Consider the following 56,921-nt stretch of genomic DNA (forward strand, 5'->3'; position numbering starts at 1 on the left):
GCGAAGAAGGCGATCGAAATGAATTCGCGCTGCTTTTCCTTGCGGAGTTCTTCGCGCCAGGGAAGGAGGTTGATATGCGCCATGTCAGGTAAAGCTCCTCAGTGCCAGGCCGCATGCGATCAGCAGGGACGGCGCATCGTTGCTCAGGCGCTGCGGAGTCACGCGTGAGGCATGCGTCATCCGGCCAAACGGATTGGCGATAGTGGTCTGAGTCCCGATGCGTTCTTCGATCAGTTCGTCGATGCCGGGGATCGCGGCACAGCCGCCTGCCAGGACGATCTGGTCGACGGCGGAATACTGGCTGGCAGCAAAATAGAACTGCAGAAAACGGTGTACCTGCTGGGCCATCGTCTCCTTGAAAGGTTCCAGAACCTCGGGGCCGTAGTTGTCGGGAAGTCCGCCTTCCTTTTTGGCCAGGCCGGCCTCCTCGTAGGACAGACCGTAGCGGCGCATGATTTCCTCGGTGAGCTGCTTGCCCCCGAAGGGTTGTTCGCGGGTGTAGCTGAGCTTGCCGTCCTCGATGACGTTGATGCTTGTCATGGTTGCGCCGACGTCCACGATGGCGAAGATCTTCTTTTCCTCGCCCGTGACTTCACCGTCGATGAGCGGGAAGGTGTTTTCGATGGTGTAGGCCTCGATGTCCACCACCTTCGGGGTCAGGCCGGCGTATTGGGCGGCGGAGACCCGCATTTCGACGTTTTCGCTGCGCGAGGCGGCAAGCAGCACATCGACCGTCTCCGGGTTGTTGGGGGTCGGGCCGATGACCTCGAAGTCGAGGTTCACCTCTTCGAGGGAATAGGGGATATACTGATCAGCCTCCAGCCGGATCTGGCCTTCCATGTCCATATCATTGAGACCGGCCGGCATGGTAATAACCTTGGTGATGACGGCCGAGGAGGGCACTGCGAGGGCGCATTCCTTGGTCCGGGTGCCCGCCTTTTTGACGGCCTTGCGCAGGGTTTCGCCGACAGCTTCGACTTCGGCGATGTTCTTTTCCACCACGGCGTTCGAGGGCAATGGCTCGACACTGTAGGCCTCGACCCGATAACGGCCACCAGCCTGCTGGCCCAGTTCGACCAGCTTTACGGACGTAGAGCTGATGTCGATCCCGAGCAGGGGCTGCTTTTTCTTTTGCAGAAACGGAAGCACGAATTTCCCCTTGTTATGGCTGGTGGTTAGCGAATATTAGGTATAATTTCCGTGAAATAGTAGCCCCAACCCCATAGAAAATCTAGCAGAATCTGAAACGGCTGTCTTCCCTTTCGGAACTCTCGACTCACGGTGCTGTCATCCGCCAACTGGGATGGCGGCTTCTGGCTCATAGATGAACCGCATGAAACGATCCACACGAATTATTCTCTGGCTGTTCGGCATCTTCGCCGGCATGGGCGTCATCGGCGCTGCGGGACTGCTCGCAGCCTACATTATTCTGGCGCCCGGACTCCCTTCCGTGCAGGCGTTGAAGGATGTCCAGTTGCAGGTGCCGTTACGAATTTATACCGCGGACGGCAAGCTCATGGCGGAGTACGGGGAAAAGCGCCGTAGCCCGCTTCCCCTGGACAAGATTCCGCCGCGTCTGCAGCATGCCTTTATCGCCGCGGAGGACGCCCGCTTTTACGTGCATTCCGGGGTGGATTTCCAGGGCATGGCGCGCGCCGTCATTCATCTGGTGCTGACCGGCACCAAATCCCAGGGGGCCAGCACCATCACCATGCAGGTGGCCCGCAACTTCTTCCTCAGCAGTCGCAAGACCTATACGCGCAAGATGCGTGAGGTATTCCTGGCCTGGAAGATCGAAAAGGAGCTCACCAAGGGGCAGATCCTCGAGCTTTATCTGAACAAGATCTACCTGGGCAATCGTGCCTATGGCGTGGGTGCGGCCGCCCACGTGTATTACGGCGTGAATGTCCAGGACCTGAATTTGGCCCAGATGGCCATGATCGCCGGCCTTCCCAAGGCCCCTTCACGCTACAACCCGGTTATCAACCCGGAACGGGCCAAGGAACGCCGCAATTACGTGCTGGGCCGGATGCTCGCCCTGGGCTATATCACCCAGCCCCAGTATGACCAGGCGGTAGCGGCGGCGGTCACGGCTCAGCTGCACGATCCCATCGTCGAGGCGCCGGCGCCGTATGTCGGCGAGATGGTGCGGGCCGACATGGTGCAGCGATATGGCGACCGGGCCTATACGGACGGCTTCAAGGTCTACACCACGCTCAAGTCCGATCTGCAGGCCGATGCGGTCAAGGCATTGCGCGATGACCTCATGGATTACGACATGCGGCACGGCTATCGGGGACCTATCGAGCATATCGACCTCGGTGACCCGGTGGACCAGGTTCGGCTGGACGAGCTGCTGCGCAAGTACTCCGTAGTGGGTGGCCTGATGGCGGGGGTGGTTACCAAGGTGGATGCCGATCATGCCGAGGTCTATCTGGGTGAAAACCGGACCGTTACGCTGACCATGGACGGGGTGGCGTGGGCGCGCCCCTACATCGACGTGAACCATCAGGGTCCCGAGCCCAAGAAGGTCACCGACGTGCTCAAGGCGGGGGACGTGATCAGGGTCATGCGCATCAAGCGCGATCCAGCGCAACAGAAAAACACGGATCAGCAGGACAAATCCGCCGACGGTAAGGAAGCGGATGCGTACGAATGGGTGCTGCGCGAGGTCCCCGATGTGTCCGGCGCCCTGGTCTCCCTGCGCCCGGTGGATGGCGCCGTGCAGGCCTTGGTCGGCGGCTTCGATTTCTATCACAGCAAGTTCAACCGGGCCCTGCAGGCCGAGCGCCAGCCGGGTTCGAATTTCAAGCCATTTATATATTCGGCAGCTCTGGCCAAGGGATATACCCCCGCGAGCATCATCAATGATGCGCCGGTGGTGTTCCAGGACAAGAGCCTGGAGGAGACCTGGCGCCCGGAAAACTACAGCGGCCACTTCTTCGGCCCGACCCGTCTGCGTGTCGGGCTGGTCCATTCGCGCAATCTGGTCTCGATCCGACTGTTGCGTGCCATTGGCGTGGATTACGCACATGACTATGTGAGCCGCTTCGGGTTCGACATGTCCCACCTTCCCAAGGACCTTTCCCTGGCCCTGGGCAGCGGGACGGTTACGCCCTACCGTCTGGCCAGTGCATACGCGATATTTGCCAATGGCGGCTATCGGGTGATGCCCTATTACATCGACAAGATCATGAACGGCGACGGCGACGTCGTATTCCAGGCGAATCCCCCGGAAGCCTGCGACCCGCCCTGTGCCGCGCAAAACGCCGCGCGTCAGGCCGACTGGGAGAAGACGCATGCCGGTGCGGCGCAGACCGCCGATCAGGGCGGTGATGCGCCGTCCGGTCAGGCGAAACCGGTTGCCGAGGGCCAGGGGCAGAACCCGCTGCCTCAGACCGAGATTTCCAACAGTGGCATGGTCGAACGTGCCGTGGGTCCTCAACCGGTCAAACCGGCTGCGCGTGTCTTACAGGCCACGGTCTGCTATCAGATCGTCAGCATGATGCAGGATGTCATCAAGCAGGGAACGGGGCGCCGGGCACTGGTGCTGCATCGTACTGACCTGTCCGGCAAGACCGGGACCACCAATGACCAGAAGGATGCCTGGTTCAGCGGTTATAACAAGGATCTTGTCACGACCGTCTGGGTCGGCTTCGACAAGCTGGCCCCGCTGGGCAACCGGGAAACCGGTGCGCACGCCGCCCTGCCGATGTGGATCGAATACATGGGTGCCGCGCTCAAGGGCAAGCCCGAGAATGCGATGAAGCAGCCGGACGGCATGGTGACCGTGAAGATCGATCCGGAAACCGGTTTGCTGGCCAACTCCGACGACAAGCACGCCATTTTCGAGACCTTCCGCGCGAATCTCGCGCCCACCAAGTACGCGTACCGCGGAGCGGAAAAGGGCGAGGAGGGGCAGACCGACCAGGTCAAGCGCTCGGATATTCCCGAGCAGCTTTTTTGAACTCGGCCATGCCGGCCGGCACCGTACGGCCGGCGTGGCGGCAATAGCCGTGACCTGTCCGTTCGGGTCGCGGTCTTGTGGCAATATTCGATCATGAAACGCATCGACGCCCGCCAGCGCGCGCTATTGGTCGAGGAAGCGGCGCGCATCCTCGTGGAAGAGGAAAGCGGCGATTTCGCCAGCGCCAAGCGCAAGGCGGCGTCGCGTCTGGGATTTCCTGCCGGCCGAAACCTGCCCAGCAACAGCGAAATCGAGGCCGCCATGATGCAGCGGCAGCGGCTGTTTCAAGGCCAGGCGCATGAGGCCCTGCAGACCCGGCTGCGCCAGGCCGCACTGCGCGCCATGCGGTTGTTCGACAGCTTCAATCCCCGGCTGGTCGGTTCCGTGCTCAAGGGCACGGCGACACCGCATTCCGATGTGAACCTGCATTTGTTCAGCGACAGTCATGAGGCGGTGTTGATTTCGCTGATGGAGCGGGGAATTCCCTATCAAACCGGCGAGCGCCGGTTTCGTCTGGGTGAGAGTCAAAGAAGCTATCCCAGCGTGAGCATTACGGCGGACGGCGTCCGCATCGAGGCGGTGATTTTCCCCTATGACGGTTTGCGGCAGGCGCCATTGTCGCCGGTGGACGGGCGGCCGATGCGCCGCGCCGCCCGGCGTGAGGTGGAGGCTCTGATCGGAGATGTGCTGACCGAATGAACGGTCAGCCGTGGAAGGGGCGGCTCAGTTCGTGTACCGCGTCCACCAGGGCCGCAACGTGCTCCGGGTCGATCTGCGGATGTATGCCGTGTCCCAGATTGAAGACATGCCCGCTGCCGTGCCCGAAATCATTCAACACCTTGCCTACCTGCTCGCGGATTCGCGCGGGCGAGGCATACAGCACAGCGGGATCCAGATTGCCCTGCAGGGCAACTTGGTCGCCCACGCGCGAACGGGCATCGCCGATATTGGTCGTCCAGTCCAGGCCCAACGCATCGCAGCCGGTCTGCGCCATGTGCTCCAGCCATTGCCCGCCGCCCTTGGTGAACAGGACGATCGGGACGCGCCGGCTGTCATGTGAGCGGGGCAGGCCTTCGACAATACGCTGCATGTAGGCCAGGGAGAATTCCCGGTAGGCCTCCGGGGTGAGGTTGCCGCCCCAGGTATCGAACACCATGACGGCCTGGGCGCCGGCCTGAATCTGGGCCGTCAGGTATGAGACGACGCTGGCGGCGATGGTTTCCAGCAGCCGATGCAGCGTGTCGGGGTCGTCGTACAGCAGGCCTTTGATACGCGCGAATTCGCGACTGGAACCGCCTTCGACCATATAGGTGGCCAGCGTCCATGGGCTGCCGGAAAAGCCGATCAGCGGTACCCGGCCATCCAATTCCTGCCGGATCAGGCGCACGGCATCGATTACGTAACCCAGTTCCTGTTCCGGGTCGGGTACGCACAGCGCCTCGATCTCCTTGCGCGTACGCACGGGATGCTCGAACCGCGGGCCTTCGCCCTCGGCAAAGTACAGGCCGAGGCCCATGGCGTCTGGGATGGTGAGGATGTCCGAGAACAGGATGGCGGCATCCAGCGGGAAGCGCTCCAGCGGCTGCAGCGTGACCTCGCAGGCCAGCTCCGGTGTCTTGCACAGATTCAGGAAGCTTCCGGCCCGGGCGCGGGTGGCCCGATATTCGGGCAGGTAGCGTCCGGCCTGTCGCATGATCCACACGGGGGTACGGTCGACCGGTTCGCGCAGCAGGGCGCGCAGAAACCGATCGTTCCGGAGTTCACTCATGGCGCGGGGTGGGGATCAGACGCCGAGGTGGTTCAGGATGCCTTCGGCGGCCTGGCGGCCTTCGAACACGGCGGTCACCACCAGATCGGAGCCGCGCACCATGTCGCCGCCGGCGAACACCTTGGGATTAGTCGACTGATAGCTGGCATCCTTGTTCGGCGCAGCCTTGATGCGGCCGTCGGGGTGGGTGTCGATATCGAACTCGGCAAGCCAGGCGGCCGGGCTGGGACGAAAACCGAAGGCGATGACCACCCGGTCGGCCGGGATGATTTCCTCCGAACCGGGAACCGGCTCGGGGCGTCGGCGGCCGCGCTCGTCGGGCTCGCCCAATTGGGTGGTGATGACCTTGACGCCCTCCACGCGGCCGTCGCCGACGATCTCCACGGGCTGGCGGTTGAAGAGGAACTTCACGCCTTCTTCCTTGGCGTTGGCGACCTCGCGGCGCGATCCGGGCATGTTTTCTTCGTCGCGGCGATAGGCGCAGGTGACGCTCGCGGCATGCTGGCGAATGGCGGTGCGGTTGCAGTCCATCGCGGTGTCGCCGCCACCCAGGACCACCACGCGCTGACCGCGCATGTCGATGAAGTCTTCCGGATGGGCTTCAAGGCCCAGCAGGCGGTCTATGTTGGAAATGAGGTACGGCAGCGCCTCGTGCACGCCGGGCAGATCCTCGCCCGGGAAGCCGCCTTTCATATAGGTATAGGTGCCCATGCCGAGGAAGACGGCATCGTATTCGTCCAGCAGCTGCTGGAAGGGCAGGTCGGTACCAATGTCGGTGCCGAGCACGAATTCGACCCCCATCTCCTCCATCAGCTCACGGCGCCGCTTGATGACCTCTTTTTCCAGCTTGAACGGCGGGATGCCGAAGGTCAGCAGGCCGCCGATTTCCTGGTAGCGGTCGTAGACCACGGGTTTGACGCCGTTGCGCACCAGGACGTCGGCGCAACCGAGACCGGCCGGTCCGGCACCCACGATGGCTACGCGCTTGCCGGTGTCGGTCACCTGCGAGAGGTCGGGGCGCCAGCCCTGCTTGAGGGCCTCGTCGGTAATGTATTTCTCGATGGAGCCGATGGTGACCGCGCCAAAGCCGTCGTTCAGCGTGCAGGCGCCTTCGCAGAGGCGGTCCTGCGGGCAGACCCGGCCGCAGACCTCGGGCAGGGAGTTGGTCTTGTGGGAGAGTTCGGCGGCTTCAAACAGATTGCCTTCGGCGATCAGCTTGAGCCAGTTGGGGATGTAGTTGTGTACCGGGCACTTCCATTCGCAGTACGGATTGCCGCAGGCGAGGCAGCGTCCCGCCTGATGCGCGGCGGTCTGGGGATCGAATTGTCCGTATATTTCCCGAAACTGGACAACGCGCTCCTCAACCCGGGTCTTGGCCGGATCTTGGCGCGGAATCTCCAGAAACTGCATAGGGTTGGCCATGATCGGCACCTGTTCGCTCAGTTACAGACAAAACACCCACATGGCTGAACGATGCGGGTGCGACCTACGCAAACGACTATTATTTTCTTCAGGATGCGCCCGCCTTCGGCGGTGTTGCAACCCCGCCACCTGTGCGGGCTTGCCGGCGCGAACGCTAGCTCGACAGGCGCTGTTTGATCCTGCCGCCGAGGGCGCCCATGTCCGCCCGCCCCTGAATCTTGGGCTTGAGGTAGCCCATGACCTTGCCCATGTCCTTGACGGACGCGGCACCGGTCGCCTCCAGGGCCTCGGCAATCAGGGTATCGAGCTCGGCGTCGGTGAGCGGTTCCGGCATGTAGCCCAGAATCACGTCCAGTTCGGACCGCTCCTTGGCCGCCAGGTCCTCACGGCCGGCCTGCTCGAACTGCGCGATGGATTCCCTGCGCTGCTTGGTCATCTTGTCCAGGACCTGCAGCACCTGGGTGTCGTCCAGGGTCTCGCGCGTATCGACTTCGACCTGTTTAATGGCTGAGAGGATGAGGCGGATGGTGTTGAGGCGCTCCTGCTCGCGGGCGCGCATCGCAGCCTTCATATCCTCGGTGATGCGCCCCTTCAGGTCAGAGGCTGCGTCAGCCATGGTCAGTACAGTCGGGTACGACGGGCCTGTTCGCGGCTGACGCGCTTCATGGTGCGCTTCACGGCGGCTGCGGCCTTGCGCTTACGGGCCTCGGTGGGCTTTTCGTAGAATTCGCGACGACGCACTTCGGTCAGAATACCGGCCTTCTCGCAGCTGCGCTTGAAGCGACGCAGGGCGATCTCGAAGGGCTCGTTTTCCTTCACTTTAACGCTGGGCATAAGTGATCACTTGCTCCGTAAAAAAACGACCGCCCAGAGGGCGGGTGCAAAAAGGACTGCAAATTATATAGACGCGCACCGAAAATGCAAAAAATACTGCGCCCTGAATGGAAACCGGCAGGCCTGCGGCCCGGAAGGGCGTGCGGACAAAGACGGGGCGGGTCCGGCGCGGTAAAGTGTGATGACTGATCTATTTCCAGGATATATGGCATGCGGGTGTTGGGAATCGAGACCTCCTGTGACGAAACGGGGGTGGCGGTGTATGACAGCGAGCAGGGGCTGTTGGCCCAGGCCCTGTTCAGTCAGATCGCGTTGCACGCCGAGTACGGCGGCGTCGTGCCGGAGCTGGCCTCGCGCGATCACGTACGCAAGCTGATTCCGTTGATCCGCCAGGTGCTGGCGGACGGCCGCCTGGATCTGGCGAGTCTGGACGGGGTGGCCTATACCGCGGGGCCGGGACTGATGGGTGCCTTGCTGGTGGGAGCGGCCGTGGGACGGTCCCTGGCCTGGGGGCTCGGGGTACCTGCACTCGGCGTGCATCATATGGAGGGTCATTTGCTGGCGCCGATGCTGGAGGCCGAGGCGCCGCCGTTCCCGTTTCTCGCCCTGCTGGTGTCGGGCGGGCATACCCAGCTGGTGTCGGTGGAGTCGGTCGGTCGTTACCGGATTCTGGGCGAGAGCCAGGACGATGCCGCCGGCGAGGCCTTCGACAAGACGGCCAAGCTGCTCGGGCTGCCTTACCCGGGCGGTCCGGCGCTGGCCCGCCTGGCGGAACAGGGGGACCCCGCACGGTTCCGTTTCCCCCGTCCGATGACGGACCGCCCCGGTCTGGATTTCAGCTTTTCCGGCTTGAAGACCTTCACGCTGCAGACGGCGCAGGCCCATCCGGAGGCCAAGGCGGACGTGGCACGGGCGTTCGAAGAGGCGGTGGTCGATACACTCGTCATCAAGGTGCGCCGGGCGCTGCGCGAGACCGGCCTGCGCACGCTGGTGGTGGCGGGCGGAGTAGGCGCCAATCGGCGCCTGCGCGAGGCGCTGGCCGGTTTGATGGCGGACGAGGGGGGGCGCGTGTTTTACCCCCGGCCCGAGTTCTGCACCGACAACGGCGCCATGATCGCCTATGTGGGCTGTGTGCGTCTGATGCAGGGCGAGACCAGCGAGGCGCTGACAGCCCGGCCGCGCTGGCCGATGAGCGAGTTGAATCCGCCCGCCTGAAGAATCAGATCGACCAGGCCTGACAGTCGAGACCGAAGTCGGACGCCAGTGCCGCAATCGGTTCGATTGGCACGGCAAGCGCCAGGATGTGCACAGCCCGGCGCCGGCTTTCGGGCAGGCTGTCCAGCCACAGCCGGGCGAGGTCGATGGCGGCACCGCCAAAGCAGCCGGGGCGTTCCACCCTGCTGCAGATCCTCGAGGGAATCCCCCAGTCTTCCAGAAGCGGCGATGCCGCAATCGTGCCATGCGGCAGACCGGGAATCAGAATCCGGCTGGGTTGTGGGGAGAACGGCAGGGCATCGGCTGTCTGAATCAGGAACAGGCCCTGGCGGCAACGCGTGTGTTCGCGCTGGGCGAGAAAAATGGCCGGGGCCAGGCCGAGATCCCGGGTTATGACCAGCGGTATGCCGTCCTGCAATGTCAGTGGGGTATTGGCCAGTTCGGCAGGCCGGCTCGTTTCCGGCCGCCAGCTGTGGTTTGTTTGCGTGCCCAGCAGGTCGATGCGATCTTGTGCGGCATCGCTGCGCATGATGGGCCAAGGCTTTCCATCTAATTGCAGCACATGGCCGGGGCGGGCCTTCGCGGCGAGATCGGTCTCGATTTCCAGAACTCGGAAAGCCGCGCCTAAATCGGCGGCGGCACGCAGTCGTGCCCGGCTCATTCCGGAGTGGTATAGACGGACCGGCCTCCGAACAGGGTATGGCGTACACGCCCGGTGAACGACCAGCCCTGGAAGGGCGTGTTGTGTCCGCGGCTGTGCATCTGTTCCCTGTCCAGGGTCCAGTCGGCCTGAGGATCGTAAATCACCAGATCCGCGCTCATACCGACATCCAGCCGGCCTGCCTGGATGCCGAGTATCCCGGCGGGACCGGCGGTCACGCGTTGCAGCGCGGTATGCAGATCAAGTGCGCCTTCCTCGGCCAGACGCAGGGTCAGCGGCAGCAGGGTTTCGAGGGCCGACATGCCCGGGGCAGTGGCCGGGAACGGCGCGAGCTTGGCGTCCGCCTCGTGCGGCTGGTGGTCGGAGCAGATGGCGCCCAGTACCCCATCGGCCACACCCTGGCGCAGGGCTTCCAGGTCACGCTGAGTGCGCAGCGGCGGAATGACGTGGCACAGGCTGTTGAAATCCGCCAGATCCATCTCGGTCAGGAACAATTGATGCGCCGCCACGTCCGCGCTGACCGGCAGACCTTCTGCCTGGGCTCGTGCCACCAGGGCAACACCGCGCGCCGTGGACAGGCGGCAGAAATGAACGTGTGCACCGGTTTCTTCCACCAGGGCCAGCAACTGGCCCAATGCCGCGGTTTCGGCTGCGGCGGGAATGGCCGGCAGGCCGAGCCGGGTGGCCACCGCGCCTTCGTGTGCGCAGCCGCCGTTGGCCAGCCACGGGTCGATCGGGTGAATGTGAACGGTCAGGTCCAGGCCGGTCGCGTATTCCAGGGCCCGGCGCAGCACCAGGGTATTGGTAATCGGTATGAGGCCGTTACTGACGCCGTTCAGTCCGGCTGCCTTGAGGGCGCCGAGTTCGCTGAGTTGTTCGCCGGCCAGGTCGCGGGTAATGCTGCCCAATGGCACCACGCGGGCGTTGCCCGACTGGCGGGCGAGGCGCTGGATCAGGTTGATCTCGGCGGGCGTATCGATCGGGGGATCGGTATCGGGTGGGCAGCACAGGGTGGTGATGCCGCCGCTGGCCGCGGCCAGGGTTTCGCTGCTGATCGTGCCCTTGTGTTCCTGCCCGGGCTCGCGCAGGCGGGCGGCCAGATCGACCAGTCCCGGGAACACCCAGAGGCCCTGCGCATCGATGGTTTCTTCCGCCTCGAAGCCGGCGGGCGGCGTATCGATTGCGATGATGCGCCCCTCGTCGATAAAGAGGTCGCCGGTTCGGTCGAGTTTGGTTGACGGATCGAGCAGGCGGCCCTGACGGATATGCATTCTCATGCGGAGGCCTCCGTCACGCGGGCACCCATACACATGGACATGACGGCCATGCGGACGGCGATGCCGTAGGTTACCTGGCTCAGAATGACCGACTGGGGTCCGTCCGCGACCTGGGAGTCGATCTCCACGCCGCGGTTGGCCGGGCCGGGGTGCATGACGATGGCGTCGGGCTGGGCGCGGCGCAGCCGCTCCGGCGTCAGGCCGTAGCGCTGGAAGTATTCGTGTTCGCTGGGCAGGAAGGCACCGGCCATGCGCTCCTTCTGCAGCCTGAGCATGATGACCACATCCACGCCCTCAAGGCCGGCATGAATGTCATGGAAGATGTGGACGCCGAGGTTTTCGCCGTCGGCCGGGAGCAGGGTGCGTGGACCGATGACGCGTATCTCTCCCGTGTTGAGTAGGTTCAGGGCGTGGATCTGTGAGCGGGCGACCCGTGAATGCAGCACATCACCGACGATGGCGACCTTGAGTTTGGTGAAATCCTTTTTGTGGCGGCGGATGGTGAACATGTCCAGCAACGCCTGGGTGGGATGGGCATGGCTGCCGTCGCCGGCGTTGAGCACGCTGACGTGCGGGGCGGCATGGCGGGCGATGAAGTGCGCGGCTCCGCTCTGGGCGTGACGCACGATGAACATGTCCGTGTCCATGGCCTCAAGGTTGTGCAGCGTGTCGAGCAGGCTTTCACCCTTGGTGGTGGCGGAGGTGCTGATGTTGAGGTTGAGCACGTCGGCGGAAAGCCGCTTGGCCGCCAGTTCGAAGGTGGTGCGGGTGCGCGTGCTGGGCTCGAAAAACAGATTCATGACCGTTTTGCCGCGCAGCAAGGGAAGCTTCTTGACCCCCTGGTCGTGCATGGCGGCGAAGGATTCGGCGGTATCGAGGATCTCGTTGACGAGGTTGCGGCTCAGTCCTTCGATGGTGAGCAGGTGGCGCAGCCGCCCTTCTTCGGTGAGTTGCATTCGGTTTGCGAGGGGGCCTGGCTGGGGTGGTTTGCGGCTCATGCAGGTTCGCCGATGGTCACGATATTGAAGGTCAGCGGGTCCGGGCCTTCCAGTTCCACGCGTTCGTCGCTGGACAGGCTGAGTTGGCGGCCGACGACCTGTGCCTCGATGGGGAGTTCGCGGCCCTCGTTGCGGCTGATCAGCACCGCCAGGGTGACGGAGGCGGGACGCCCGAAGTCGAAGATCTCGTTCAATGCGGCGCGGATGGTGCGGCCGGTGTAAAGCACGTCGTCCACCAGGATGAGGTGCCGATCCTCCACCCCGAACGGAAGATGGGAGGGCGAGACGCGCGGGTGCATCCCGATTCTGGAAAAGTCGTCCCGGTAGAAACTGATATTCAGTTCGCCCAGCGGCGTGTCGAGGCCGAGGCGCTCGTGCAGCGCCTGTGCGATCCATACCCCGCCCCGCTGGATACCGATCATGGCCGCATCCCGGATGCGGTCGCCGAATTGGTCGCGCAGGTCCTGCGCCATCGCATCGAGCAGCGGATTCAGGTCTTCACTCATGGTTGATCGGCCATCCAGGTTTCGAGGATCAGCGCGGCGGAGAGTGTATCAATTTCTTCGCGCGCAATGCGTCGCTTTCTGCCGGCGCGGCGTGCGGCGGTCAGGTCGGCTTCGGCCTCGGCGGAGGTGAGCGTCTCGTTGACCGTGTATACGGGCAGCCCGAAACGGCGTTCCAGCTCGGCGCAAAAGGCGTGGATCTCTTTGTGCAGCGGGTGGCGGCCGCCGTGTGTCCGTTCCGGCAGGCCGACGACCAGGGCGTTCGGGTGCCATTCCCTGACTAGCTGCTCAATGGCCTCCCAATCGGGTTTGCCGGCGGAGCTGGTCAGGGTGGTGAGCGGTGTGGCGCTGCCGGTGAGCGGTTGACCGACCGCGACCCCGGTGCGCCGCCGTCCATAGTCGAAGCCCAGCAGGATGCCCTGGGATCTTGCCGCCTCAGGCATGTCCTGCGTCACCGGACAACAGGCTGAGGTCGACGCCGAGTTTGGTCGCTGCGGCCTGCCAGCGGTGTTGTGGAGGAAGATCGAACAGGATGTGAGGGTCCGCCGGGCAGGTGAGCCAGGCGTTGGAGGCGAGTTCGTGTTCGAGTTGGCCGGCGGCCCAGCCGGCATAACCGAGTGCGATCAGCGTATGACTGGGGCCTTCGCCCGCCGCCAGCGCCTGCAGAATATCGGCCGAGGTGGTCAGGGCGAGGTTTTCGGTGATCTGCAGGGTGGATTCCCAGTTGCCTGTCGGCTGGTGCAGTACGAAGCCCCGTTCGGGCTGGACGGGGCCGCCGGAATAAACCGGTAGACCGCGCACGGCGTCGTCCTCGCAAGGCAGATCGAGCTGTTCGCAAAGATCGCCGAGCTGCATGTCCAGCGGGTGATTGATGACCAGCCCCAGGGCGCCCTGTTCGCTATGTTCGCAGATGAACGAAACGCTGCGGACAAAGTTCGGGTCCGCCAGGCTGGGCATGGCGATGAGGAATTGGTTGCTCAGGGATGTCAGGTCGCCCATGTGCGGAGTTTAGCAGTCCGGATCAGCGCTAATGGGTGATGAGCTGGTTGTCGCTCTGGAATATCCAGGTGCGGGTGATCATCAGCTGGTCGTAGTTTTTGCGCAGCGCCGGCGGGAACGGCGGGAACGGCGAGGCCAGCTTGACGATACGCTTGGCGGCGTCATCCAGCACCCGGTGATCCGATGACGAGGCGATGGTGGCCTTGAGCACGCGTCCCTGGCTGTCGACCAGGACATTGAGAATGAGCTTGCCGTTGAGATGTCGCCGGACGGCCTCGTCCGGGTAATTGAGATTGCCGACGCGTTCGACCTTGCGCACCCAGGTGGCGAGATATTCCGCGGTGGCCACGCTCTTGGCGCTGACGGAATCGACGTACTTGATGCGCGGCCGCTTGGCGTAGTCCTCTTCGTCCTTGCGGATTTCGGAGGAAAGATGCGCGATCTGCAGGCTGCGGCGTATCAGTTCGGAGGCCGTGGGGGCGATTTCCTGAACCGGGCTCAGGGTTTCGGTGCGCTGCGCCACCTCCCGTTTGGCATTGGGGCTTTGCAGCGTGCGCGTTTCGCGTTTCCCGCTGTGTGACGGGGCGCTGGCCTGCAGGCTGATCGGGGCGTCGCCGCGGCCGGTGTTCGGCATGATGCCGGTGACGGGGCTGGAGGGCCGTCCGTCCCGGTCGCTGCGGCCGCTGGCCTGCTGATCGACCTGGGCGATGTACTTGGCGTCCTTGGGCCGCTGCTCGGAGCGGGTCTGCACCAGGATGACGTTCAGGGTCGGTGCCGCGTTGGCCCGGAATTTGGGCGCCATGTCGAATGCCACGCCCAGGATCAGGATCCCGTGCAGGACGGCGGCAAAAAACAGGGCCAGTCCGAGGCGGTCGGCGGGGCGGATTTCAGGGGCGAGAGAGGCTGCGGTCATCAAGCTCGGCAGGCAGTCGCGTCAACACGGCGTGAGCAATTGTACCCGTAACCAGCCCGAATAGCAGGGCAAGGCCCATCAGCAGGGGAAAAATACGCAGTAATTCGGGATGCGGGATGAACAGGCTGTAGGCCGTCAGGAACTGGCCGGCCATGTGCGCCTCGGCGGCCAGCAAGGAATAACCCACCGGTCCCAGGCGACCGCCGGATAGCTGCTTGCCCAGGCCGAGGGCGATCAGGGCGCAGACGGCACCGGTGGCGCTGAGCAGAAAGGTCGGGGAGAGAAAGCTGCCGATCAGCAGGCTGCCGGCCAGCACCCGCAACATGCTCACCCAGGCCGCGCTGCCCCAGCCGTAGCGGATGAGGGTGATGACCGTGATGACGTTGGCCAGCCCCGGCTTCACACCGGGCAGCGGGCTGGGCAGGGCGCTTTCGGCGATGTGGATGGTGATCGCCAGCGCCGCCAGCCAGGCAAGCCGGTAGTCCTCCCGGGTGGCGAGAATCTGCATCAGCGAACCGCGCCCGGGTTCAGTTGCAAGGTGTGGATGGCCGGCGGCTGTTTGGTGAAATGGATGCGTTTGGCCATGGCCGGCGTCATGTACACCTCGCCCTGATGGTCGATGAGCATGATCTGGGAGACGTGCATCCCCTTTGCGATGCGGGCCCAATCCTTTATCCCCGCGATCATCAGGGCGGTGGCGGCCGCGTCGGCCCGCGCCCCGTTCCCCGGACCGTCCAGGATGACCGTCGCCGAGCTGACGCCGGCGGAAGGATACCCGCTGCGGGGGTCGATGATGTGGTGATAGCGCTTGCCGTGATACATGTAATAGCGCTCATAGTCGCCCGAGGTGAACACCGACTCGTCGCCCTGGATGTCCACCCAGGCCAAAGCGGTGTCGGCCTGGTCCGGGTTGCGAATGCCGATGCGCCAGGGCCGGTCGCCATGGCGACCGATGGCGCGCAGATCGCCGCCGGCGTCGATCAGGGCGTTGTGAATGCCCATGGCACGGAAGCGTTCCATCACCCGGTCCACGCCGTAGCCCTTGGCGAACCCGCCGAAATCCAGCCGAACGGCGGGATTGGTGCTGCTGAGCCTGATGCCGTCGACGTGCAGGTCGGCCATGGTCGGATGCTGTTTCAGCAGAGCCTGGATTTTGGCCAATGGGGGAGGCGGCCCCTTCGGGAGAGTATCGCTTTCGAAGCCCCATAGCTGCAGCAGCTTGCCGATGGCCGGGTTGAACAACCCGCCGCTTTGCCGCGACAGGGTCGTGCCGAGTTTGATCAGGGGCAGCACGGAGGGCGGGGCGGTAAAGGGGCTGCCGGTCGGCAGCAGGAGGTTGACCCGGCCCAGCGGCCCGGGATGCCAGGCGTTCCAGGTGTGCTGCATGTAATCGAAGTCCTGGCGGGCCACCTTGAATGCCTGCCGGGCCTGGGCGGGATCGTCGGTGTACAGCGTGATATTGATCAGCGTCCCAAAGTCGAGGATGGTGTCCTTGTAGGGTTTGTTCTGGCTGCAGCCGGACAGCAGCAGGGCGGCCAGGACCATGAGGAGGGCGATTGGTCTTTTCATGCCTTCAGTCTGGCGAGGATGGCGTCCATCAGTTGGGCACTGATATTGATACCGTAAATGGCATCCAGTTCGCGGATGCAGGTAGGGCTGGTGACGTTGATTTCGGTCAGGTAGTCGCCGATCACGTCCAGTCCGACGAACAACAGGCCCATGCGGCACATGACGGGGCCGATGCGTTCGGCGATCTCGCGGTCGCGCGCCGTGAGCTCGACCCCCACGCCGTGCCCGCCGGCGGCCAGGTTGGCGCGGCCCTCGCCCTCGGCCGGGATGCGGGCCAGCGCATAGGGCACCGGTTCGCCGTCCACCAGCAGGATGCGTTTGTCGCCCTGGGTGTATTCAGGTAAAAACCGCTGGCACATGACCGTGCGCCGGCCATGGTGGGTGACGGACTCGAGGATGACGTTCAGATTCGGGTCCTGGCGGCGCAGGCGAAACACCTCCGCGCCACCCATGCCGTCCAGGGGTTTGACCACGGCCTCGCCCTGCGTTTCCAGGAAGGCCCGCAGGCGGGGCATATCGCGCGTGACGAGGCTGGGGGGCGCGAGGTCGGGAAACCAGGCGGTATAGAGTTTTTCGTTCACCGCCCTGATGCCGCCGGGCGCATTGATCACCCGCGTGCCCTGTGCCTCCGCCAGCTCCAGCAGGTACAGTGAGTAGAGGTACTCCATGTCCAGCGGCGGGTCCTTGCGCATCAGAACCACGTCCAGACTGTCGAGCGGCGCCACCTCCGGCGAGCCGAGCTCGAACCAGCCCTGCGGATCGTCTGCGACACGCAGGGCGCGCATGCTAGCATGTACCTGGCCGTTCTCGAGCCACAGGTCGCTTTGCTCCATGTACCGGAGCGGCCAGCCGCGGGCCTGCGCTTCCAGCAGCATGGCGAAGGTGCTGTCTTTTTTGATATTGATAGTGGCGATGGGATCCATCACCACCCCGAGCGTAGGGGTCATAGCGGTTCCGCTTGCTGCAGTTGGGTATGGGGATGCGGGTCGACATTCTTATTCTACGCCCACGACCGATGCTCTTGGCCAGTGACCGGGCATGATGCGAGTTTGAGAACGAACATAACATTTTGGGGCTAAGGCACTGTTTTGATTTATTGCCTAAACCGAATGCATGGGTTAAATTCACCGCAAAACTGCGTCCGCAGAACACGACTGGGTTAAGGTGTGTTGTGAGCGAAGAAGAAGCAAACGGGGCAGTTGCTCTGAACGGGCTCAAAGTGATGGTCATCGATGACAGCAAGACCATCCGCCGTACCGCAGAGACACTCCTCAAAAAGCAAGGCTGTGACGTGGTCACGGCCACGGACGGCTTCGAGGCCCTGGCCAAGATTGCCGAGCATCATCCCGACATCATATTTGTCGACATCATGATGCCGCGTCTGGATGGCTATCAGACCTGCGCCTTGATCAAGCATAACCGGGACTTCAAGAACACACCGGTCATCATGCTCTCAAGCAAGGACAGTATCTTCGACAAGGCACGGGGCCGGATCGTCGGCTCCGAGCAATACCTGACCAAGCCGTTCACTCGCGAGGATCTGTTAAGCGCCATCAAGCAACACGTCAAAGGGCGTGGTTGAACAAATGGGATGCGACCGATTCTCCAGGCCCGGTTACTGAAAACATTACTAAGCAGAAGAAATTTTTGGGAGTAGAACCCTTATGACGCACATTCTCGTGGTTGATGATTCTCCAACCGAACTGCACGTCTTCAAGTCGATTCTGGAAAAGAACGGCTTCCAGGTCACCACGGCGCAAAGTGGTGAGGAAGGTGTCGAGCTGGCCAAGCAGGTCAAGCCGGATCTGGTGTTGATGGACGTGGTCATGCCCGGTCTGAACGGCTTCCAGGCCACCCGTCAGCTTGCCAACGAGCCCAGCACGCAGAATATTCCCGTCATTATCGTGACCACCAAGGACCAGGAGACCGACAAGGTCTGGGCCAAGCGGCAGGGTGCCAAGGACTATATCGTCAAGCCGGCCAAGGAAAAGGAGCTGCTGCAGCGTATCGGTTCGCTGCTGGGGTAAGGTATGGCGGAAGCGGCCGTGACAGCGACGCCCTTCGATCTGCTCCTGGACATTGAGCGGAAGAGCCAGCGTCATGCGGCCGGCCTGCCCGCCCAGACCGGCGAGAAGCAGGACTGGACGGGAATACTGTTTCGCCTCAAAGGCACCGAGCTGTTGGCGCCCATGGAGCAGGTGGCCGAGATCGTCTCCATGCCCGATGTGGCGCGTGTGCCCGGCGTCAAGCCCTGGGTGCTGGGCATTGCCAACATGCGCGGTAATTTGCTGCCGGTGGCCGATCTTCAGGGCTATCTTTACGGTGAGAACGTGCCGTCCTCGGAATGGAAGCAGGGCAGCCTGCTGGTGCTGAGGCAGGGGGATATGTATGCGGGCCTGTTGGTCGACGCGGTGCTCGGCATGAAGCATTACTGGCGCGAGGATCAGGCGGAGGAACTGCCTGCGCTCGATGCCGCGCTAAGGCCTTATGTGGAAACGTCGTTCAGCCGCATGGGGGAGCATTACGGGGTGTTTGCCCTGGGCAAACTCGCCGCGAGCGAAGAATTCATGAATGTTTCGGTGTGATCCCATTCACGGTCGGTGAGCACGCCAGACGGAATAATGACAAAAGCACATGCAATCCATCAGATTCCCCGAGGAGGGGCGGAGTAGCACAATATGAAAGCGCCTTCGACTAAAGAACTTGCCGCAAGGCTGGGTGGGGGCAAGCTCGTCGCTGTTCTGGGCGTCCTGCTGCTGATCTCGCTCGGCTTGATGGCCGGTGCCTTCTACTACACCAACCAACAGGGTGGCTACGAGAAGGAATACATCAGTATCGCCGCTGAGCAGGGACTGCTGTCGCAGCGTCTCGCCACCTTCTCGATCGAAGCGGCGAACGGCAAATCAGAAGCGTTCAAGCAGCTCAAGCAGTTGCGCGATCAGTTCGACAAGACACTTCTGCAGCTGCAAAAAGGCGAATCCGCCAAGGGGCTGCCTCCCCTGCCGACCGAACTCAAGGGAAATCTCGGCGATATCGAGACCTCCTGGAAGGCCTATCGTCAGAACATCGACACCATCCTCAACGGTCAGGAACCGATCTCCAAGGTCACGGACTACGTCCAGGTCATCAACAACTACATTCCCCAGTTGCTGGCCAATTCGGACGAGGTGGTAACCGAGCTGGTGAAGAGGAAGGCCGATCAGCAGGAGATTTACGTCGCCTCCCGTCAGCTGATGCTCACCCAGCGTATCGAGAACAACCTGAACAAGGTGCTGGCGGGCGGTGAGGGCGCCGCCACGGCCGCCGACCGTTTCGGTCGCGATGCGGCACTGTTCGGCCGGGTGCTGGAAGGCATGATTCGCGGCTATCCGGCGCTGAATATCCAGAAGGTCAGCTATCCGGAGGCGCGCGACCGGCTGCGTGAAGTGGCCATGCTGTTCAGTACCGTCAGTGAACACGTCGGCGCCATCCTGCAGTCCTCGCCGCAGCTGTTCGAGATCAAGGACGCCGCGAGTCAGGTGGAAGGTGACAGCCGTCAGGTGCTCACCGCCGCGGGCAGTCTGGAAAAGAACATCCTGAGCTACGGTCAGCGCCTGCAGCTGATCGCCTACGCGGGTTACGGTTTCGGTGGCATCGCCCTGGTGCTCCTGGTCCTCATGGGATACCAGCTGTACATGGATGCACGCCGCCGCCTGGCCGTCACCACCGAACAAAACCGCAGAAACCAGCGCGCGATCCTGCGTCTGCTGGACGAGATGACCAACCTCGCGGAAGGTGACCTCACGGTGCACGCCACCGTGACCGAGGACATCACGGGCGCGATCGCCGACTCGGTCAACTACGCCATCGATGCGTTGCGCAGCCTGGTTACCACCATCAACCAGACGGCGGGACAGGTCGCGAGCGCCGTGGAAAACACCCAGGCGACCGCCATGCGCCTGACCGACGCGAGTAATCACCAGGCCCGCGAGATTGCCTCGGCCTCGGCGGCCGTCACCGACATGGCCGACTCCATCGAACAGGTGTCGAACAACGCCTCCACCTCCGCCGAAGTGGCCGACAAATCGGTGCAGATCGCGCACGCGGGAGCGGAAACCGTGCGCCGTACCATCGACGGCATGAACACCATCCGCGAACAGATTCAGGAGACCGCGAAGCGAATCAAACGCCTGGGTGAAAGCTCGCAGGAAATCGGCGATATCGTCAGCCTCATTAACGACATCGCCGATCAAACCAACATCCTGGCCTTGAACGCCGCCATTCAGGCATCGAGCGCGGGTGAGGCGGGACGCGGGTTCGCGGTGGTTGCGGACGAAGTGCAGCGCCTCGCGGAACGTTCCGCCAACGCGACGAAACAGATCGAGGCGCTGGTTAAAACCATCCAGGCCGATACCAACGAGGCGGTGATCTCCATGGAGCAGAGCACGGCCAACGTGGTCAAGGGCGCACGCTTTGCTCAGGAATCGGGTGAGGCGCTGGAACAGATCGAGAACGTGTCCAACCAGCTCTCGCAACTGATCAAGACCATTTCCGCAGCCGCGCAGCAGCAGGCGGCGGTGGCCGGTAATATCAGCCACACCATGAACGTCATTCAGGAAATCACGATGCAGACCTCCGAAGGGACCACCGAGACCTCGGGCCTCATCGGTAACCTGTCCAGTCTGGCCGGCGATCTGCGCAAGTCGGTATCGGGCTTCAAGCTGCCCCAGGAGCAGACGACCAAGACGATGATCGTGACGGGCGGTGCGGCTGCGTTGGAGGAGGAAGAAAAGGACGCGACGCTGCAGCTTGGCTAAGCGATGCGCGTGTGCGGCGCCAGACTGCGTGGACAAAGCAAGACGATATTGTCCGAATATAACAACGGAATCTCAGGATGGAGAGCAGCAAGGTTTTGTGCAAGCGTTCGGTATGTCGATCGATGAGTGCACGAAACCGCCGGGTGGCCTATGAGTGACGACGCTACAGCGGAATACAATGCCCTGGACTGGGTAAAGTCCGAGCTCGATAGCGTACTGGTCCAGGCGCGGCAGTCTCTGGAGCAGTATCTTGAATCGGAGAACTCGGATACCGAGGCCCTGCAGGCCTTTCGGGATCTGCTCAAGCAGGTGCAAGGCACATTGCAGATGGTGGAGCTGCACGGTGCCGTCATGCTCGCCGATGAGATGCTGGCTGTGGTGGAGCGTGTGCAGGGTGGAGACATCAAGGATGCATCGTCCGCCCTTGAAGTTCTGATGCGGGCCGTTATCCAGCTGCCTGGCTATATCGAATACGTACAGACCGGTCATAAGGACACCGCCGTCGTCCTGCTGCCTCTGTTGAACGACCTGCGCACCTCGCGCGAGGCGAATCTCCTTACCGAAAACGTCTTTTTCGTCCCCGACCATGCGGCTGCGGACGAAGCCCTGCCGCAGGACCGCACCGACGAGGATCTGCAGAAGCTGGCCGCCAAATTGCGTCACAGCTTCCAGCTTGGCTTGCTCGGCTGGTTCAGGAATAAAGACGTTGCGGGCAGCCTGGGGCGCCTGCACGAGGTGCTGACCCGCCTGCGCCGCGCCAGCGACAGCAACGAGACGCAGCGCTTCTGGTGGGTCGCCGGCGCCCTGGCCCAGGCGCTGCAGCAGGAAGGGCTGGAAAGCGGCGTCACCGTCAAGATGCTGATGGGGCGCGTGGATCGCCAGATCAAGAGTGTGATAGATCACGGCGAGAGCGAGACGACTGCGGCCCTGCCGGCGGATCTGGTCAACAACCTGTTGTACTACGTGGCACAGGCGACGGTGCGGGAGGGTGACGTCGGCGCCGTGAAAAAGGCGTTCCGCCTCGACCGGCTGGTTGCCAGCGACACGGAGATCGAGGCCGCCCGCGAAAGTCTGGGCGGGCCGAATCTCGCACTTATGAATACGGTGACCCAGGTCGTCAAGGACGACTTGGCGGAGGTCAAGGATCAGTTCGAGCTTTTCATCAATGCGGATGAAAAGGACGTCTCCATGCTCGAGCCGCTGGTCGAAAAGCTGCACCGGATTGCGGATACCTTGGGCATGCTCGGGCTCGGACAGCCGCGCAAGCTGATGCAGCGTGAGGCCGAGGTCGTTCAGGAACTGCTTTCCAACCAGGGCGGAGACCTGGATACCGTCCTGCAGGAGGCCGCCGAGGTTCTGCTTCAGGTCGAGACCGCCATCGACGATTTCCTGCTGGGCAGGGAATCCGGTGAAGACGACGAGGGTAAGGGTGCCGGTCCGTTCCCGGCCGCGGAATTGAAGCGCGTTCAGGGTGCGGTCATCCGCGAAGTGCTCGTGGACATCAATCGCTGCAAGGACGCCGTGCTGGAGTTTATTTCCACGCCTTCCGATCAGACGCCGATCCACAAGGTTCCGGAATTGATCGAACGCATCAAGGGCGCCATTTCCATGCTGCCCATGGAAGGCGTGACGTCCTTGCTCGATGCGCTGCAGCAATTCATCAAACAAAAAATCCTGGCCGAAGGCGTCGTGCCTGCCGGTGCGCAGCTGGAGGCATTGGCTGACGCCATCACCAGTGTCGAGTTTTACCTCGAGGCCATCGACGCCAATCGCGGAGAGCACCGTGCAATCCTCGACGTCGGCAAGGCCAGTGTGGCCAAGCTTGAATCGGCTGCAAGTGAGAGTGAAACGGCGCTCATCGAAGAGATCGAACTGGACAACGCGTTGCCGGAGCAGGAAGCGAGCGAAGCGCTCGAGGTACTCAATCCGGATGAGATGCAGACCCAGGTGCTCGATACCCCGCTGACGATCGATGAGGCGCAGACCGAGGAGCTCGAGATCCCCTTCTCCGTTGAGGACCTCCAGACGGAAGAAGTCGAGAAGCCGTTGATGCTCGATGAGGCGCAGACCCAGGAGCTGAAACGACCGCTGATCGACGAGGATCTGGAAATCGAGGACCTGGAAGCGGCTGGCAGCTTCGAGCCACCGCCCGAGGCGGTTGAGCCGGTGCAGGTGGCGGCGGAGGAAAAGCCGGTCGAATGGCCTGAGGCGCTGGTCGGGGAGCCGGATCCTGAGATTCTGGATATCTTCCTTGAGGAAGCCGAGGAGGAGATCGAGCGCATACGGGAGTATCTGCCGCGCTGGGAGCAGAACACCGGAGATGAAGAAGCGCTGACCACGGTCCGCAGGTCGTTCCACACCCTGAAGGGTAGCGGTCGCCTGGTCGGTGCCATGCTTATCGGTGAATTCGCCTGGCGTTTCGAGAGTTTGCTGAACCGGGTCATCGACAAGACCATCGAGCCTGCGGACTACATCTTCGAGACGTTGCACAAGGCCGTGGCCGCCCTGCCCCAACTCGTCACCCAGTTGCGTGGTGAGGGCGATGCGGGCGCGGAGGTCTACGCTCTCATGGAAGAGGCCGAGGCCATGTGCAGCCCGGACTACACAAAAAAATATTTTCCGGGAAGTGAAGTAGCGGAAAGCGAAGCCGACCTGAACGCCTTCGTCGAGGAAAACGCCGAGCCCGAGGCGCCGGCAGCCGAACCGGCTGCAGAAGATCAGAGCGAAAGCCCGACCTCAGTGATGGAGGTGCCTGCCGCCGAGGCAGGAGAGAGCGAATGGTTCACCGCCGATGAAGCGGTCGAACCCGATGCCTCCTTGGAGGCAGCGGCCATCGAGACGCCCGAGCAAGAGGCGGAGACGGTATTCGATCTCGAGACCCTGGCCGAGGAGGAGGCCGCTGAACTCGAAGATTACCAAGTCAGTGAAGAGGCCGGCGAAGAACCGCGCATTGACCCCGTTCTGTTCGATATATTCAAGCAGGAATCGGAACAGCATCTCGCCACCCTGGAGGAGATTCTCAGTGCCGCCGGCACCGGCGATATCGAACCCTCGCCGGATATGTTGCGCGCCCTGCATACTCTGAACGGCAGCGCGAGGACCGCGGACGTTCCCGAAATGTCGGACATCTTTGCCGCCCTGGAGCGTTATGCCAAAGGGCGGCAGGAGCTCGATTTGCCTTATCCGGGTGCGGCGCTGCCGCTGCTGGGCGAGGCGATCACGCACGCGCGTCGCGTCCTGGAGGCGTTGGCCGAAAATACGTCGGTACCGACGGGGGATTCGCTGCGGGAGCAGATCGAGGATCTGCGGGTGGATATGCCGAGCAGTACGGCTTCGGCCGAGGCTGAAGCGGCTGCACCCGTATCCGAATCCCGGCCCGAACCCGCCCGTCCGGCAGCGCCGGCTACGGGGATGCCTCCACCGGACATGCCAGCCGACCTGGATGGCGAGCTGGTCGATATTTTCCTCGAGGAAGCCACCGAGATCATGGATGCCTGTGACAACACGTTGCAGGCGTGGGAAGACAATCCCGGCCAGAACGAGCCGATTACCGAACTGCAGCGCCATCTGCACACCCTGAAAGGCGGTGCACGTATGGCCGGATTCAAGAATATCGGTGATCTGAGTCACGCGGTCGAATCGCTGATCATCCCGATCGCCGAAGGTCAGCGTGAGTCGGGGCCGCAGATATTTTCCGGCCTGCATCGGGCGCTGGACCGCCTGAGCGCGATGCTTGACCGGGCTCGGGGGAGCGAGCCGGTGCCCGCCGAACCGCAACTCATCGTCGAACTCGACAGTCTGCGCGCGGGCAAGCCGGTCGAGACCGCGTCTGCGCCTGCCGAGGAAAGCGCGTCTCCCGCGGCCGAGGTGGTTCCTGAAGCCGGTGAGACGAGCGAAGCCGCACCTGCCGAAGTCACGGGGCTGCCGCACGAGGAAACGCCGGCGGTTGCCGGCGAAGAGGCGGCGCCGTCCGGTGAGGCCGCCGAGCATGAAAGCAATGTCGTGGAACTGGCGCGCAGTCGTCCGGAGGCACGCCCCACGCCCGCTGCACGGCCCACGCAGTCGCAGGAACTGGTCCGCGTGCGCTCTGATCTGCTCGATACGCTGGTCAATAACGCGGGTGAGGTCAACATCTTCCACTCGCGTCTTGAACAGCAGGTCACCAACTTCTCGTTCAACCTCAACGAGCTGGATCAGACGGTGCGCCGTCTGCGCGAACAGCTGCGCCGCCTGGAGCTTGAGACGGAGGCGCAGATTCGCTTCTCCTACGAACAGGAACATGAGGGGGAAGAGGAGATGCAGGAGGACTTCGATCCGCTGGAAATGGATCGTTATTCCACCTTGCAGCAGCTGTCGCGCGCCCTGGCGGAAAGTGTGAACGACCTGGTCAGTATTCAGGATCTGCTGCGCGAACAGGTACGCGACGCCGAAACCCTGATGTTGCAGCAGTCGCGGGTAAGTACGGACCTGCAGGACGGGCTCATGCGTACGCGCATGGTGCAGTTTACCGGCATGGTGCCGCGTCTGCGCCGCGTGGTCCGACAGACGGCCGACGAGCTGGGCAAGAAGGTCGAGTTCCTGATCAACGGTGAGAGCAGCGAACTGGATCGCAGCCTGCTCGAACGCATGGTGGCGCCACTGGAGCATATGTTGCGCAACGCCATCTATCACGGCATCGAAGCGCCGGCGGAACGGGTCAAGGCAGGCAAACCCGAAACCGGGACGGTTTCCATCAGCATCGGCCGTGAAGGCTCGGACGTGGTGCTGCGGGTGACGGACGACGGTGGCGGCATCAATCTGGACGCCGTTCGTGAAAAGGCTCTCAAGCAGGGCTTGATGGGCCCGGCCGATAAACTGGGCGATAACGATATCCTGCAGTTCATACTGGAATCCGGTTTCTCCACCGCCAAGGAGATCAGTCAGATCTCCGGGCGTGGTGTGGGCATGGATGTCGTCAATAATGAAATCAAGCAGCTGGGCGGCGTGCTGCGTATCGATTCCAAGCAGGGACAGGGAACGACCTTCACGGTTTCCCTGCCGTTTACGCTGGCCATCAACCAGGCGCTGCTGGTCCAGGCCGGCGAAGACCTGTTTGCGGTACCACTGACCAGTGTGGAAGGCATTGTCCGCGTGGGAGGGGCCGAGCTTGCCAAAAAATTCAAAGAGGACGACCCCGTCCTGGAATATGCGGCGAACGAATATCACGTGAAGCACCTCGGTGCGCTGCTGGGAGTGGCCGACCCCGTCGTGGAAAACGAGGCCTTGCTGTATCCGGTGCTGCTGATCCGCTCCGGCGATCAGCGCATGGCGCTGTATGTCGATGCGCTGCTCGGCAGCCGTGAGATCGTGGTGAAATCCGTCGGTCCGCAGATCAGCAAGGCGAAGGGGATCAGCGGTGCGACCATCCTGGGCGACGGCCGCGTAGTGCTGATTCTGGATATGTCGGCGCTGGTACGTCTCGGTGCCGGTCGCCACTTTACCTATGTCGTCGCCGAGCGTATCGAAGAACAGCCGGCCAAACTCAAGACGGTCATGGTCGTGGACGACTCGATCACGATTCGCAAGGTTACCGCGCGCATGCTGGAGCGTAATGATTACGCAGTCATCACCGCCAAGGACGGCGTCGATGCCGTCGCCCAATTGCATGAGCAGGTGCCGGATCTGATGCTGCTGGATATCGAGATGCCGCGTATGGACGGCTTCGAACTGGCCACCCACATGCGCAACGATGAGCGCCTGAAGAATGTGCCCATCATCATGATCACCTCACGTACCGGTGAAAAGCACCGTGAACGCGCGATGAGCATCGGCGTCAACCGGTATCTCGGCAAGCCCTATCAGGAAGCGGAGCTGCTGGAAAATATCCAGGATATGCTCACTTCCAGCGGTGACGCGTGAGCGTCAGACAACAGTCAATGTCAGATCAGCAACAGGAAATAAACGCACTGCTCGTCCCGTTACGCGGGCAGTTCCTGCTCGTCCCGCAGGCGACGGTGGCGGAGCTTACCGGTAGCCAGCTGGTTAGCGAGGTGCCCAAAACGCCGCCGTGGTTCAAGGGGGTGGTCGAGTGGCGCGCAGAACAAATCCCCGTGCTCTGCCTCGAAGCCCTGTGCGGCGACAACCGCGCGCTGGAAATGCCGGCTCAGCGTCTGGCCATCTTCTACGGCATCGACGGTTATGCAGGCTTGCCGTTTTATGCCGTCGAGATTGCGGGTATCCCGCATCCCATGAAGATCAATCAGGGCAGTCTCGAGGCGGATACCGAAGCAAACAGCGAGGCGTGCAATTACGTCAGTACCTACGTGCGCATGGGTACCCAGCAGCATGGGCTGATCGCCAATCTGAGCGAAATCGAGCGCACCCTCAGCACTGTGATGGAGCGGCTCTGAGCCGCTGCGGCAGCGCGCCGGCGCTTTAGAGATCCCCGAACAGCCCTTGCAGGACGGCCAGCGCGGCGACGCCGGCGGTCTCCGTGCGCAGGATGCGCGGTCCCAGGCTGACCGGTTGGCAACCCGACCGGGTCAATGTCTCGATCTCCTGATCTGAAAATCCCCCTTCCGGTCCCACCAGCAGGTGCGAGGGGCTGCTTTGCAGCTCTTTCAGGCGAGTGGTGCTGCCCGGCGCAAGCGCGGCGGGTTTGCAGTCCGCATCCGTCCGGGCCAGCCAGTCGTGCAGCGCGAGGGGTTCGAAGAGTTCCGGTATCCGGGCGCGGCCGCATTGTTCGCAGGCGCTGATGAGGATGCCTTCCCAGTGTTGCATGCGCTTGCGCAGACGATCCCCTTGCATGAGCGGCTGACTGCGTTCCGTGTACAGCGGCTGGATGGCATGCACGCCGAGCTCCACCGCTTTCTGCAGGGCGTAAGCCATGGGGTCCGTCTTGGCGATGGCCGGGCAGAGTGTGAGCGCCAGCGGAGATTCGGCGGCGGCAGGCGCCGAGGCGAGGACCTCGACACAGGTTTCGCGCCGCGAGCTTTCGGTGACGCGCGCCGTATAGTCATGGCCGTCGCCATTGAACAGCGTGACCTCATCACCGGCCCGTTTGCGGAGCACCTGCGTGAGATGGCGATGACCGCGCTCATCCAGTTGGACGATACTGCCGGATTGCAACGGCAAGGGCAGGTAAACACGGTCCTTGCGCATGGGCGCTCCGCCTCAGCTGCCGGGAAGGCCCAAGGCTTCCCAGATGCGCATAGTGGGGCCGGTTCGGTTCATCGAGTAAAAGTGCAGTCCGGGTGCACCGCCATCCAGCAATTGTTCACAGAGCCGGGTGACCACGTCATGGCCGAATTCGACCAGGGATTCGCGGTCGTCGCCGTAGGCTTCCAGCCGTTTGCGGATCCAGCGCGGGATCTCGGCCCCGCAGGCATCGGAAAAGCGCGCCAGCTGATTGTGATTGGTGATGGGCATGATGCCGGGGACGATCGGAATATCCAGTCCCATCTGTTCGCAGTCATCCACGAAGCGGAAGTAGGCATCCGGATTGAAGAAGTACTGGGTGATGGCGCTGTCGGCGCCTGCCTCGACCTTGCGTTTGAAGTTTTGCAGGTCGACGAAGGCGTTGACGGCCTGGGGATGAAATTCAGGATAGGCGGCGACCTCGATATGAAAATGGTCGCCGGTTTCAGCGCGGATGAATTCCACCAGTTCATTGGCGTAACGGAATTCGCCGGGTGTGTGCATGCCGGACGGCATGTCGCCACGCAGGGCGACGATGTGATGTATCCCGTTGCTGCGATAGGTGGAGAGAATATCCCGGATCTGCTCGCGCGTGGAGCCGATGCACGACAGGTGCGGTGCGACATCGATGTCCGTCTCACGCTGGATTTCGAGCACCGTATCCAGGGTGCGGTCACGGGTGGAGCCGCCGGCACCGAAGGTGACGGAAAAGAAACGCGGCTTGAGTCCGGCGAGTGTGTTGCGTGTATCCCGAAGTCTGTCCGCGGCTTCGTCCGTTTTCGGCGGAAAAAATTCGAAGCTGAAGACGCGGGGATGGTGTCGTTGAGAGTCCATGGGCCTCCAGAATGCAGCCGGGCGACTGATGTCGCCCGGCCGTCACGAGGTGAGTGATCAGTAGCGGTAGTGTTCCGGCTTGTAGGGGCCGTCCACCGGCACGCCGATATAATCGGCCTGCTCCTGGGTCAATCGCGTCAGCTGCGCGTTGATCTTTTCCAGATGCAGTCTCGCCACTTCCTCGTCCAGGTGTTTGGGAAGCACATAGACCTGGTTTTCATACTTGTCGGGGTTGCAGTACAGCTCCATCTGCGCCAGCACCTGGTTGGTGAAGGAGTTGGACATGACGAAGCTCGGGTGACCCGTGGCGCAGCCCAGGTTCACCAGGCGTCCCTCGGCGAGCAGGATGATCTTCTTACCGTCGGGGAAGATGATGTGATCGACCTGGGGCTTGATGTTTTCCCATTCGTACTGGCGCAGGCTGGCCACGTCGATCTCGTTGTCGAAATGGCCGATGTTGCACACGATGGCTTCGTTCTTCATCGCCGCCATGTGATCGTGCGTGATGACATGGAAATTTCCGGTGGTGGTGACGAAGATGTCGGCCTGGGAGACGGCGTCCTCCATGTCGACGACGCGATACCCTTCCATGGCCGCCTGCAGGGCGCAGATCGGGTCGATCTCGGTGACCCACACCGTGGCGCCGAGGCCGCGCAGGGACTGCGCACAGCCCTTGCCGACGTCGCCGTAGCCGAGAACCATGGCGATCTTGCCGGCGATCATGACGTCGGTGGCGCGTTTGATGCCGTCCACCAGCGATTCCCGGCAGCCGTAAAGGTTGTCGAATTTGGATTTGGTGACCGAGTCGTTGACGTTGATGGCGGGGAAGGGCAGCTCGCCCTTCTTCTGCATCTGATACAGGCGATGCACGCCGGTGGTGGTTTCCTCGGTCACGCCCTTGATGTTGGCGTGGATACGCGAATACCACTGCGGGTCCTCGGCGAGACGTGCGCGGATGGCGCCAAACAGCGCGACCTCTTCCTCGCTGGTGGGATTGTCGAGGATGCTGATGTCCTGCTCGGCCTTGCTGCCCAGAATGATCAGCAGCGTGGCGTCACCACCGTCGTCGAGAATCATGTTGGGCGTGCCACCGTCGGCCCATTCCATGATCTTGTGGGTGTACTGCCAGTATTCCTCCAGGCTTTCACCCTTGTAGGCGTACACGGGCGTACCGGCGGCGGCGATGGCGGCGGCGGCGTGATCCTGGGTGGAGAAGATATTGCAGGAAGCCCAGCGGACATCCGCGCCGAGGTCCTTCAGGGTCTCGATCAGGACCGCGGTCTGGATGGTCATGTGCAGGCTGCCCGCGATGCGCGCCCCCTTGAGCGGCTGCTGATCGCGGTACTTGTCCCGCACGGCCATCAGGCCGGGCATCTCCGTTTCGGCGATGGCAATTTCCTTGCGTCCCCAGTCGGCGAGACTGAGATCGGCGACCTTGTAGTCAGTGAAGCTGGAATCGACAACAGCATTCATGTCACTTGTCTCCAAGTTCGTCGAGCGCCGTTGTTAAACGGATTTGCCGGCTGAGCCTGGCTGACGCGGGGTCAGTTGCAACGCTCCTCAGCCGGCGTAATGGTTAGCGGTTTGTCATGTCAGACGGAGGCTTCCTCCAGGGCGCCGAGGCCGGCGGCCTCGCGCAGCGCTTCGGCACGGTCGGTGCGTTCCCAGGGAACGTCGATATCGTCGCGGCCGAAGTGCCCGTAGGCGGCGGTCTGCTGATACATGGGCTTCAGCAAATCGAGCATGGTGATGATGCCCCACGGGCGCAGATCGAAGTGATCGCGAATAAGCGCCGCAATGCGATTGTCGCTGATGGTGCCCGTGCCGTAGGTGTTGACGCTGATCGAGGTGGGCTCGGCCACGCCGATGGCATAGGACACCTGGATCTCGCAGCGCTCGGCAAGCCCGGCGGCGACCACGTTCTTGGCCACGTAACGGCCGGCGTAGGCGGCCGAGCGGTCCACCTTGGAGGGGTCCTTGCCCGAAAAGGCGCCGCCGCCGTGGCGGGCCATGCCGCCGTAGGTGTCGACGATAATCTTGCGCCCGGTGAGGCCGCAGTCACCCACCGGTCCGCCGATGACGAACGAGCCCGTCGGGTTGATGTGGAACTGGGTGTCCTTGGTCAGCCATTCGTGCGGCAGGACATCCTTGATGATCATGTCCATCACCGCGTCGCGCAGTTCCGACTGGTTGATGCCGGGTTCGTGCTGGGTGGAGAGCACGACCGCATCGACGGCGACCGGCTGGCTTTCCTCGTAGCGAATGGTGACCTGGCTCTTGGCATCCGGACGCAGCCACGGCAGTTCGCCGTTTTTGCGAATCTGCGCCTGGCGCTGCACCAGACGATGCGCATAGGTGATAGGCGCGGGCATGAGCACTTCGGTCTCGCGGCTGGCGTAGCCGAACATCAGTCCCTGGTCCCCGGCGCCCTGGTTTTCACGGCTTTCGCGGTCGACGCCCTGGGCGATGTCCGGAGATTGCTTGCCCAGGGCGTTCAGGACGGCGCAGGTGTCACCGTCGAAGCCCATCTCGGAACTGGTATAGCCGATGTCGTTGACCACGCCGCGGACCAGGTGCTCGTAGTCGATGTTGGCGGTCGTGGTGATCTCGCCGGCCAACAGCACCATGCCGGTCTTGACCAGCGTTTCGCAGGCGACGCGGGCATGCGCGTCCTGGGCCAGGATGGCATCGAGAATGGCGTCGGAAACCTGGTCGGCGAGCTTGTCGGGATGACCCTCGCTCACGGACTCGGAGGTAAAGAGATAATCAGCGCTCATGTCTGGGCTTGCTCCACGTCAATGCGTGACACCGGCGAAAAGCGCGCATTGTAGTCCAATGGAGCGGGAGGGCACAGTCCCCGTATCAATATCCCCACGTATCCTGCAGGAGTTTGGCATAAGGGGCGTAGGTGTTCGCCGAGACCGGCTGAAAACCTTCGATGTGCACCGCTTGCAGCATCTTTTGTCCCGCCGGGGTCTTGGTGGCGTTCAACAGGGCGCTGCGGATCTTGTCCTGCACGGCCTTGGGCACCTTGGGGCTGGCCGACAGGGCCATATGGGGTACCGGCTGCGTGGTCAGAACCGTATTGAGGTTGGGGTAATTGCCGACCAGCGGTGCGGGGATCATGGCCGCCTTGACCTTGCCGGCGAGCAGGTCCTCAACCGCTTCCTCCGAGTTGTTCACCGTAACCAGCATCGGCTGGCGGGCGGGGTTGGGAAACATGGCGTTCAGGCGCAACGCACCCAGGCCGGGGGCGGGCAGGGTGGCGATCCGTTGCCCGTTAAGCTCGCTGGGGTCGAAGATCAGTGTCTTGGGGCCGGTAACCAGGGCGAAACTGACCGTGCCCGGCAGTTTGGCCAGCGGCGTGTAGTTCATCTTCTCGATCCGGTAGCCGGTGAAATGGGCGGCATCGAGAACGAGGTCGTATTTGCCCTGGCGCATCGATTCCCAGTAGGTCAGGAAATTCAGGGCCGCTTCGAGCTGGATATGGTCCCCGGTGGCCTTGCTGAGATAGTCCGCGAGCGGCTGCCAGCCTTTGAGGATGGCGGCGCGGGGCAAAATAGGTTGAACGATCAGGCTATAGGTTGCTGCCCAGAGACTGCCCGGGGCCATCAGGGCCAGAAGCAGGCAGAGGGTGCACAAACGACGCAGGGTAGGCATCCGTCAACTCCTCATTAACTTATAACGGCCTTGATGTCGTTATTATCCTGGCCATGGGCCGGCATAACCGTCAGCGGTGGTTTCCTGGCGGACTCCGGCATTTCGAGTCTAGTCAGGGCAGGGGGCAGGGGCAACCTGCAAGGTGCTCTCAGCTCGTCATTTCATACAAATCAATAAGTTAGGCCATTTTGGGGGCGGGTGCAAGCATGCTATTGCCCGCCGAGTACAGTTAAGGGAGAATACCCGCCTTTGATTTTCGGGCCCTTGGCAGGCTTTTGCGCGCTGATTCAACAAGCGCCAGGCATCTACGCATGATCCATCGGGGCGCCGCCCGATGGCGCGCTCCATCGTAAGACCAAGCTCACGATACGGCCCGTGTTCCGCGTCTGGGGGGAAATGCCCAATGCAACCGGTTTCAGATAACAGACTCACAGGAGAAAACGCTATGCCTTCTCGCAGAGAGCTGGCCAATGCCATCCGTGCGCTTGCCATGGATGCCGTCCAGAAGGCCAAGTCCGGTCATCCCGGCGCCCCCATGGGGATGGCCGACATCGCCGAGGTCCTCTACAACGACTACATGCAGCACAACCCGGGCAATCCGTCCTGGGCGGATCGTGACCGTTTCATCATGTCCAATGGTCACGGCTCCATGCTGCCGTATGCCGTTCTGCATCTCACCGGTTACGACCTGCCGATGGATGAGCTCAAGCGTTTCCGCCAGCTGGGCTCTCAGACCCCCGGGCATCCGGAATACGGGTATACCGCCGGCATCGAGACCACCACCGGCCCGCTGGGCCAGGGCGTGACCAACGGTGTGGGCATGGCCATCGCGGAGAAGGCGCTGGCCGCGCATTTCAATCGTCCCGGCCACGAGATCGTTGACCACTACACCTACGTGTTCCTGGGCGACGGCTGTCTGATGGAAGGCATCTCCCACGAGGCCTGCTCCCTGGCGGGCACCCTCGGTCTGGGCAAGCTGGTGTGCTTCTACGACGACAATGGCATCTCCATCGACGGTGAGGTCGAAGGCTGGTTCACCGATGACACGCCCAAGCGCTTCGAGGCCTACGGCTGGCATGTGATCCCCAAGGTCGACGGCCACGACGCGGATGCGGTCAAGGCGGCCATCGAGCAGGCCCGCAGCGTGACCGACAAGCCCACCCTGATCTGCTGCCAGACCGTGATCGGCTTCGGCTCGCCCAACAAGGCGGGTAAGGAAGAATGCCACGGCGCGCCGCTGGGTGAGGACGAAATTGCGCTTGCGCGCAAGGAACTGGGCTGGAACTACGGTCCCTTTGAGATCCCGGACGAGATCTATGCCGGCTGGGATGCCAAAGACAATGGCGCTCAGGCCGAAGCGGCCTGGAACGCCAAGTTCGAGGCCTATAAGAAGGAGTTCCCGGAACTGGCCGCCGACTTCGAACGCCGCGTGAGCAACGAGCTGGCCGCCGACTTCGATGCCAAGGCCGACGCCTTCGTCAAGTCCGTGGCGGACAAGGGCGAAACCATCGCCTCGCGCAAGGCCTCGCAGAACGCCATCAAGGGCTTCGCCGAGTTCACCGATTTCATGGGCGGCTCCGCCGACCTGGCAGGCTCCAACCTGACCATGTGGCCGGACGCCCGTCCCATGCGGGCCAGCACCCCGGATGCCAATTACCTCAATTACGGTGTGCGCGAGTTCGGCATGACGGCGATGATCAACGGTATCGCCCTGCACGGCGGTTTTGTGCCCTACGGCGCGACCTTCCTGATGTTCTCCGAATACGCGCGTAACGCGCTGCGTATGGCGGCCCTGATGAAGGTGCGTAACATCGAGGTGTTCACGCACGACTCCATCGGGCTCGGCGAAGACGGTCCCACCCATCAGCCGGTGGAGCAGACCGCCACCCTGCGCATGATGCCCAACATGTCCGTATGGCGCCCCTGCGATGCGGTCGAAACCGCCGTGGCCTGGAAGATGGCCATCAAGCGCATGGACGGTCCGACCTCGCTGATCCTGTCGCGTCAGGGGCTGCCGCACCAGGCACGCACTGATGCGCAGATTGCCGCTATCGAAAAGGGCGGCTACATCCTCAAGGATTGCGACGGCACGCCGGACGCCATCCTGATCGCCACGGGTTCGGAGATCGGGCTCGCGACGGAAGCGGCCGAGGCCCTGAGCGGCAAGAAGATCCGCGTGGTTTCCATGCCTTCCACCGATGCGTTCGACGCCCAGGACGAGGCCTACAAGGAGTCCGTGCTGCCCAAGGCCGTGCGTGCGCGCGTGGCCGTCGAAGCGGGCGTGACCGATTACTGGCGCAAGTATGTGGGCCTGGAAGGTGCGGTGGTCGGCATCGACACCTTCGGCGAATCCGCGCCGGCCGGCGACCTGTTCAAGCACTTCGGCTTCACCGTCGAGAACGTCGTGAAGGCGGTCGAGGGCGTGCTCTGAAATGACTGACCAACAGCGGGCTTGGGGGCCCGCTGTGCACTGATTTTTAATGCTCAGGAGAAAACTATGACTGTGAAAGTGGGGATCAACGGGTTCGGCCGTATCGGCCGCATGGCGTTCCGCGCCATCGCCCAGGAAAGCGAGTTCGGTGATATGGAAGTCGTCGCTATCAACGACCTGCTGGAGCCCGATTACCTGGCTTACATGCTGAAGCACGATTCCGTGCACGGCCGCTTTAAGGGAGACGTTGCCGTCGAAGGCAACAACCTGATCGTCAACGGCAAGAAGATCCGCCTGACCGCCGAGCGCGATCCGGCCAACCTGAAGTGGGACGAGGTCGGCGCCGAACTGGTGATCGAGAGCACCGGTTTCTTCCTGACCGAGGAAACCTGCCAGAAGCACATCGAAGCTGGTGCCAAGAAGGTGGTGCAGAGCGCCCCCTCGAAGGATGCCACCCCGATGTTCGTCTACGGCGTCAACCACGCGACCTATGCCGGCCAGGCTATCGTCTCCGCCGCTTCCTGCACCACCAACTGCCTGGCGCCGGTCGCCAAGGTGCTGCACGACAACTTCGGCATCAAGCGTGGCCTGATGACCACCGTGCACGCCGCCACCGCGACTCAGAAGACTGTCGACGGCCCGTCCATGAAGGATTGGCGCGGCGGCCGCGGCATCCTGGAGAACATCATCCCGTCCTCCACCGGCGCCGCCAAGGCCGTCGGCAAGGTGCTGCCCGACCTGAACGGTAAGCTGACCGGCATGTCCATGCGCGTGCCGACCTCCGATGTTTCCGTGGTCGATCTGACCGTCGAGCTCGACAAGGATGCCTCCTACGACGCCATCTGCGCCGCCATGAAGTCGGCTTCCGAAGGCGAGCTGAAGGGTGTGCTGGGTTACACCGAGGAGAAGGTGGTTTCCACCGACTTCCGCGGCAACTCCGCGCCTTCCACCTTCGATGCCGGGGCCGGCATCGCGCTGGACGGCACCTTCGTCAAGGTCGTGTCCTGGTACGACAACGAGTACGGTTACACCTGCAACATGCTGCGTTTCGTGCAGCACGTCGCCGCCAACTAACCGGCTCTGAGTGTCGGGACAGGCCCATGCTCTATCGCATGGGCCTGTCCCTCTCCCGGCTGCTTGATCGCAGAGACTTTCGGTAACCGTCCTGTTACCAAAGGTCTTTAATCTTCAAGGAGTGTCCACCATGTCCTTTATCAAACTCACCGACCTCGATCTCGCCGGCAAGCGTGTGCTGATCCGCGCCGATCTGAACGTGCCGCTGAAAGACGGCAAGGTGACTTCCGACCAGCGTATCCGTGCTTCGCTGCCCACCATCGAACTCGCCATGAAGGCGGGTGCGAAGGTGATGTTGATGTCCCATCTCGGTCGCCCCGAGGAAGGCGTCTATGACGAACAGTTCTCTCTCAAGCCGGTGGCCGACCATCTCGGCGGGCTACTGGGCAAGCAGGTCCGGCTGGCCAAGGAATATCTCGATGGTGTGGAGGTTGCCGACGGCGAGGTGGTGATTCTCGAGAACGTGCGCTTCAACGCGGGCGAAAAGAAGAACGACGACGATCTGTCGCGCAAATACGCCGCCCTGTGCGACGTGTACGTGATGGATGCCTTCGGTACCGCGCATCGCGCCCAGGCCTCCACCCACGGTGTGGCCAAGTACGCGCCGGTGGCTTGCGCCGGTCCGCTGCTGGCCGGTGAGCTCGAGGCGCTGGGCAAGGCGCTGGACAACCCGGCCCGCCCCCTGGTCGCCATCGTCGGCGGCTCCAAGGTGTCCACCAAGCTGACCGTGCTGGAGTCGCTGTCCCAGGTGGTCGACCAGCTGATCGTGGGCGGCGGCATCGCCAACACCTTTATCGCGGCGGCGGGTTACAACGTCGGCAAGTCCCTCTACGAGGCCGACCTGATCGATACCTGCAAGAAGCTCAGCGAAGATGCACGCTCGCGCGGTGCCGACATCCCGGTGCCGGTCGACGTGGTGTGCGGCAAGGAATTTTCCGAGTCCGCCGCTGCCGAAACCAAGGTAACGGCCGAGGTGTCCGACGACGATATGATCTTCGATGTCGGTCCCGAAACCTCCAAGCAGTTTGCCGAGATCCTCAAAAAGGCCGGCACCATCGTCTGGAACGGTCCGGTGGGCGTGTTCGAGTTCGACCAGTTCGGGGCGGGTACCAAGGCCCTGTCGCTGGCGATTGCTGAGTCGGACGCCTTTTCCATTGCCGGTGGCGGCGATACCCTGGCCGCAGTCGACAAGTACGATATTGCCGATCGCGTGTCCTACATCTCCACGGGTGGCGGCGCCTTCCTCGAATTCCTCGAAGGCAAGAAACTGCCGGCTGTGGCGATTCTCGAGGAGCGCGCCAAGGGCTGAGGCTGTTCGGGTCCGCACTTGCGGCCATTTCGGAGGGCGGATTGCCGCCCTTCCTTATCCTCCGGGACAAACACCACTATGCGCAGAACGAAAATCGTCGCCACCCTCGGTCCCGCCACCGACACGCCCGCCGCCATCGATGCGCTGATTCGCGCCGGCGTCGATGTAGTGCGTTTGAATTTCTCGCACGGCAACCCCGAAGATCACAAAAAGCGCGCCCAACTGGTGCTCGACGCGGCAGCGAAGCAAAAACGCGTGGTGGCGATCCTCGGCGACCTGCAGGGGCCCAAGATCCGTATCGACCGTTTCGCGGAAGGCAGTGTCAATCTGGCCGAGGGCGCGGATTTCGTGCTCGATGCCGCATTGGGGCGTGACGAGGGAAATCAGGAACGCGTCGGCCTTACCTACAAGGCCTTGACCGAGGACGTCCATGCAGGCGACACATTGCTGCTTGACGACGGACGGCTGGTGCTGGAGGTCAAGGAGGTCGTCGGCGCCGAGATCCGCACCCGGGTCGTGGTGGGCGGCGTGTTGTCCAACAACAAGGGCATCAATCGTCAGGGCGGCGGTCTGTCGGCGGCCGCGCTGACCGAGAAGGACAAGCAGGACATCAAGCTTGCCGCCGAAATCGGCGTCGATTACCTCGCCGTTTCCTTCCCGCGCTCGGCTGCGGACATCAACGAGGCCCGTCAGTTGCTGCGTGATGCGGGCGGGCACGGCGGTATCGTGGCCAAGATCGAGCGCGCCGAGGCGTTGGAGGTCATCGATGAAATCATCGATGCCTCCGATGTCATCATGATTGCGCGCGGCGATCTCGGTGTGGAGATTGGCGATGCCGAACTGCCCGCCGTCCAGAAGCGTCTGATCCATCAGGCCCGCGTCATGAACCGGGTCGCCATCACCGCGACGCAGATGATGGAGACCATGATTCAGAACCCGATCCCGACCCGTGCCGAGGTGTTCGACGTGGCGAACGCGGTGCTGGACGGCACCGATGCGGTCATGCTTTCCGGTGAAACCGCAACCGGTCGTTATCCCGCCAAAGTGGTCGACGCGATGGGGCGTATCTGCGAAGCGGCCGAGCGCCAGCGCAGCGCCCGGGTTTCCGAGCATCGTATCGATTCATGCTTTGAGCGGGTCGACGAGGCCATTGCCATGGCCACCATGTACACCGCAAACCATTTGGGCGTGAAGGCGATCGCGGCACTGACCGAGTCTGGCGCCACCACCGCGTGGATGTCGCGTATCAGTTCGGGCATCCCGATCTACGCCTTGACGAGGCATGAACAGACGAGTAGAAAGTTAAGCCTTTTCCGGGGCGTTTACCCCGTGATGTTCGAGACGGTGGCTTCTAGCCATGCCGAGGCGAACCAGCAGGCAGTGTCCTTGCTGCAGGGGCAGAACGTGGTTCAGGAGGGTGATTTGGTCATCATCACCAAAGGGGACCTCGCGGGCGTTATGGGCGGTACAAATGCCATGAAGATCGTGCGGGTAGGCTCCCTCTCGGAACATGCTGTCGACTAAGATCACCCGCCCGGAGCCCTTCGGCGGACACTAACCCTTTTCATACATCATAAGCAGGAGGTCAACATGGCCCTTATCTCAATGCGACAGCTGCTCGACCATGCCGCAGAGCATGGTTACGGCATGCCCGCCTTCAACGTCAACAACATGGAACAAGTGCATGCGATCATGCAGGCCGCCGACCAGGTCGATTCGCCGGTGATCATGCAGGGTTCCGCTGGTGCGCGTTCCTATGCCGGCGAACCTTTCCTGCGTCATCTGATCCTGGCGGCCGTTGAGATGTATCCCCACATCCCAGTGGTGATGCATCAGGATCACGGCGCCGAACCTGCCGTGTGCCTGCGCTCCATCCAGTCCGGTTTCACTTCGGTCATGATGGATGGCTCCCTGATGCCCGACATGAAGACCCCGGCCTCCTACGAGTACAACGTTGACGTGACCCGTCAGGTGGTGCAGATCGCGCACGCCGGCGGTGTGTCCGTCGAGGGCGAGCTGGGCTGCCTGGGCTCCCTGGAAACCGGCATGATGGGTGAAGAGGATGGTCATGGTGCCGAGGGCAAGCTGGACATGGACATGCTGCTGACCGATCCGGAGCAGGCGGCAGATTTCGTGACCAAGACCGGCGTGGATGCCCTGGCGATCGCCATCGGCACGTCCCACGGTGCCTACAAGTTCACCCAGAAACCCACCGGCAAGGTGCTGCGCATCGACCGCGTGAAGGAAATCCATCAGCGCATTCCCAACGTTCATCTGGTAATGCACGGTTCTTCCTCGGTGCCGCAGGATTGGCTGGAGATCATCAACAGCTTCGGCGGCGACATGGGCCAGACCTATGGTGTGCCGGTCGAGGAGATCCAGGAAGGCATCAAGAACGGCGTGCGCAAGGTCAACATCGATACCGATCTGCGCATGGCCTCCACCGGAGCGGTCCGCAAGTTCTTGGCGGAAAACCCCTCCAACTTCGATCCGCGCAAGTTCCTCAAGGCCTCCACCCAGGCGATGAAGGATATCTGCGTGGCCCGTTACGAGGCCTTCGGCTGCGCCGGCATGGCCAGCAAGATCAAGCCCGTTTCTCTGGAGCAGATGGTCGAGCGCTACAAGAGCGGCGAGCTGGACCCCAAGGTCAACTGAGCGAACGATCTTCGGGTTTCGAAAAGGGCGGCTTTGGGCCGCCCTTTTTTATTCGGCCTATTTCTGGTTACGGTGTATGAAAGACGCGCCGGGGTAGCGTATGGTTGAAGCACTATGTATGACCACGGAACCCCCGATTTCCCATGCCCTTGCTGCGGTTACATGGTGTTCACCATGGATCCCGGCAGCGGTCAGGTCTGTCCCATCTGCGGCTGGGAAGACAATCTCGCGCAGCTGCGTTTCCCGTTGATGCCCAATGTGGCCAACTGGGTCTCTCTGAAAGACGCCCAGGACAATTATCAAACCTGTGGGGCGGCGGAAAAACGCAATGCCGGTCTGACGCGGATGCCTTTCGAGTCCGAAGGAAGGGACGAGCATTGGCGTCCGCTGGACGTCGCGCGCGACAACGTCGAGGAACCCCGGCGCGGCGTGAACTACGCCGATTCCTATCCGGTGCAGGATGCCACGGTGCTGTATTACTGGCGCTCGACCTACTGGCGGCGCATCGTTGGATAGCGATAACGTGTTGTCGCTGCGGGCGCGCTAGTCAGACTGCGCGCCAAGCACGGCGCCGGCCAGCGCTTGAACGCTGACGGCATCCATCCCGGCCCGGAAAGGCAGACGGATCACGGGGCAGGAGACCCGGGGACGGATCTCGTTCAGATTGTCCATGCCGTCCGGCAGCGGTTCGGGCGTCACCTGGTTCAGAATCACCGCGGCGAGTTTCAGCCCGCGATGGGCGATCGCCTCGGCACACAGCAGCACATGGTTGATGGTACCCAGCCGGTCGGGGCTCACCAGCAGGAGGGGCAGGTCCAGGCGCTGCGCCAGGTCGGCATTCAGTCCATCCTGTGCCAGCGGTGAATAAAAGCCGCCGGCCCCCTCGACCCAGAGAAAATCCTGCGCATCGGCAGCGCAGGCGGATTGCAGATGATCCAGGGTCAACGGCACCGACTCGAGCGCTGCGGCCCGTGCGGGCGAGAGTGCGTGGCGCAGGCGGATGGGGCAGACGCGCATCAGGTCTTCACGCCTGCCAGCGGCATCCCACAGGCGGTGAGCGTCCGCCGGTTCCAGTTCACCGTTCTCATTTTCGGTGCATCCCGATTCGACGGGTTTGCGTACGGCGACCCGGTAGCCCTGTGCGGTTAAAAATTGCGTAACCAGGGTCCCCGTTTCGGTCTTGCCGACTTCGGTGTCGGTGGCGGTGACGAAGATGCCGGTCTTGGCGGGCGAGGTCTGCATGTGGCGGGTGAATAGATGCTTGTAGATGGCTCGGCGAGTCATTCTAACAAGCCGCGTTTATTCTGGAAGGCGTCAGGCGGCAAGGAGCATAGCGCATGAATCTTTATTTAAGGCTGCTGTGGTTTTGGCTTACGGCAGGGCGACGCGGTGCGGCGGGCCTGTTGGACGCCTGTGGTCTGAACCTGCGTGTCTGGCCGACGGACCTGGACACCAACCTTCACATGAACAACGGGCGCTATCTCACCCTCATGGATCTGGGACGCATGGATCTCATTCTGCGTACCGGCTTGTTCAGGGAGATGCGCAGACGACGCTGGTATCCGGTGGTGGCGGCCATCGATATACGCTATCTGCGCCCGCTCGCGCCATGGCAACGATATACCCTGCGTACCCGCGTGTTGTGCTGGGACGAGGCGTGGGTATTTCTGGAACAACGCTTCGAAAGCCGAGGCAAGCCCATGGCGCAGGCCGTGGTCAAAGGGCAGTTCCGCCGCGGGCGCGAACGGGTGGAGACCCGGAAGTTGCTGGAGGCGGTCGGCTGGCAGAACCCTTCACCGCCCATGCCCGAGGCGGTCGCTGCCTGGGTGGAAGGGCATCCCCACCGGACCTAGCAGGCTGTTGTTGTCTACTCATGTGGCACGATAGGGCGTCAAAAGCAGGCTCAAAATGCTCATTTACAGTTTGTAAACTGCGCTTTTTCGCCCGATTTTTCCTTCTCTCGCACTCACCTGAGCGACAATAACAGCCTACTAAGCCGTAAGGCGGTGCAGGGCCTCGGCGTATTTTTGCGCGGTTTTTGCTGCGATGTCGGCCGGCAGTTCGGGGCCGGGCGCGGTCTTGTCCCAGTCCAGGGTTTCCAGATAGTCGCGCACGAACTGCTTGTCGAACGAGGGCGGGCTGATGCCCGGCCGATACTGGTCGGCCGGCCAGAAGCGGGACGAATCGGGCGTCAGCGCCTCGTCGATCAAGTACAGGGTGCCGTCTTCGTCGAGGCCGAATTCGAACTTGGTGTCGGCGATGATGATGCCGCGCTCCAGGGCGTAGGCGGCGGCTTCCCGATACAGGGCGAGGCTGACATCGCGGACTTGCGCGGCCAGTGCCGGCCCCAGGAGTTCCGCGGCGGCAGCGAAATCGATGTTGATATCGTGGTCGCCGGCCTCGGCCTTGGTCGATGGGGTGAAAATCGGTTCAGGCAGGCGCCCGGCCTGTTCCAGGTTGTCCGGCAGGGGGATGCCGCACACGCTGCCTGTCTGGCGGTATTCCTTCCATCCCGAACCGATCAGGTAGCCGCGCACGATAGCTTCGATCGGCAGGGGTTTGAGGCGGCGCACGATGACGCTGCGTCCTTCGAGGGGGCGGCGTTCCTCGGTGTCCGGCAGCACCTCGGCGAGGTCCCGTCCGGTCAGGTGGTTCGGCACGATGTGTTGCAGCTTGTCGAACCAGAAGTTCGAGATTTGGGTGAGCACCCGGCCTTTGCCCGGAATCGGGGTGGGCAGTATGACATCGAAGGCGGAAAGCCGGTCCGTGGTGACGATGAGCATCTCCTCTTCGCCCACGGCGTAAATGTCACGCACCTTGCCGCGCGCGATCAGCGGCAGGCTGGATACGCTGCTTTCGAACAACGTCGTGGATTCAGTCATCGCGGTCGTTGGAGATGGTGCGGTCGAGCGATTTTTCGTAGGGGAAGCGGACGTGACCGTAACGGATCACCAGGATGGCGCAGGCGATGAGCAGCATGCCGGCGCTGACGGCCAGCAGCTGCCATTCGGTCATGTGTTTGGTATCCAGGATCAGGTGCCGCGCCAGTGCGACGATGGCGATGTACAGTGGCATACGTACCGGCAGTGCGCCGGAGGTCATGTACACCGCGACCATGGTGAAGACCTCGAGGTAAATGAACAGCAACAGCAGGTCGGCCAGGGTGACTTCGCGGGCCTCGGCCATGAGGTAGATTTCCTGGCCGCCGGCGATGATGGTGGCAATGGCGATAATGATGAGCGCGCCGATCTGAATGAAATCGAGGCTTTTGCGGGCCCAGCGAGGTGCGGTGTTGCGGTTGGAGTCGGTCATGCGAGGCATGATAGTGAGACCGTTGGTTCGCCACAAGCACCGGATTTACTGCCGTCAGCGAATTGACGGGCGCGCAGGGCGGGTCTAGCATTCGCCGTTTTGGCCGGCCTTTTAAAGAATAATCATGTCCGCGCTCCTCAAAGTCTCACGTGCGATCGACGTCTTCAATGGCTGGATCGGGCGGCTCATCTTCTGGCTGGTCCTGCTGATGATCCTGGTCGGCGTTTACAACGCCACGGTCCGTTATCTGGGCGGTTTCATCGGTCACAATCTGAGTTCGAATGCCTATCTCGAGCTGCAGTGGTATTTCTTCGGCGCCATCTTCATGCTGGGCGCATCCTACGCCCTGCAGAAGAACGCCCATGTGCGGGTCGATATCATCTATGCGCGGTTCTCCCCCAAGGGGCGTGCCTGGATAGACCTGATCGGCACCCTCGTCTTTCTGCTGCCGTTCTCCATCCTCGTGTTCTGGCTGTCGCTGCACTGGGTGGAGTTCTCCTGGCGTATCCATGAGACCTCTTCCAACCCGGGCGGGCTGCCGCGCTATCCGATCAAAACAGTGGTGCCGGTCGCCTTCGTGCTGCTGATCCTCCAGGGCGTCTCGCAGATCATCAAGGCGGTGGCCGTGATCCGCGGCCTGATACCGGACATGTTCCCCGAAGAAAACGATACCAAGGAGCCCAATCTGTGAGCGTCGACTGGATCGGCGGGGTGATGTTCCTCGTCGCGCTGTTGTTCATATTCAGTGGTTATCCGGTGGCGTTTGCTCTGGGCGGCACGGCCCTGGCCTTCGTGCCGCTCGGCATCTGGATGGGGTATTTCGATGCGTCCTGGCTGCAGGCGCTGCCGCAGCAGGTGTTCCGCATCATGGACAACTACACCCTGCTGGCGGTGCCCTTCTTTATCTATATGGGGACCATGCTGGAGAAATCGGGGCTGGCCGAGGACCTGTTGAAGACCATGGGCCAGCTGTTCGGCTCTTTGCGCGGTGGGCTGGCACTTTCCGTGGTGGTGGTCGGTACCCTGCTGGCGGCGGCCACCGGCGTGGTCGGGGCGACCGTGGTGGCGATGGGCATGATCTCCCTGCCGGTCATGATGCGCTACGGCTACGACAAAAAGCTCTCCACCGGCATCATCGCCGCCTCGGGCACCCTGGGGCAGGTCATTCCGCCGAGTATCGTCCTGATCGTTCTGGGCGACCAACTGGGCGTTTCGGTGGGCAGCCTGTTCCTGGGGGCGTTGCTGCCCGGCTTGTTGCTGGCCGGGATGTACGCCTTGTACGCGGGCGGCGTGGCCTATTTTCGGCCTGAAACCGCGCCGGCCCTGCCTGAGGAGGCACGGGCCAAGGACCGCGGCGACCTGATGCGCCGGGTCGGTCTGGTGATGATCCCGCCGCTGGCGCTGATCCTGGCCGTGCTCGGCTCGATTTTCGCCGGGATCGCCACCCCGACGGAGGCGGGCGCCTTCGGCGCGGTCGGTGCGATGATTCTGGCCGCCGTCAATCGCCGCCTGAACCTGAAAACCCTGCTCGGCACCATGGATGTCACCACCCGTCTGACGGCCATGGTGTTGTTTATCCTGGTCGGTTCGCGGGCCTTCTCGCTGGTGTTCCGCGGCTTCAACGGCGACCTGTGGGTCGACAGCTTCCTGACCAGCATGCCCGGCGGCGAGATCGGCTTTTTGCTGATGGCCAACCTGGTGATCTTTATCCTGGGTTTCTTTATCGATTTCTTCGAGATCGCGTTTATCGTGCTGCCGCTGCTGGCGCCCTCGGCGGCGCACATGGGCGTCGACATGCTCTGGTTCGGGGTGATGATCGCCATGAACCTGCAGACATCTTTCCTTACCCCGCCCTTCGGGTTTTCGCTATTCTATTTGCGGGGAGTGACCCCTCCCTCGATAAGCACGGGGCAGATTTATCGTGGTGTACTGCCCTTCATCGCCATCCAGCTCATCGGGCTGGCATTGGTCATTTTCTTCCCGCAGTTGGTACACCTGTTGGGAGCCTGAGGCTCAGACGCTGCGGGCCGGAGTTGATTGAGGAGGAGATAAGAACATGAAACGCAGAGACTTTCTCAAGAAGGTGGGTACCGGTGCCGTCGCAGGTGCAGGTCTGGCGGCGGCGCCTTACGTGAAGGCGGACAGCCCCCGTCTGCGCTGGCGCATGGCGACCAGCTGGCCGGTCAGTCTGGATACGATCTACGGCGGCGCGACCGATGTCGCCAAGCGTGTGGCCGAGCTGACCGACGGCAAGTTCCAGATCCGCCCCTACGCGGCGGGCGAGATCGTGGGCGGCCTGCAGGTGCTGGATGCCGTGTCCCAGGGCACGACGCAGATGGGCCATACCGCTTCTTATTACTACATCGGCAAGAATCCGTCGTTGGCTTTCGATTCGACCCTGCCGTTCGGTTTCAACGCCCGCCAGCAGTACGCCTGGCAGATGCACAACGGCGGCAACGACCTGCTGAACAAGCTGGTGTTCTCGCAGTTCAACATTCGCTCGCTGCCGGCCGGCAACACTGGCGGCCAGATGGGCGGCTGGTTCCGCAAACCTGTGCCGAATCTGAAGGCCCTGAACGGCATCAAGATGCGTATTCCCGGTTTCGGTGGCCAGGTCATGGCCCGCATGGGCGTGAATGTGCAGACCCTGGCCGGCGGGGATATCTACCCTGCGCTGGAGCGTGGCGTCATCGATGCCACCGAATTTGTCGGCCCGTACGATGACGAGAAGCTGGGCTTTTACCAGGTGGCCAAGTATTACTATGCGCCGAGCTGGTGGGAGCCGAACACCCAGCTGTCGCTGTACATCAACCAGGATGCCTGGAACAAGCTGCCCAAGGAGTATCAGGCGGCGGTGGCCTGTGCGGCGGCCGAGGCGAACCAGAACATGCTGTCCAAGTACGATGCCCTGAATCCGGTGGCCCTCAAGAGTCTGCTGTCCAAGGGCGTCAAGCTCGAGACCTACAGCAACGACATCCTCGAGGCCGCGCAGAAGCACGCCATGGATATCTACAGCGAACTGAACCAGAAGGACAAGACCTGGCGCCAGATCTTCGAGAACTGGATCAAGTTCCGCAACATGGAGTACGCTTGGTTCAATGCGAACGAACTGCGCTTTGCGGATTTTGCCTTTCCGCAGGCCGGCCTGAAGGATCTCTGATCCATGGCGGGGCACCCTCTGGTCGGTGTAGTGATGGGCTCGGACAGCGATTGGTTCGTGATGCGCCATGCGGTCGAGCAGCTCGAACACTTCGGCGTGCCGCATGAATACCGGGTGGTTTCCGCGCATCGCACGCCCGATCTGCTGTTCGAGTACGCCGAGAATGCGGCCTCGCGCGGCCTGCGTTGCCTGATCGCGGGCGCCGGCGGCGCCGCGCATCTGCCCGGCATGCTCGCGGCCAAGACCGCGCTGCCCGTCCTCGGGGTGCCCGTGCCGACGCGTTATCTCAAGGGGCAGGATTCGCTGTTCTCCATCGTGCAAATGCCCAAGGGCGTGCCGGTGGCGACCTTTGCCATCGGCGAGGCCGGCGCGGCGAACGCCGGCTTGTTCGCCGTCTCCATCCTGGCCGGCGAGGACAAGGCGCTCGCCGAGCGTCTGCACGGTTTCAGGCAGGCGCTGCGCGACAGCGTGCTGGGCATGCAGCTGCCGCCGGCGGAATGAGCTCGGCGGGTCCTATCCTGCCGGGCGCCACGCTCGGCATCCTGGGTGGCGGGCAGTTGGGCCGCATGTTTACGGTCGCGGCCCGTACCCTGGGTTATCACGTGGTCGTGCTCGATCCCGACGCCGACAGTCCGGCGGGACGCATGGCGGACGAACACCTGCACGCCGCCTATACCGATACCTGGGCGCTGGATCAGCTGGCCGCCACGTGTGCGGCGATTACCACTGAGTTCGAAAACATCCCCGCCGCCGTGATGGAGCGGCTGGCGCAAAGCGTTCCGGTGCGTCCGTCCGCGACGGCGCTGTCCAAGACCCAGAACCGCATTCACGAAAAGACCTTCATCCAGCAGACCGGACTGGCGACGGCCCCGTTTCATGCCGTCGAGAGCGAGGTGGACCTGGAGCAGGCCTTCGCCGCCGTCGGGGCACCCGCCATTCTCAAGCGCGCTTCACTGGGCTACGACGGCAAAGGGCAGGTCGGCGTCGACAGTCTGGCGACATTACAGCAGGGCTTTGCCGACCTGGGGGGCGTGCCCTGCGTGCTGGAGCGGCGCGTCCAACTCGAACGCGAGGTCTCGGTGGTGCTGGCGCGCAACTGCCACGGCGAGTCGCGCTGTTACCCGGTGGCCGAGAATCGCCATGTGGGGGGCATTCTGCACACCAGTATCGTGCCCGCCCGGGTGCCCGAGGCGCTGGCGAATCAGGCGCAGGTCATGGCGGTGCAACTGGCGGACGCTTTGGATTACTGCGGTGTGCTGGCGGTGGAGTTTTTTGTCGTCGACGGGCAGTTGCTGGTGAACGAGCTGGCGCCCCGGCCACACAACAGCGGTCACTACACCCTCGATGCCTGCGTCACCTCCCAGTTCGAGCAGCAGGTGCGCATGGTCTGCGGCCTGCCGTTCGGCGATACCCGCCTGCTGTCGCCGGTCGTGATGGTCAACCTGCTGGGAGATTTGTGGGGCGCGACACAGCCGGACTGGCTGGCCCTGCTCAGCGATGCCAGCGCCAAGCTGCATCTCTACGGCAAGCGCGAGGCCCGTCCGGGCCGCAAGATGGGGCATTTCTGCGTCCTGGACACCAACGTGGACGATGCCCTGACGCGGGCCGACGCCCTGTTCAGCCAACTCGCGGGCTAAGCCCTCTTCTTTAAAATTCCTTTTCCCTTCGCTCGGTGCGACCCGTCACGCCTGCGGGCGTGCCGGTATGAGGGACTTGGCGTAACCGCGGGCCTCGTCCAGGACAAAGGCGCGGAACGCCAGCGCCACCGGGGACAGGCGCTTGCCCTTGCGGAACACCAGATACCAGTGGCGGATAATCGGGAAGTCCTCCACATCCAGCGTGACGAGTCGTCCGGTTTCCAGTTCCAGCGCGGCGGTATGAATGGAGATGATGCCGAGACCGAGACCGGCTTCGACCGCCTGTTTGATGGCCTCGTTACTGCTCATCTCCATCCCGGTCGGCAGGGGCATACCGTGAAGGGCGAAAAACCGCTCGATCGCACCCCGCGTTCCCGAACCCAGTTCGCGCACCACGAAGGTTTCCTCGGCGAGGTCCTGCAACGGAATGTTGCGGCGTGAGGCCAGCGGGTGTTCGGGAGAGGCGACGATTACCAGCGGGTTTTCCATGAAGGCGAGGGCCTCCAGATCCATGCCGGACGGCGGTTCGCCCATGATGACGAGGTCGGTTTCGTTGTTCTCCAGCTGCCGCAACAGGCTTTCCCGGTTGGTGACGTCCAGGCTGACCGTGACGCCTTCGAAGCGGTGGGAGAAATCCGCCAGCAGGCGGGTGGTGAAGTAATTGGCCGTGGTCGCCACCGAGATATTGAGGTGGCCGCGCTGCCCGCCCTTGAGGGTGGCGATGACGTCGCCGGCCTCTTTGACCAGACCGGAGATGCGCCGGCCATAGTCGAACATTTCCTGACCGGCCTCGGTGAGAAAGATGCGTTTGCCGACCTGCTCGAACAGCGGCAGGCCGAGATTGTCCTCCAGCTGCTTGACCTGCATGGAGACCGCGGGCTGGGTGAGATGCAGCTCCTCCGCCGCACGGGTGAAGCTCAGATGCCGTGCCACCGCCTCGAAAACCTGAATCTGACGTAGGGTGAGATGCATGATGAATAGATTAAACCATAAATTAATACTTATGGTAATAATCATAAATCCTGAATTGTGTTGATGGAACGCGTTGCTATACTTCCATTCCCACTTGGCCGGAGCAGCAGTTTCCCGGCATCGGGTGCACCGAATTTTTTTGAACCCCTATTTGGGAGGAAGCCATCATGGCAGTGAAGAGCTACAGCGCGGGTGTTAAAGAATACCGCGAAACGTACTGGATGCCCGATTACACGCCCAAGGAAACCGATCTCCTGGCGTGCTTCAAGATCACCCCGCAGCCGGGTGTGCCGCGTGAAGAGGCCGCGGCCGCGGTGGCCGCCGAGTCTTCGACCGGTACCTGGACCACGGTGTGGACCGACCTGCTGACCGATCTGGACTACTACAAGGGCCGTGCCTATGCCATCGAGGACGTGCCCGGCGACGACACCTGCTTCTATGCCTTCATCGCCTACCCGATCGACCTGTTCGAGGAAGGCTCCGTCGTCAACGTGTTCACCTCGCTGGTGGGTAACGTGTTCGGTTTCAAGGCCGTGCGCGCCCTGCGTCTGGAAGACGTGCGCTTCCCCATCGCTTATGTGATGACCTGTAACGGTCCGCCGCACGGCATCCAGGTCGAGCGCGACATCATGAACAAGTACGGCCGTCCGATGCTGGGCTGCACCATCAAGCCCAAGCTGGGCCTGTCGGCCAAGAACTACGGCCGCGCCGTGTACGAGTGCCTGCGCGGCGGCCTGGACTTCACCAAGGACGATGAGAACGTCAACTCCCAGCCGTTCATGCGCTGGCGTCAGCGTTTCGACTTCGTCATGGAGGCCATCGACAAGGCCGAGCGCGAGACCGGCGAGCGCAAGGGTCACTACCTGAACGTCACTGCGCCGACCCCGGACGAGATGTTCAAGCGCGCCGAGTACGCCAAGGAGATCGGTGCCCCGATCATCATGCACGACTACATCACCGGTGGCTTCTGCGCCAACACCGGTCTGGCCCAGTGGTGTCAGGACAACGGAGTGCTGCTGCATATCCACCGCGCCATGCACGCCGTGCTCGACCGCAACCCGCACCACGGTATCCACTTCCGTGTGCTGACCAAGATCCTGCGTCTGTCCGGCGGTGACCACCTGCACACCGGCACCGTGGTCGGCAAGCTCGAGGGCGACCGCGAGTCCACTCTGGGCTGGATCGACCTGCTGCGCGAGTCCTACGTCAAGGAAGACCGCAGCCGCGGCATCTTCTTCGATCAGGACTGGGGTTCCATGCCCGGCGCCTTCGCCGTCGCCTCCGGTGGCATCCACGTCTGGCACATGCCTGCGCTGGTCACCATCTTCGGTGATGACTCGGTGCTCCAGTTCGGCGGCGGTACCCTGGGCCACCCCTGGGGCAACGCGGCCGGCGCCGCGGCCAACCGTGTCGCGCTGGAAGCCTGCGTCGAGGCCCGCAACCAGGGCCGTCAGCTGGAGAAGGAAGGCAAGGAGATCCTTACCGAGGCGGCCAAGAGCAGCCCAGAGCTGAAGGCCGCGATGGAGACCTGGAAGGAAATCAAGTTCGAATTCGACACCGTCGACAAGCTGGACGTTGCCCACAAGTAATGTCCCAAGCGGGGGCGGGTGCTGCCCGCCCCGCAGCTTGAATCGAATGCTTGATATCCCGAAACAGATATTTGAGGAAGCAACCAATGAGCGAGATGCAAGATTACAAGTCGAGCTTGACCGATGAGTCCAGCCGCAAGTTCGAGACCTTCTCGTACCTGCCGGCCATGGACAGCGAGCAGATTCGCAAGCAGGTCGAGTACATCGTCAGCAAGGGCTGGAACCCGGCCATCGAACACACCGAGCCGGAAAATTCCTTCGACCATTACTGGTACATGTGGAAGCTGCCCATGTTCGGTGAGACCGACGTCGATAAGATCCTGGCCGAAGCCGAAGCCTGCCACAAGGCGCACCCGAACAATCACGTGCGTCTGGTCGGTTACGATAACTTCGCGCAGTCCCAGGGCGCCGCGATGGTCATCTACCGCGGCAAGGCCGCTTAATCCGGTCAGGGTTAGCGTCTGATAGAGCCCCTGGCCGGTCTCCGGACAGGGGCATTTTTTTGCTTGAGTTTCAGATGTTGCAGGCCGGGGTTTATGGCTCGTACCTGTACGTGCTGCATGGTCCGACCTGTACCATTTGAACGTTTCGCCATTTTTGATTCACGAGTGAACCGAGGGTTTTTGTCATGAGTGATAAGAACATCGACCAGTACAAGATTGAGCAGGAGCCTTTCTACAAGGCCGTTGCCAACGAGATCGATCTTTATGAGGCCGCTTACCAGGCCCGCATGCCCGTCATGCTGAAAGGCCCGACTGGCTGCGGCAAGTCGCGCTTCGTCGAATACATGGCGTACAAGCTGGGACGCCCCCTGATCACCGTGGCCTGTAACGAGGACATGACTGCTTCCGATCTGGTGGGTCGCTTCCTGCTCGACGCCAGTGGTACGCGCTGGCAGGATGGCCCGCTGACCATCGCCGCGCGCATTGGCGCCATCTGCTACCTGGATGAGGTGGTCGAGGCACGCCAGGACACCACGGTGGTGATCCATCCGCTGACCGACCACCGCCGCACCCTGCCGCTCGAGAAAAAGGGCGAGCTGGTTGCCGCACACGAGGACTTCCAGCTGGTGATCTCCTACAACCCCGGTTATCAGAACCTGATGAAGGACCTGAAGCAGTCGACCAAGCAGCGTTTCGGCGCCCTGGACTTCGACTATCCCTCGGCCGAGGTCGAGACCGAGATCGTCGCCCACGAAACCGGGATCGATGCGGAGACCGCGGGCAAGCTGGTGCAGATCGCGCACCGTGCGCGCAACCTCAAGGGGCACGGTCTGGACGAGGGTATCTCCACCCGTCTGCTGGTCTACGCAGGGCAACTTATCAACAAGGGCATCGATGCCCAGGCTGCCTGTGCCATGACCCTGGTCCGTCCGATTACCGATGACCCGGACATGCGCGATACGCTGGACGCGGCGGTCGGCACCTACTTCTGATATCCGCATGCGTCCGTTGGCGGAGTACGTCTCCAAACTAAAGCGGGACATCGTCTTCGAAGCGACGCTGAATGGTCGAGCGTTCCGCTTTCGCAGCACCTGGGGACTGTTCTCGCCGCGAGAAATCGACGAAGGCAGCCGCCTGCTGTTGCGGCATATCGAGGTGGCGCCCGATGCGGACTGCCTCGATCTGGGCTGCGGCTACGGGCCGATCGGCCTGACGCTGGCGAGTATGGCGCCGCAGGGGCGCACGCTGCTGGCGGACAAGGATTTCGTGGCCGTGGAATACGCGCGCCGAAACATCGAGGCGAACCGGCTGGAAAACTGCGAGGCGCAACTCAGCAACGGCTTCGCACAACTGGGTGAGCGGCGTTTCGATCTGGTGGCCTCGAACATTCCGGCCAAGGTCGGGCGGGAACTGCTCTACATCCTGTTGTATGACGCCTGGCATCACCTCAACCCCGGTGGACGTTTCTACGTGGTCACGATCACCGGCTTGAGAGAATTCTTCGCCCGCGCCATGCGCGAAGTGTTCGGCAATTACGACAAGGTCAAGCAGGGCAGGCAGTACACGGTTGCCTGTGCCGTGCGTGACCCCCGGGCCGAAAAGCCCGGTGCCGTAAGCGAGGGTTAGCGATGAAAATCGATCTGAGCGAATACGAGGACTGCATCCTAAACGGTGCTCCGGAGGTCAAGGAGGTCTTCGACGCGAGCTTCAATGAAGCCGCGCGCGTCATGGGCCCGCAGGGGCAGCATAACTATCTCGAAGGCGCGCGCGCCTTCTGCGAGCTGGGGCGCGGCCCCTATCTGGTGGCCGCCTGGCTGGAATCCATGCCCGCCGTGTGCAAGGAGGTGGGCGACGGTGTCATCCCGGATGTGGTGACCTCGGCCATGAAGCTGACCTCCATGGTCAGTGGCGAGGTGATCCGTCTGATGCTCGGTACGCTGCCCACCGCCGCCCGGCGCCTGGGTGATTCCGAACTGCTGATCAAATACCTGGCGCTGATCCACCAGCTTTCCGCCAAGGTGCCGCGTGGCCTGCGCCCCATGCTGGAGCGCCTGGACGAGTTGCTCGGCAAGCTCACCCTGGGCGGTTTGCGGCGCTGGGCGTTGTGGGGCGCCCAGGCCTACGCGCGCGATTTCGCCAAGCAGACCGCCTACTTCAGCCTGGAATCACCGGACAGCCAGAAGATGCTGCAGCAGGAACGGCGCGGCACGTTGTTTGTCGATACCCAACGCAAACTCAATTTCTACCTGCGCGCCCTGTGGGGCCGGGATTTCTTCCTGCGCCCGACCTCCGGCGACTACGAGAGCCGCGAAGGTATGCGACCTTTCCTGGAGCAGGGCGTGGTGCACGTGCCGGACGCTTATGACGACGTCAACGGCATCCCCGGCCTGGAACTGTACCGTGCCGCCTGTGCCCATGCCGCGGCTCACCTGTCGTACACTCTGGCGCCGATCTCTGCCGAGGCGCTGAATCCGGTGCAGATGTTCCTGATCGGCATGATCGAGGACGCGCGCGTCGAACATCTCGCCATCGCCGAATTCCCCGGCCTGCGCAAACTGTGGCGTCAGTTCCACGATTTGCCGCGCGAAGGCGATGTGGACCCGGCCGTCGCCGTGCTGGAACGTTTGGCCGGTGCGCTGCTGGCCGGTCAGGCACAGCCCGGGGACGACCCGCTGATCGGCGAGACGGTGGAGGAGTTCAATACCCGGATATCCCAGGATGCGACAAACAGCCAGCTTTCCTGGGATATCGGTGTGACGCTCTACAACCGCCTCAACGAGCACCTGTCCGTACCTTCGCTGCGTCTGCTGGAGCAGACCCTGAACATTCCCTATCGCGACGATAACCGCATCATCTGGGAATTCGCGGAAAATGTCTGGGACGAAACGGCCGAGTACGTTCCGGCCAGCCAGCGGCAGGTGCGCAAGACGGTATCCGCGATCGAGATGGCCAACGAGGTCGACTGCGAACTGGCCGGCGACGATGCGCAGGAAATCTGGCGCCTGGAGACGGAACTGTTCCCGTACGAGGACAACGGCGTCAGCTACAACGAGATGGAGGGCAAGGAACCCGTCTCGGAGCCCTATCACTACAACGAGTGGGACTACCAGGTGCAGCTGTACCGACCCGACTGGGTGACGGTGCTGGAAAAGCGCCAGTCCAAGGGCGACCCGGAAGACATCGACCAGATACTGGTCGAGCACAAGCCGATCGCCAGTCGCCTGCGCCACATCATCGACGCCCTGATTCCCCAGGGCATCATACGCAAACGCCATCAGGAGGACGGCGACGAGATCGACATCAATGCCGCCATACGCGCGATGATCGATCTGCGCATGGGCGAGATGCCCGACCAGCGCATTAACATCCGTTACGAGCGCAAACTGCGCGATCTGGCCGTGTTGGTGCTGCTCGACCTGTCCGAATCCACCAACGAGGTGTTGGGCGATTCCGACCGGCCGGTCATCCAGCTGGCGCGCGAGGCCACCGCATTGCTGTCCTGGGCGGTGGACGGCATCGGCGACCCCTTCGCCATTCACGGTTTTGCCTCCGACAGTCGCCATGACGTCCAGTACTACCGGTTCAAGGATTTCGATGCACCCTACGACGATGAGGTGCGCGCCCGCCTGGCCGGCATGAAGGGCGGCTATTCCACGCGTATGGGCGCCGCGTTCCGGCATGCGGCCCATTATCTTTCGCACCAGCCGCAGCAAAAGAAGCTGCTGCTGCTGGTGTCCGACGGCGAGCCGGCGGATATCGACGTCAAGGACCCGCAGTACCTGCGCCACGACACTAAGAAGGCTGTGGATGAACTGGGGCGTGAGGGCATCCGCACCTACTGCCTGACCCTGGACCCCCATGCTGACGACTACGTCTCGCGCATTTTCGGGCCGAACGGCTACACCGTGGTCGATCACGTGCAGCGCCTGCCCGAGCGTCTACCCTCGTTGTTCGCGAGCCTCACGAGCTGATCGGGATGGATCCTATCGCTAGCCTGATTGCAGGATTCGCCGGCCTGAGTTCACGTCAGTACCGGGAGAGCAGGAAGTTCCGTCAGCTGGTGGAACGCGGCCAGTCGCCGCGCATTGTGCTGGTGGCCTGCTCGGACTCGCGGGTCGATCCCTCGCTGATGCTGGACTGCAATCCGGGGGATCTGTTCGTGATCCGCAACGTCGCGAATCTGGTGCCGCCCTGCGAGGAAAGCGGTACCTATCACGGCACCAGTGCCGCATTGGAATACGCGATCTGCCAGCTCGGCGTGGAACACGTGATCGTCATGGGGCATGCACGTTGTGGCGGCATTCAGGCGCTGATTGACGGTCCTTCGGATACGGGCGGCTTTATCGGCCGATGGGTCTCGCTGGCCAAGCCCGCGCTGGAGAAGACGAACCGGCAACTGGGACCGTCCGCCGATCCGGCCGAGCGTGCCCAATGCTGTGAATTGGAATCCATCAAGCAGTCGCTGATCAACCTGAAGACCTTTCCCTGGATCGAGGAACGGCTGGAAAGCGGCCGGCTCCAGCTGCACGGCTGGTATTTCGACCTCGTGGAAGGCCGTTTGCTGGGCCACGATACGGCCGATGACGCCTTCCACGTACTGACGCCGTAGCCCTCTGGCACCCCGCCGGCAAACGGGGGATGATGAACATACGCCGGTCCGGTGTGGAACGTCGTCTCACCAGGCGCTGGCTGGGAGGAGGGTTTCAATGGATATACGGGAAACCTTTCGGCGCGGAACGGTGTTGGAGCGCATTGCCAGCACGCTGCCGGCCGACATCTATAACCGCGCCCATCTCTTGCTGAGCCGCTGCGGTCGCAACTGCCTGTTCGTGCCTATCCGGGCCATCCAGTACATGGCGGTGATCGACGCGGAGGAAATCATCTTCGTGGACGGCCAGGGCGACCGTTCGGTTGAGCTGGCCTGGCGTGAATTTCGTCCCCAGGCGCGCGATGCGTTGCACGAGCCGGTGCCGTTCATGGTTGAGATCAATCAGATCAAGGGCTACGAAACGATGAAATTCCTGCAGGGCGAGTTCGCCAAGGCGTTGCTCGTACTGGAGCAGCGTTCCCGTGCGACGCAGGGTGCGACAACGGCCTCGGTACACAAGCTCGACCGGCATTGACCCGGTAGTCCATCATTACCCGCTATGAATATCACCCCGGATCAGGTCTTCGGCGATTTCCGCCTGCTGGACGATACGATTTACGTGGTCGTGCTGGCGCAGGCCGTGCGCCTGGCGCCGTGGCGGCGTCTGCTGCACAGCGAACAGCTGAATATGTACCTCATATCCATCGGCGCGCTGGTCGCCTTGTGGAGCCTGCGGGCCGGGGTCGAGCCGGGACTGGATCTGCACTATCTCGGACTTACGGCGCTGACGCTGGTGTTCGGCTGGCAACTGGCGGTGATCGCCGGCACCGCCGCCCTGCTGGTCCAGGGCTGGCTGTTTTCCGATCTGCACTGGTCGGTGTTTTCGGTCAATGCCCTGATCACCATGGTCGTACCGGTGGCGGTGACCTATGCCTTGTATCGTCTGGCCGACCGCAAGCTGCCTAACCACTTTGCCGTGTATATCTTTTTTACGGTGTTCTTCAACGCCATTATCGCGATCCTGCTCAGCACCCTGCTGTTCACCGGTTTGTTGCTGATCAACAATGCGTATCCGCTGCACACCCTGGTGCGCGATTACCTGGCCTACCTGCCACTGGTGTTGTTGCCCGAGGCCTTGCTCAACGGCATGATCATGACG

53 protein-coding genes and 1 riboswitch (1 of these 54 running past the window's edge) are annotated in these 56,921 nt (G+C 62.6%); of the genes, 29 read left to right on the forward strand and 24 right to left on the reverse strand.

Annotated features, from left to right (window positions below; translation table 11 throughout):
* Positions 1-84 precede the first annotated feature (84 nt).
* Positions 85-1,149: a pilus assembly protein PilM gene (locus P8Y64_02515; GenBank protein MEJ2059348.1), complete on the reverse strand. Its 1,065-nt coding sequence runs from the start codon at positions 1,147-1,149 to the stop codon at positions 85-87.
* Positions 1,150-1,333: 184 nt separating this feature from the next.
* Here P8Y64_02515 and P8Y64_02520 point away from each other — a divergent pair, with 184 nt between their 5' ends.
* Both P8Y64_02520 and P8Y64_02525 read left to right on the forward strand, forming a co-directional pair.
* Positions 1,334-3,967 (forward strand): penicillin-binding protein 1A, encoded by a 2,634-nt coding sequence (locus P8Y64_02520; GenBank protein ID MEJ2059349.1) that lies wholly within the window; start codon positions 1,334-1,336, stop codon positions 3,965-3,967.
* Between the two features lie 93 nt (positions 3,968-4,060).
* Positions 4,061-4,666 carry a hypothetical protein gene (locus P8Y64_02525; protein ID MEJ2059350.1) on the forward strand — a complete coding sequence of 202 codons (606 nt, stop codon included), beginning with the start codon at positions 4,061-4,063 and terminating at the stop codon, positions 4,664-4,666.
* Between the two features lie 4 nt (positions 4,667-4,670).
* Here the strand turns inward: P8Y64_02525 and hemE are convergent, their stop codons facing one another.
* From hemE to rpsU, 4 genes are all read right to left on the reverse strand, one after another.
* Complete coding sequence (hemE, locus tag P8Y64_02530) at positions 4,671-5,735, reverse strand: uroporphyrinogen decarboxylase (protein MEJ2059351.1); 1,065 nt, start codon at positions 5,733-5,735, stop codon at positions 4,671-4,673.
* A 15-nt stretch (positions 5,736-5,750) separates the two neighbouring features.
* Complete coding sequence (locus P8Y64_02535) at positions 5,751-7,160, reverse strand: FAD-dependent oxidoreductase (GenBank protein ID MEJ2059352.1); 1,410 nt, start codon at positions 7,158-7,160, stop codon at positions 5,751-5,753.
* Between the two features lie 151 nt (positions 7,161-7,311).
* Positions 7,312-7,773, reverse strand: coding sequence for a GatB/YqeY domain-containing protein (locus tag P8Y64_02540; protein ID MEJ2059353.1), 462 nt, complete (start codon positions 7,771-7,773; stop codon positions 7,312-7,314).
* A gap of 2 nt (positions 7,774-7,775) precedes the next feature.
* On the reverse strand, positions 7,776-7,991 hold the full coding sequence (gene rpsU / locus P8Y64_02545) for a 30S ribosomal protein S21 (protein MEJ2059354.1): 216 nt from the start codon (positions 7,989-7,991) through the stop codon (positions 7,776-7,778).
* A 210-nt stretch (positions 7,992-8,201) separates the two neighbouring features.
* Here rpsU and tsaD point away from each other — a divergent pair, with 210 nt between their 5' ends.
* Complete coding sequence (gene tsaD, locus P8Y64_02550; protein ID MEJ2059355.1) at positions 8,202-9,206, forward strand: tRNA (adenosine(37)-N6)-threonylcarbamoyltransferase complex transferase subunit TsaD; 1,005 nt, start codon at positions 8,202-8,204, stop codon at positions 9,204-9,206.
* A gap of 4 nt (positions 9,207-9,210) precedes the next feature.
* On the opposite strand, the gene P8Y64_02555 is transcribed toward tsaD, so the two are convergent.
* Genes P8Y64_02555 through gshB form a run of 10 tightly spaced genes read right to left on the reverse strand, consistent with a single transcriptional unit; the run spans position 9,211 to position 17,073 of the window.
* Entirely contained in the window at positions 9,211-9,867 is a 657-nt protein-coding gene (locus tag P8Y64_02555; GenBank protein ID MEJ2059356.1) for a hypothetical protein, read from the reverse strand.
* Positions 9,864-11,144, reverse strand: a complete 1,281-nt coding sequence (locus tag P8Y64_02560; protein ID MEJ2059357.1) for a dihydroorotase — start codon at positions 11,142-11,144, stop codon at positions 9,864-9,866. The genes P8Y64_02555 and P8Y64_02560 overlap by 4 nt, the downstream gene beginning before the upstream one ends.
* On the reverse strand, positions 11,141-12,142 hold the full coding sequence (locus P8Y64_02565; GenBank protein MEJ2059358.1) for an aspartate carbamoyltransferase catalytic subunit: 1,002 nt from the start codon (positions 12,140-12,142) through the stop codon (positions 11,141-11,143). The genes P8Y64_02560 and P8Y64_02565 overlap by 4 nt, the downstream gene beginning before the upstream one ends.
* Complete coding sequence (pyrR, locus tag P8Y64_02570) at positions 12,139-12,648, reverse strand: bifunctional pyr operon transcriptional regulator/uracil phosphoribosyltransferase PyrR (GenBank protein ID MEJ2059359.1); 510 nt, start codon at positions 12,646-12,648, stop codon at positions 12,139-12,141. The genes P8Y64_02565 and pyrR overlap by 4 nt, the downstream gene beginning before the upstream one ends.
* The gene (ruvX, locus tag P8Y64_02575) at positions 12,645-13,088 is read right to left on the reverse strand and encodes a Holliday junction resolvase RuvX (protein MEJ2059360.1); all 444 of its coding nucleotides are present in this window, start codon (positions 13,086-13,088) and stop codon (positions 12,645-12,647) included. The genes pyrR and ruvX overlap by 4 nt, the downstream gene beginning before the upstream one ends.
* Positions 13,081-13,644 carry a YqgE/AlgH family protein gene (locus P8Y64_02580; protein ID MEJ2059361.1) on the reverse strand — a complete coding sequence of 188 codons (564 nt, stop codon included), beginning with the start codon at positions 13,642-13,644 and terminating at the stop codon, positions 13,081-13,083. The genes ruvX and P8Y64_02580 overlap by 8 nt, the downstream gene beginning before the upstream one ends.
* Positions 13,645-13,672: 28 nt before the next feature.
* Positions 13,673-14,557, reverse strand: coding sequence for an energy transducer TonB (locus tag P8Y64_02585; GenBank protein ID MEJ2059362.1), 885 nt, complete (start codon positions 14,555-14,557; stop codon positions 13,673-13,675).
* Positions 14,532-15,065, reverse strand: a complete 534-nt coding sequence (locus P8Y64_02590; GenBank protein MEJ2059363.1) for a Gx transporter family protein — start codon at positions 15,063-15,065, stop codon at positions 14,532-14,534. The genes P8Y64_02585 and P8Y64_02590 overlap by 26 nt, the downstream gene beginning before the upstream one ends.
* Positions 15,065-16,126, reverse strand: coding sequence for an FAD:protein FMN transferase (locus tag P8Y64_02595; GenBank protein ID MEJ2059364.1), 1,062 nt, complete (start codon positions 16,124-16,126; stop codon positions 15,065-15,067). Before P8Y64_02595 ends, P8Y64_02590 begins: the two co-directional genes overlap by 1 nt.
* A complete protein-coding gene (gene gshB / locus P8Y64_02600) occupies positions 16,123-17,073 on the reverse strand; it encodes a glutathione synthase (protein MEJ2059365.1) in 951 nt (316 codons plus the stop codon). Before gshB ends, P8Y64_02595 begins: the two co-directional genes overlap by 4 nt.
* 275 nt (positions 17,074-17,348) lie before the next feature.
* On the opposite strand from gshB, the gene P8Y64_02605 reads away from it, so the two are divergent.
* The 6 genes from P8Y64_02605 to P8Y64_02630 all read left to right on the forward strand — a co-directional run bounded on the left by P8Y64_02605 (position 17,349) and on the right by P8Y64_02630 (position 27,311).
* Entirely contained in the window at positions 17,349-17,708 is a 360-nt protein-coding gene (locus tag P8Y64_02605; GenBank protein MEJ2059366.1) for a response regulator, read from the forward strand.
* Positions 17,709-17,790: 82 nt separating this feature from the next.
* Positions 17,791-18,153: a response regulator gene (locus tag P8Y64_02610; GenBank protein MEJ2059367.1), complete on the forward strand. Its 363-nt coding sequence runs from the start codon at positions 17,791-17,793 to the stop codon at positions 18,151-18,153.
* Between the two features lie 3 nt (positions 18,154-18,156).
* Positions 18,157-18,711 carry a chemotaxis protein CheW gene (locus P8Y64_02615; GenBank protein MEJ2059368.1) on the forward strand — a complete coding sequence of 185 codons (555 nt, stop codon included), beginning with the start codon at positions 18,157-18,159 and terminating at the stop codon, positions 18,709-18,711.
* Positions 18,712-18,804: 93 nt separating this feature from the next.
* Positions 18,805-20,922, forward strand: coding sequence for a methyl-accepting chemotaxis protein (locus P8Y64_02620; GenBank protein ID MEJ2059369.1), 2,118 nt, complete (start codon positions 18,805-18,807; stop codon positions 20,920-20,922).
* A 150-nt stretch (positions 20,923-21,072) separates the two neighbouring features.
* On the forward strand, positions 21,073-26,820 hold the full coding sequence (locus P8Y64_02625; protein MEJ2059370.1) for an Hpt domain-containing protein: 5,748 nt from the start codon (positions 21,073-21,075) through the stop codon (positions 26,818-26,820).
* 17 nt (positions 26,821-26,837) lie between these two features.
* Positions 26,838-27,311 (forward strand): chemotaxis protein CheW, encoded by a 474-nt coding sequence (locus P8Y64_02630; GenBank protein ID MEJ2059371.1) that lies wholly within the window; start codon positions 26,838-26,840, stop codon positions 27,309-27,311.
* Positions 27,312-27,336: 25 nt separating this feature from the next.
* On the opposite strand, the gene P8Y64_02635 is transcribed toward P8Y64_02630, so the two are convergent.
* The 5 genes from P8Y64_02635 to P8Y64_02655 form a co-directional block, all read right to left on the reverse strand.
* Entirely contained in the window at positions 27,337-28,062 is a 726-nt protein-coding gene (locus tag P8Y64_02635; GenBank protein ID MEJ2059372.1) for a 16S rRNA (uracil(1498)-N(3))-methyltransferase, read from the reverse strand.
* A 12-nt stretch (positions 28,063-28,074) separates the two neighbouring features.
* The gene (gene metF / locus P8Y64_02640; GenBank protein MEJ2059373.1) at positions 28,075-28,932 is read right to left on the reverse strand and encodes a methylenetetrahydrofolate reductase [NAD(P)H]; all 858 of its coding nucleotides are present in this window, start codon (positions 28,930-28,932) and stop codon (positions 28,075-28,077) included.
* A 57-nt stretch (positions 28,933-28,989) separates the two neighbouring features.
* Positions 28,990-30,405, reverse strand: a complete 1,416-nt coding sequence (ahcY, locus tag P8Y64_02645) for an adenosylhomocysteinase (protein MEJ2059374.1) — start codon at positions 30,403-30,405, stop codon at positions 28,990-28,992.
* Positions 30,406-30,420: 15 nt separating this feature from the next.
* A riboswitch (S-adenosyl-L-homocysteine riboswitch) is annotated at positions 30,421-30,500 on the reverse strand.
* A 24-nt stretch (positions 30,501-30,524) separates the two neighbouring features.
* The gene (gene metK, locus P8Y64_02650; protein MEJ2059375.1) at positions 30,525-31,709 is read right to left on the reverse strand and encodes a methionine adenosyltransferase; all 1,185 of its coding nucleotides are present in this window, start codon (positions 31,707-31,709) and stop codon (positions 30,525-30,527) included.
* Between the two features lie 85 nt (positions 31,710-31,794).
* Positions 31,795-32,592, reverse strand: a complete 798-nt coding sequence (locus P8Y64_02655; protein MEJ2059376.1) for a PhnD/SsuA/transferrin family substrate-binding protein — start codon at positions 32,590-32,592, stop codon at positions 31,795-31,797.
* Between the two features lie 445 nt (positions 32,593-33,037).
* Here P8Y64_02655 and tkt point away from each other — a divergent pair, with 445 nt between their 5' ends.
* The 6 genes from tkt to P8Y64_02685 all read left to right on the forward strand — a co-directional run bounded on the left by tkt (position 33,038) and on the right by P8Y64_02685 (position 40,577).
* Positions 33,038-35,023, forward strand: coding sequence for a transketolase (gene tkt, locus P8Y64_02660; GenBank protein ID MEJ2059377.1), 1,986 nt, complete (start codon positions 33,038-33,040; stop codon positions 35,021-35,023).
* Between the two features lie 66 nt (positions 35,024-35,089).
* Positions 35,090-36,097 carry a type I glyceraldehyde-3-phosphate dehydrogenase gene (gap, locus tag P8Y64_02665; GenBank protein MEJ2059378.1) on the forward strand — a complete coding sequence of 336 codons (1,008 nt, stop codon included), beginning with the start codon at positions 35,090-35,092 and terminating at the stop codon, positions 36,095-36,097.
* A 130-nt stretch (positions 36,098-36,227) separates the two neighbouring features.
* Positions 36,228-37,406, forward strand: coding sequence for a phosphoglycerate kinase (locus P8Y64_02670; protein ID MEJ2059379.1), 1,179 nt, complete (start codon positions 36,228-36,230; stop codon positions 37,404-37,406).
* Between the two features lie 78 nt (positions 37,407-37,484).
* A complete protein-coding gene (gene pyk / locus P8Y64_02675) occupies positions 37,485-38,930 on the forward strand; it encodes a pyruvate kinase (protein ID MEJ2059380.1) in 1,446 nt (481 codons plus the stop codon).
* A gap of 66 nt (positions 38,931-38,996) precedes the next feature.
* A complete protein-coding gene (fba, locus tag P8Y64_02680; GenBank protein ID MEJ2059381.1) occupies positions 38,997-40,061 on the forward strand; it encodes a fructose-bisphosphate aldolase class II in 1,065 nt (354 codons plus the stop codon).
* Between the two features lie 114 nt (positions 40,062-40,175).
* Complete coding sequence (locus P8Y64_02685) at positions 40,176-40,577, forward strand: CPCC family cysteine-rich protein (GenBank protein ID MEJ2059382.1); 402 nt, start codon at positions 40,176-40,178, stop codon at positions 40,575-40,577.
* 27 nt (positions 40,578-40,604) lie between these two features.
* Here the strand turns inward: P8Y64_02685 and bioD are convergent, their stop codons facing one another.
* Positions 40,605-41,345, reverse strand: a complete 741-nt coding sequence (bioD, locus tag P8Y64_02690; protein MEJ2059383.1) for a dethiobiotin synthase — start codon at positions 41,343-41,345, stop codon at positions 40,605-40,607.
* A 53-nt stretch (positions 41,346-41,398) separates the two neighbouring features.
* On the opposite strand from bioD, the gene P8Y64_02695 reads away from it, so the two are divergent.
* On the forward strand, positions 41,399-41,914 hold the full coding sequence (locus tag P8Y64_02695; protein MEJ2059384.1) for a thioesterase family protein: 516 nt from the start codon (positions 41,399-41,401) through the stop codon (positions 41,912-41,914).
* 138 nt (positions 41,915-42,052) lie between these two features.
* Here the strand turns inward: P8Y64_02695 and P8Y64_02700 are convergent, their stop codons facing one another.
* Complete coding sequence (locus P8Y64_02700; GenBank protein ID MEJ2059385.1) at positions 42,053-42,943, reverse strand: phosphoribosylaminoimidazolesuccinocarboxamide synthase; 891 nt, start codon at positions 42,941-42,943, stop codon at positions 42,053-42,055.
* Positions 42,936-43,373, reverse strand: a complete 438-nt coding sequence (locus P8Y64_02705) for a phosphate-starvation-inducible PsiE family protein (protein MEJ2059386.1) — start codon at positions 43,371-43,373, stop codon at positions 42,936-42,938. The genes P8Y64_02700 and P8Y64_02705 overlap by 8 nt, the downstream gene beginning before the upstream one ends.
* 124 nt (positions 43,374-43,497) lie before the next feature.
* Here P8Y64_02705 and P8Y64_02710 point away from each other — a divergent pair, with 124 nt between their 5' ends.
* Genes P8Y64_02710 through P8Y64_02730 form a run of 5 tightly spaced genes read left to right on the forward strand, consistent with a single transcriptional unit; the run spans position 43,498 to position 48,170 of the window.
* Positions 43,498-44,064 (forward strand): TRAP transporter small permease subunit, encoded by a 567-nt coding sequence (locus P8Y64_02710; protein MEJ2059387.1) that lies wholly within the window; start codon positions 43,498-43,500, stop codon positions 44,062-44,064.
* Positions 44,061-45,383 (forward strand): TRAP transporter large permease subunit, encoded by a 1,323-nt coding sequence (locus P8Y64_02715; protein MEJ2059388.1) that lies wholly within the window; start codon positions 44,061-44,063, stop codon positions 45,381-45,383. Before P8Y64_02710 ends, P8Y64_02715 begins: the two co-directional genes overlap by 4 nt.
* A 46-nt stretch (positions 45,384-45,429) precedes the next feature.
* Positions 45,430-46,533, forward strand: coding sequence for a TRAP transporter substrate-binding protein DctP (gene dctP, locus P8Y64_02720; GenBank protein MEJ2059389.1), 1,104 nt, complete (start codon positions 45,430-45,432; stop codon positions 46,531-46,533).
* A 3-nt stretch (positions 46,534-46,536) separates the two neighbouring features.
* Positions 46,537-47,034 (forward strand): 5-(carboxyamino)imidazole ribonucleotide mutase, encoded by a 498-nt coding sequence (gene purE, locus P8Y64_02725; protein ID MEJ2059390.1) that lies wholly within the window; start codon positions 46,537-46,539, stop codon positions 47,032-47,034.
* Complete coding sequence (locus tag P8Y64_02730) at positions 47,031-48,170, forward strand: 5-(carboxyamino)imidazole ribonucleotide synthase (protein MEJ2059391.1); 1,140 nt, start codon at positions 47,031-47,033, stop codon at positions 48,168-48,170. Before purE ends, P8Y64_02730 begins: the two co-directional genes overlap by 4 nt.
* 45 nt (positions 48,171-48,215) lie before the next feature.
* Here P8Y64_02730 and P8Y64_02735 read toward each other — a convergent pair whose 3' ends face one another.
* A complete protein-coding gene (locus P8Y64_02735) occupies positions 48,216-49,142 on the reverse strand; it encodes a LysR family transcriptional regulator (GenBank protein MEJ2059392.1) in 927 nt (308 codons plus the stop codon).
* Positions 49,143-49,309: 167 nt separating this feature from the next.
* Between P8Y64_02735 and P8Y64_02740 the strand changes: the two genes are divergently transcribed.
* The 8 genes from P8Y64_02740 to P8Y64_02775 all read left to right on the forward strand — a co-directional run.
* Positions 49,310-50,731 (forward strand): form I ribulose bisphosphate carboxylase large subunit, encoded by a 1,422-nt coding sequence (locus P8Y64_02740; GenBank protein MEJ2059393.1) that lies wholly within the window; start codon positions 49,310-49,312, stop codon positions 50,729-50,731.
* 86 nt (positions 50,732-50,817) lie between these two features.
* Entirely contained in the window at positions 50,818-51,174 is a 357-nt protein-coding gene (locus tag P8Y64_02745) for a ribulose bisphosphate carboxylase small subunit (protein MEJ2059394.1), read from the forward strand.
* Between the two features lie 185 nt (positions 51,175-51,359).
* A complete protein-coding gene (locus P8Y64_02750; GenBank protein MEJ2059395.1) occupies positions 51,360-52,166 on the forward strand; it encodes a CbbQ/NirQ/NorQ/GpvN family protein in 807 nt (268 codons plus the stop codon).
* A gap of 7 nt (positions 52,167-52,173) precedes the next feature.
* Positions 52,174-52,800: a methyltransferase gene (locus P8Y64_02755; GenBank protein ID MEJ2059396.1), complete on the forward strand. Its 627-nt coding sequence runs from the start codon at positions 52,174-52,176 to the stop codon at positions 52,798-52,800.
* A 2-nt stretch (positions 52,801-52,802) separates the two neighbouring features.
* Positions 52,803-55,145, forward strand: a complete 2,343-nt coding sequence (locus P8Y64_02760; protein ID MEJ2059397.1) for a VWA domain-containing protein — start codon at positions 52,803-52,805, stop codon at positions 55,143-55,145.
* Between the two features lie 5 nt (positions 55,146-55,150).
* Positions 55,151-55,783, forward strand: a complete 633-nt coding sequence (locus P8Y64_02765) for a carbonic anhydrase (protein ID MEJ2059398.1) — start codon at positions 55,151-55,153, stop codon at positions 55,781-55,783.
* Positions 55,784-55,880: 97 nt separating this feature from the next.
* On the forward strand, positions 55,881-56,297 hold the full coding sequence (locus tag P8Y64_02770; protein ID MEJ2059399.1) for a hypothetical protein: 417 nt from the start codon (positions 55,881-55,883) through the stop codon (positions 56,295-56,297).
* 24 nt (positions 56,298-56,321) lie between these two features.
* Positions 56,322-56,921, forward strand: the 5' portion of a protein-coding gene (locus tag P8Y64_02775) for an energy-coupling factor ABC transporter permease (protein MEJ2059400.1). Its footprint extends 69 nt past the window's final position; the window shows 600 of its 669 coding nt (coding positions 1-600); it begins with the start codon at positions 56,322-56,324; the stop codon falls past the right edge of the window.

It is taken from the genome of Gammaproteobacteria bacterium (genome assembly GCA_037388465.1).
GTDB lineage: Bacteria > Pseudomonadota > Gammaproteobacteria > SpSt-1174 > SpSt-1174 > JARRKE01.

Coding starts and splice junctions, on each gene's coding strand:
- P8Y64_02520 (MEJ2059349.1), top strand. CDS start 1,334: ATGAAACGATCCACACGAATTATTCTCTGGCTGTTCGGCATCTTCGCC.
- P8Y64_02525 (MEJ2059350.1), top strand. CDS start 4,061: ATGAAACGCATCGACGCCCGCCAGCGCGCGCTATTGGTCGAGGAAGCG.
- hemE (MEJ2059351.1), bottom strand. CDS start 5,735: ATGAGTGAACTCCGGAACGATCGGTTTCTGCGCGCCCTGCTGCGCGAA.
- P8Y64_02540 (MEJ2059353.1), bottom strand. CDS start 7,773: ATGGCTGACGCAGCCTCTGACCTGAAGGGGCGCATCACCGAGGATATG.
- rpsU (MEJ2059354.1), bottom strand. CDS start 7,991: ATGCCCAGCGTTAAAGTGAAGGAAAACGAGCCCTTCGAGATCGCCCTG.
- tsaD (MEJ2059355.1), top strand. CDS start 8,202: ATGCGGGTGTTGGGAATCGAGACCTCCTGTGACGAAACGGGGGTGGCG.
- P8Y64_02555 (MEJ2059356.1), bottom strand. CDS start 9,867: ATGAGCCGGGCACGACTGCGTGCCGCCGCCGATTTAGGCGCGGCTTTC.
- P8Y64_02560 (MEJ2059357.1), bottom strand. CDS start 11,144: ATGAGAATGCATATCCGTCAGGGCCGCCTGCTCGATCCGTCAACCAAA.
- P8Y64_02565 (MEJ2059358.1), bottom strand. CDS start 12,142: ATGAGCCGCAAACCACCCCAGCCAGGCCCCCTCGCAAACCGAATGCAA.
- pyrR (MEJ2059359.1), bottom strand. CDS start 12,648: ATGAGTGAAGACCTGAATCCGCTGCTCGATGCGATGGCGCAGGACCTG.
- ruvX (MEJ2059360.1), bottom strand. CDS start 13,088: ATGCCTGAGGCGGCAAGATCCCAGGGCATCCTGCTGGGCTTCGACTAT.
- P8Y64_02580 (MEJ2059361.1), bottom strand. CDS start 13,644: ATGGGCGACCTGACATCCCTGAGCAACCAATTCCTCATCGCCATGCCC.
- P8Y64_02585 (MEJ2059362.1), bottom strand. CDS start 14,557: ATGACCGCAGCCTCTCTCGCCCCTGAAATCCGCCCCGCCGACCGCCTC.
- P8Y64_02590 (MEJ2059363.1), bottom strand. CDS start 15,065: ATGCAGATTCTCGCCACCCGGGAGGACTACCGGCTTGCCTGGCTGGCG.
- P8Y64_02595 (MEJ2059364.1), bottom strand. CDS start 16,126: ATGAAAAGACCAATCGCCCTCCTCATGGTCCTGGCCGCCCTGCTGCTG.
- gshB (MEJ2059365.1), bottom strand. CDS start 17,073: ATGACCCCTACGCTCGGGGTGGTGATGGATCCCATCGCCACTATCAAT.
- P8Y64_02605 (MEJ2059366.1), top strand. CDS start 17,349: ATGGTCATCGATGACAGCAAGACCATCCGCCGTACCGCAGAGACACTC.
- P8Y64_02610 (MEJ2059367.1), top strand. CDS start 17,791: ATGACGCACATTCTCGTGGTTGATGATTCTCCAACCGAACTGCACGTC.
- P8Y64_02615 (MEJ2059368.1), top strand. CDS start 18,157: ATGGCGGAAGCGGCCGTGACAGCGACGCCCTTCGATCTGCTCCTGGAC.
- P8Y64_02620 (MEJ2059369.1), top strand. CDS start 18,805: ATGAAAGCGCCTTCGACTAAAGAACTTGCCGCAAGGCTGGGTGGGGGC.
- P8Y64_02625 (MEJ2059370.1), top strand. CDS start 21,073: ATGAGTGACGACGCTACAGCGGAATACAATGCCCTGGACTGGGTAAAG.
- P8Y64_02630 (MEJ2059371.1), top strand. CDS start 26,838: ATGTCAGATCAGCAACAGGAAATAAACGCACTGCTCGTCCCGTTACGC.
- P8Y64_02635 (MEJ2059372.1), bottom strand. CDS start 28,062: ATGCGCAAGGACCGTGTTTACCTGCCCTTGCCGTTGCAATCCGGCAGT.
- metF (MEJ2059373.1), bottom strand. CDS start 28,932: ATGGACTCTCAACGACACCATCCCCGCGTCTTCAGCTTCGAATTTTTT.
- ahcY (MEJ2059374.1), bottom strand. CDS start 30,405: ATGAATGCTGTTGTCGATTCCAGCTTCACTGACTACAAGGTCGCCGAT.
- metK (MEJ2059375.1), bottom strand. CDS start 31,709: ATGAGCGCTGATTATCTCTTTACCTCCGAGTCCGTGAGCGAGGGTCAT.
- P8Y64_02655 (MEJ2059376.1), bottom strand. CDS start 32,592: ATGCCTACCCTGCGTCGTTTGTGCACCCTCTGCCTGCTTCTGGCCCTG.
- tkt (MEJ2059377.1), top strand. CDS start 33,038: ATGCCTTCTCGCAGAGAGCTGGCCAATGCCATCCGTGCGCTTGCCATG.
- gap (MEJ2059378.1), top strand. CDS start 35,090: ATGACTGTGAAAGTGGGGATCAACGGGTTCGGCCGTATCGGCCGCATG.
- P8Y64_02670 (MEJ2059379.1), top strand. CDS start 36,228: ATGTCCTTTATCAAACTCACCGACCTCGATCTCGCCGGCAAGCGTGTG.
- pyk (MEJ2059380.1), top strand. CDS start 37,485: ATGCGCAGAACGAAAATCGTCGCCACCCTCGGTCCCGCCACCGACACG.
- fba (MEJ2059381.1), top strand. CDS start 38,997: ATGGCCCTTATCTCAATGCGACAGCTGCTCGACCATGCCGCAGAGCAT.
- P8Y64_02685 (MEJ2059382.1), top strand. CDS start 40,176: ATGTATGACCACGGAACCCCCGATTTCCCATGCCCTTGCTGCGGTTAC.
- bioD (MEJ2059383.1), bottom strand. CDS start 41,345: ATGACTCGCCGAGCCATCTACAAGCATCTATTCACCCGCCACATGCAG.
- P8Y64_02695 (MEJ2059384.1), top strand. CDS start 41,399: ATGAATCTTTATTTAAGGCTGCTGTGGTTTTGGCTTACGGCAGGGCGA.
- P8Y64_02700 (MEJ2059385.1), bottom strand. CDS start 42,943: ATGACTGAATCCACGACGTTGTTCGAAAGCAGCGTATCCAGCCTGCCG.
- P8Y64_02705 (MEJ2059386.1), bottom strand. CDS start 43,373: ATGACCGACTCCAACCGCAACACCGCACCTCGCTGGGCCCGCAAAAGC.
- P8Y64_02710 (MEJ2059387.1), top strand. CDS start 43,498: ATGTCCGCGCTCCTCAAAGTCTCACGTGCGATCGACGTCTTCAATGGC.
- dctP (MEJ2059389.1), top strand. CDS start 45,430: ATGAAACGCAGAGACTTTCTCAAGAAGGTGGGTACCGGTGCCGTCGCA.
- purE (MEJ2059390.1), top strand. CDS start 46,537: ATGGCGGGGCACCCTCTGGTCGGTGTAGTGATGGGCTCGGACAGCGAT.
- P8Y64_02730 (MEJ2059391.1), top strand. CDS start 47,031: ATGAGCTCGGCGGGTCCTATCCTGCCGGGCGCCACGCTCGGCATCCTG.
- P8Y64_02735 (MEJ2059392.1), bottom strand. CDS start 49,142: ATGCATCTCACCCTACGTCAGATTCAGGTTTTCGAGGCGGTGGCACGG.
- P8Y64_02740 (MEJ2059393.1), top strand. CDS start 49,310: ATGGCAGTGAAGAGCTACAGCGCGGGTGTTAAAGAATACCGCGAAACG.
- P8Y64_02745 (MEJ2059394.1), top strand. CDS start 50,818: ATGAGCGAGATGCAAGATTACAAGTCGAGCTTGACCGATGAGTCCAGC.
- P8Y64_02750 (MEJ2059395.1), top strand. CDS start 51,360: ATGAGTGATAAGAACATCGACCAGTACAAGATTGAGCAGGAGCCTTTC.
- P8Y64_02755 (MEJ2059396.1), top strand. CDS start 52,174: ATGCGTCCGTTGGCGGAGTACGTCTCCAAACTAAAGCGGGACATCGTC.
- P8Y64_02760 (MEJ2059397.1), top strand. CDS start 52,803: ATGAAAATCGATCTGAGCGAATACGAGGACTGCATCCTAAACGGTGCT.
- P8Y64_02765 (MEJ2059398.1), top strand. CDS start 55,151: ATGGATCCTATCGCTAGCCTGATTGCAGGATTCGCCGGCCTGAGTTCA.
- P8Y64_02770 (MEJ2059399.1), top strand. CDS start 55,881: ATGGATATACGGGAAACCTTTCGGCGCGGAACGGTGTTGGAGCGCATT.